The sequence below is a fragment of the Streptomyces desertarenae genome, assembly GCF_042681365.1.
Taxonomy (GTDB): Bacteria; Actinomycetota; Actinomycetes; order Streptomycetales; family Streptomycetaceae; genus Streptomyces; species Streptomyces desertarenae.
The window spans coordinates 113,402-171,072 of sequence record NZ_JBHUFU010000003.1; the positions used below are offsets into that span (position 1 = coordinate 113,402).

Here is a 57,671-nt window from a genome sequence, read left to right on the forward strand (position 1 = left end):
ACGACCACCTGTCGACGCTCCTGCTGCTCCAGGACGACTCCCTCGCCCGCGCGCTGTCGGACCGGTGGCTCCGGCCGCTGGAGGAGCTGACCCCGCGTCAGAGCGAGCGCATCGAGGCGACCCTGCTGGCCTGGCTGGAGGGCGGGGGAGCGCCGGAGGCGGCCAGGACGCTCCAGGTCCACCCGCAGACGGTGCGCTACCGGCTCCGGCAGACAGAGAAGCTGTTCGGGCCGGCGCTGAGGGACCCCCGCGCCCGCTTCGAACTGGAGATGGCCCTGCGCGGCCGCAGGCTGCGGGCCCGGAACCGGCGCGGGAGCCCCCGCGCCGGACGCGCGGGGCGCACCGCGGCGGACCCCCGCCCCCTGGCGGGGGCGCGGCAGGCGCGCGTCAACGGACGGTGACCGCCGTTTCGGCGGGCTCCCGAGGGCCGTACCCGGTGGTGGGCCGTGCGGCCGTGCGCCGCCGCGGGGCGCGGAGGACCCGGAGCGCGGGAGGGCGCACAGGGCGCACGGGGGCGGCCGCGGAAGCGGACCGGAGGCGCCGGAGGGCCGCCCTCAGTGCCGGGGGTGCCGCCCGTGGGGGACGCGCATCGGGTGCGCGCCCGGGCCGCCCGCGTGGGAGAACGGCTGCATCCGCCAGTCCAGCCCCTCGGGCAGGGTCAGCAGCGTCGCGGCGTCCTGCTCCTGGGCTTCGTCCGCCGAGCCCTCGGGCGCGGCGTCCTCCACCGAGCGCCCCGAACCCTGGCACACCGTCAGGCCGAAGGGCTTCCACGGCGTCGGGCACATCGCGTGCTCGGGCAGCCGCTCCTCGTCGGCCAGCAGCGCGATCGGCCGTGCGCAGTCCGGGCAGACCACCCGGAAGATCTCGTAGGTCTCGTAGACGTCGTCCGGCTCGGCGCCCTCCTCGTGGGCCTCGGTGCCCGGGTGGCCGGTGTGGAACGGCTTCACAGTGCGCATGCAATCCCCCTTGGACGGGCCGCCGGGCTCCGTGCTCGGGGAGCCCCGGCCACAGCAAGCATTTCCCGTCGTGTCCGGTTCGTAATCTCGCCGCCCCCCTGGACGTTGAAGCACGACTGTGGCGTTCGTCACATGAACGCGCCCCACGGTCCGTGTTCGCCCGTCCGGTGTGCCGCGGTGCGCCCGGCGCAGTAGGTTGCCTGTGTGGAGGAGCTGGATCGTCGCATCGTGGAGTTGCTCGTCAAGGACGGGCGGATGAGCTACACCGACCTGGGCAAGGCCACCGGCCTGTCCACCTCGGCGGTGCACCAGCGCGTCCGCAGACTGGAGCAGCGCGGGGTCATCCGCGGCTACACGGCCGTCGTCGACGCCGAGGCCGTCGGACTGCCGATGACCGCCTTCATTTCGGTGAAGCCGTTCGACCCCAGCGCGCCGGACGACATCGCCGACCGCCTCGCCGAGGTGCCGGAGATCGAGGCGTGCCACAGCGTCGCGGGCGACGAGAACTACATCCTCAAGGTCCGGGTCGCCACCCCCATCGAACTGGAGCACCTGCTGGCGCGCATCCGCTCGCTGGCCGGCGTCTCCACCCGCACCACCGTGGTGCTGTCCACCCCCTACGAGGCCAGGCCGCCGCGGGTGTAGGCGGCGCGCCGCGGCCACCCGGGGCCCTTCGGGCGCCCCGGACGGCCGACCGGGGCCGCGGCGGGGGAGACTTGCGGTCATGAGCGACAGCACGGCCCCCCTCGACCGCCCCCGCACCGTCCTGCTGCGCGGCGGAACGATCCACAGCCCCGCCGACCCCTTCGCCACCGCGATGGTCGTCGAAGGAGACAGCGTCGCGTGGCTCGGCTCGGAAGGCGCCGCGGACTCCTTCGCCGACGGCGTCGACGAGGTGGTCCACCTCGACGGCGCCCTCGTCACCCCCGCCTTCACCGACGCCCACGTGCACACCACCGCCACCGGCCTGGCCCTGACCGGCCTGGACCTGTCCGGCGCCCGCTCGCCGGAGGAGGTCCTCGACCGCGTCCGGGCCCACGCCGAGGCCCGCCCCGCCGACCGGATCCTGCTCGGGCACGGCTGGGACGCCTCCGCCTGGTCCGGCAGGCGCCCGCCGACCCGCGCCGAGCTCGACGGGGCCGCCGGGGGACGGCCGCTGTACCTCACCCGCGTCGACGTCCACTCCGCGCTGGTCACCACCGCCCTGCTCGACCTCGTCCCCGGCGTCGCCGGCCTGCCGGGCTACGCCCCCGACGCCCCGCTGACCGGCGACGCCCACCACGCGGTGCGGGCCGTCGCCCACGCCTCGATCACCCCCGCCCAGCGCGCCGAGGCCCAGCGCGCCGCCCTGCGTCACGCCGCCTCCCGCGGCATCGGCACTCTCCACGAGTGCGCGGGCCCGGACATCTCCAGCGAGGACGACCTGACCGGCCTGCTGGAGCTGGCCGCCGCCGAACCCGGCCCCCGGGTCTTCGGCTACTGGGCCGAGCACGTCACCTCCGCCCGCCAGGCCGGGCGGGTGCGGGAGCTGGGCGCCGTCGGCGCCGCGGGCGACCTCTTCGCCGACGGCTCCCTGGGCTCCCACACCGCCCACCTCCACGAGCCCTACGCCGACGCGGACCACCGCGGCACCGCCCACCTGGACGCCGACGCCGTCGCCGCCCACGTGGCCGCCTGCACCGAGGCGGGCGTCCAGGCCGGCTTCCACGCCATCGGCGACGCCGCCCTGACGGCCGTCGCCGACGGGGTGCGGGCCGCCGCCGAGAAGGTCGGCACCGACCGGGTGCGCGCCGCCCGGCACCGCATCGAGCACGCCGAGATGCTGACCGGGGAGACCATCGCCGCCTTCGCCCGGTACGCCCTGACCGCCTCCGTGCAGCCCGCCTTCGACGCGGCCTGGGGCGGCGAGGAGGGCATGTACGCCCAGCGCCTGGGCCGCGAGCGCGCCCGCACCCTCAACCCGTACGCCGCCCTGCTGCGTGCCGGGGTGCCCCTCGCCCTCGGCTCGGACAGCCCCGTCACCCCCCTCGACCCGTGGGGCACCCTGCGGGCCGCCGCCTTCCACCGCACCCCCGAGCACCGGATCTCGGTGCGCGCCGCCTTCACCGCCCACACCCGCGGCGGCTGGCGGGCCGTCGGGCGCGACGACGCCGGCGTCCTCGTCCCCGGCGCCCCGGCCGACTACGCGGTCTGGCGCACCGGGGACCTGGTGGTGCAGGTCCCCGACGACCGGGTCGCCGCCTGGTCCACCGACCCGCGCTCGGGCACGCCGGGGCTGCCCGACCTCTCCCCGGGCCGCGAACTGCCCGTCTGCCTGCGGACGGTGGTCGCCGGACGGACCGTCCACGAGCGTCCGAACGGGTGACGGAGGGCGGGGGATACGGCCGAACGACGTGCCCGTCAGCCGGCGGCCGCCGTGCGCGTACGCCGCTGTGACCTGCGGCTTTCCCAGGAAGCCGCAGGTCACGGAGGTGTTGACAGGCGGAGGTCGCGGGCCGGTAGGTTCGGCCGGGTCCACCACAGGACGTCCGACCGGGGATCCTCCCGCGCGCAGCCGTCGAACGAGCTGGGTCATGGGCGGTGCGTCGCACCGGCGTACGGCCGGGAGCCAGGTCCAGCGCCCGCGGCACGGGGACGGAGGGATCCCGGCTGGTCGGCAGGTGAGACCCGGGAGGGGCCCGGACGCTCAGTAGACAACGGCTCTGGGCCGATCCGCAGCCGGCGGATCCCAGGCCGGCCCGAAGGGCACCGGGCCCCGATCCCGCGACGGTCCGCCGAGGACCGGCCACCCGCCCCGCGCCCGGCCCGGCGCGACCGCCCCGCCCCGCCCCCGGGGAGCCCGGCGCGTGCGCGGGCGGCCGCCCGGTGCGGACTCCCCGCACCACGGGAACGCCCGGCGTTGTACGGTCGGGCTCGTCACCGCACGATCTGCAAGGAAGGCCGCGACCGTGCCATCGGGCCCCGAGACCACAGCCCAAGCCGAGACCGGAGGCCCGGTCGCCGGCCGGCCGGGCGAGCCGCCGGACGGCACGGCGGACCCCGCCGGCGCCACCGCACCCGCCACCGCACCCGGCGCGCCCCGGGGCGGGGCGGGCCGTGCGGACGCCCCCGCGCCCGCGCCCCCCCGCCGCCCGGTGCGCCGGGCGCGGGCGGCCCGCCGCGGGGCTTGGCGCACGGCGGCGGCCGCCGCCGCCGGTGCCGCCCTGGCCGCGGCCTTCCCGCCGTACGACGTGTGGCCGCTGGCGCCGCTCGCCGTCGCCGCGCTCGCCCTGCTGGCCCGGGGGCGCACCGTGCGGCAGGGCGCCTGGCTGGGCTTCGCGGCGGGACTGCCGTTCTTCCTCGTCCTGCTGAAGTGGCTGGACGTCATCGGCTGGGACGCGGTGTTCGGCCTGGCCCTGGTCGAGTCGCTGTTCTTCGTCCCGCTGGGCGCCGGTCTGGCCCTCTCCTCGCGGCTGCCGCTGTGGCCGCTGTGGGGCGCCTGCCTGTGGGTCGCCGAGGAGTGGGCGCGCGACCGGCTGCCCTTCGGGGGCTTCCCCTGGGGGCGGCTGGCCTTCGCCGTCACCGACTCGCCCTTCCTGCCGCTGGCCGCCCTGGGCGGCGCGCCCCTGGTCACCTTCGCCGTCGCGCTGACCGGGGGCCTGCTCGCCGCCGCCCTCGCGGCCCTGCCCGGTCTCCGCCGGGTCCGCCGCGGCGCGGGAGCGGGCGGCGCGGAGCCGGATGCGGGCGGCGCCGGAAGTGCTCCCCGGGGGGCGCGCGCCGTCCTCCCGGCCGCGGCGGCCGGGGCGCTCGCCGCCGCCACCGCCGTGTCCGGGTACGCCGTGCCGGTCCCGACGGAGGCCGCCGACACCGTCCGCATCGCCGTGGTCCAGGGCAACGTCCAGCAGCCCGGCATGGACTTCCTCGGCCGCCCCATGCTGATCCTGGAGAACCACGTCGAGGCCACCGTGGACCTGGCCGAGGACGTGGCGGCGGGCCGGACGGCCCGGCCCGACCTGGTCATCTGGCCGGAGAACGCCTCCGACCTCGACCCCTACCGGTACCCGCAGGCGTACGCGGCCATCGACCGGGCCGCGAAGGCCGTCGGCGTCCCCCTCCTCGTCGGCGCCCTCGTCGACCACCGCGAACACGAGGGGTACGTGGAGAACCAGGGCATCGTCTGGGACCCCGAGACCGGTCCCGGCGCCTCCTACACCAAGCAGCACCCGGTGCCCTTCGGCGAGTACGTGCCCTACCGCGAGCAGCTCAGCAAGGTCGTCACCCGCCTCCAGCGCGTCCCCCGCGACTTCTGGCCCGGCGAGGGCACCGGGGTCCTGGACGTCGGTCCCGCCCGGCTCGGCGACGTCATCTGCTTCGAGGTCGCCTACGACGGGATCGTGCGCGACACCGTCAACGACGGGGCCCGCGCCCTGGTGATCCAGACCAACAACGCCACCTACGGCCGCTCCGGCCAGCCCGAGCAGCAGCTGGTGATGTCCCGGCTGCGGGCCGTCGAGCACGGCCGGGCCGTCGTCACCGCGGCCACCAGCGGCATCAGCGCCGTCGTCGCCCCCGACGGCACGGTCGGGCAGCGCACCGAGGAGTTCACCCAGGACGTGCTCACCGCCGACCTCCCGCTGCGCGACGAGATCACGCTCGCCGACCGGATCGGCTCGGCTCCGGAGTGGGCTCTCGCTATCGTGGGCGTCCTGTCCTGCGCCGTGGCACACGTGCTCGGCCGACGGAGGCGGGCGCACGGGGGGAACAGGACGGACGAGAAGAGGCAGCAGCAGTGAACGACGCGCGACAGCGCCGGAAGGGTCCGCTCGGCAGGATCCTGGTGATCATCCCGACCTACAACGAGGTCGACAACATCCGGCCGGTCGTCTCCAGAGTGCGCGCGACCGTCCCCGAGGCCCACGTCCTGGTGGCCGACGACAACAGCCCCGACGGAACGGGGAAGGTCGCCGACGAGATCGCCTACGAGGACGACCACGTCCACGTGCTCCACCGGGAGGGCAAGGAGGGGCTCGGCGCCGCCTACCTGGCCGGCTTCCGCTGGGGCATCGACAACGGCTACGACGTCCTGGTCGAGATGGACGCCGACGGCTCCCACCAGCCCGAGGAGCTGCCGCGGCTGCTGACCGCCCTCAAGGGCGCGGACCTGGTGCTCGGCTCGCGCTGGGTGCCCGGCGGGCGCGTGGTCAACTGGCCCAAGTCCCGGGAGTTCATCTCGCGCGGCGGCAGCACCTACTCCCGGATGCTGCTGGGCATGCCGCTGCGGGACATCACCGGCGGCTACCGGGCCTTCCGCAGGGAGACCCTGCAGGGCCTGGGCATGGACGACGTGGCCTCCCAGGGCTACTGCTTCCAGGTCGACCTTGCCCACCGCGCCGTGCGCGCCGGCTACCACGTGGTGGAGGTGCCCATCACCTTCGTCGAACGAGAGCGCGGCGACAGCAAGATGAGCCGCGACATCCTCGTCGAGGCGCTGTGGAGGGTCACGGCCTGGGGCGTGCAGTCCCGTGTCAACCAGGTGCTCGGGCGCGGGCACACTGGATGACATGACGACCGGCGCACCGTACCCGTACCAGCCACCGCCCCAGGAGCCCGGAGGCGGGCCGCGGCCCGCCGGGGGCGGCCGCCCCCGGCCGCCGCGCCGCCGCGCCCCCCGGATGCTGCCGCTGGGCGTGGCCGCCTTCGCGGTCCTGGAGATCTGGCTGCTGACCCTGCTCGCGGAGGCCACCGACGGGCTGGTCGTGCTCGCCGTGCTCGCGGCCGGCGTCGTGCTGGGCGCCGCGGCGGTCAAGCGGGCCGGACTGCGCGCCTGGCGCGGCCTGGTGGAGACCGTCGAGGGCCTCCAGCCGGGCGCCGGCCCGGAGGCGGAGGCGCGGGCGGCCGCCCGGGCGGAGTCCGGGCGGGGCGGCCACGGCCTGGCGATGCTCGGCGGCCTGCTGCTGATGGTGCCCGGCCTGGTCTCCGACGCGGCCGGGCTGCTCTGCCTCTTCCCGCCGACGGCCGCCCTGCTGCGCCGGGGCTTCGAGCGCCGGCTCGCCCGCCGCGCGCACCTCGCCGCCCCCGGCTCGCTCGGCGACGCGCTGCGGCAGGCCCGGGAGGCCGAGGAGCAGGTCCGCATCCGCCGCCCCGGCGGCCGGGTCGTCCAGGGCGAGGTCGTGCGCGACGACGCCCCGGACGGCGGAGGGGACACCGGAGCCGGGACGTGACGCCGCCGGGGACGGCGGCCCGGCCCGCGCGGCGGGCGGCCTGCGGACGCGGGGACGCCTCCGGCCCCGGGCGGGACCCAGGGCACGGGTGAGGGCCCGGCCACCGAACGGTGGCCGGGCCCTCACCCGTGCCGCTACTGCTGTCCGTGCGCGCCTGGTGCGCACGGGACGCGGAGCCGCCCCCGGAGCGTCAGGCGGACTTCCGCTTGCTGTCCCGCGGGTGCACGGCGATGTTCATCGTGCCGGAGCGCAGGACCGCCAGCCTCTCGGCCAGCACCTCCTCCAGCTCCTCGCGGGTGCGCCGCTCCATGAGCATGTCCCAGTGCGTGCGCGCGGGCTTGCCCTTCTTCTCCTCGGGGCCCTCGCCGTCGACCAGGAGTGCCTGGGCGCCGCAGACCTTGCACTCCCACTCTGGCGGAATCTCGGCCTCAACCGAGAACGGCATCTCGAAACGATGGCCGTTCCGGCATGCGTACTCCACGGCCTGGCGCGGGGCCAGGTCGATGCCGCGGTCGGTCTCGTAGCTGGTCACCACGAGTCGCGTGCCGCGAAGAGCTCGCTCACTCATGAATCGTGCCTCCCGGGCTTGTCGCCCACAGGACAGGTGTCGCTGTCGTCGTCATCCGGTCAACGTCCGGTCGGCGGTGAAGATTCCCGATCTGGGAGATGCGTCGCCCGTCGTGCCGCCGCGTCGTCGGATATCCGGTACCCGCAGTCACCCGCTTTGTCACATCCGGAAGGGGAAGTGACGTAACGTTCGCCTATCATTGGCATGCAGTAACGGTCCATCCGACGAGTTGCAGGCGTACACTACCCGCCCTTCGCCCAACGTCCTAAATCCGCCCCGACACGGGGGCGCGCACGGCGGCCACGGCACGCTCCACGGGCACCCGCAGCAGCAGGACGAACCCCAGGGCGAAGAAGACCACCAGCGAGATGATCGCGTCCCGGTAGCTGCCGGTGAGCTGGTACGTCAGGCCGAAGACCAGCGGCCCCAGCCAGCTCGTCCCCCGGTCGCTCACCTCGTACAGCGAGAAGTACTCCGCCTCCTTGCCGGCCGGCACCAACTGGGCGAACAGCGACCGCGACAGCGCCTGGGTGCCGCCCAGCACCATCCCGATCGCCGCGGCCAGCGCGAAGAACCACACCGGCGCCCCGGCGGGCAGCGCGTACCCGGCGCCCACCGTCACCGTCCAGGCCACCAGCGACCCCAGGATGGTGCGCTTGGCGCCGTACCGGGCGGCCAGCCGGCCCATCAGCAGCGCCCCCGCCACCGCCAGCACCTGCACCAGCAGGATCGCGCCGATCAGCGTGGTCTGGTCCATGCCCAGCTCCTCCGAACCGAACACCGACGCCTGGGTGATCACCGTCTGGACGCCGTCGTTGTAGAGGAGGTAGGCCAGCAGGAACAGCAGGGTGAGCGGGTACCGCCGCATGTCCCGCAGCGTCTGCGCCAGCTGCCGCCAGCCGCCCCGCAGGGACATCCCCGCGGCCGGAGCGCCCGGTGGCGCCGAGCCGTCCGCCGGCCTCCCGCGGACGGCCGGCGGGCGGTCCCGCAGCCGCCGCAGCGGGACGACCGTGAACACGGCCCACCACAGCCCGGCGGAGGCCAGGCAGATCCGCACCGCCGTGCCCTCGGCGACCCCCAGGGACTCGTGCCCCAGGAACAGCGCCAGGTTGGCCACCAGCACCAGCGCGCCGGCCGCGTACCCGAAGGCCCAGCCGCGGGAGGAGACCGCGTCCCGCTCCTCGGGCGCGGCGATCTGCGGCAGGAAGGAGTTGTAGACCACCGCGGCCGTGGCGAAGCAGACGTTGGCCACCACCAGCAGCGCGCCGCCCAGCAGGTAACGGTCGCCGTCGAGGAAGAACATCCCCGCGGTGGCCGCCGACCCCAGGTAGGCGAAGGCGCCCAGCATCGGCTTCTTGCGGCCCGACCGGTCGGCCACCGCCCCGGCCAGCGGCATCACCAGCACCGACAGCAGCACCGAGGCGGAGACGGCGTAGGCGAAGTACGAGCCCGCCCGCACCGGGACGCCCAGCGGGTGCACGTAGCCGGCGGCGTCCGCCGCGGCCTCGGCGACCCCGGTCAGGTAGGGGCCGAGGAAGACGGTGAGCACGCTGGTGGAGAAGACGGAGTTGGCCCAGTCGTAGAAGTACCAGCCGCGCTGCTCGCGGCGCCGCGCCTCCCGTTCGGCGGCCGGGCCGGAGCCGCCGGCCGCCTCCGGCCCCCCGGTGCCCGCCGCCCCCGGGGGGCCCGACGGCTCCCCGGGGCCACCCGCCCCCGTCACGGTCCCGGTGTCCACCCGCGCCCCCTCGGCGTTCCGTGCGCGGGCGGGGCGCGGACGGGGTGGGGACGGCTCCCGCCCCGGCGGTCACCGCCGCCGCGGGCCCGTCATCAGGCCCAGGCTCCCCGCTCGGCCAGCACCGTGCGCAGTGTCTCGATGTGGTCGGTCATGATGCCATCAACACCCAGATCCAGCAGCGCCCGCATCCGCTCCGGCTCGTTGACCGTCCACACGTGCACCTGGAGCCCCCTGGCGTGGGCGTGGCGCACGAACGCGCGGTCCACCACCCGCACCCCGCCGTGCCGCACGGGGACCTGCGCGCACAGCGCCCCGCGCGCGGCCGGACCCGGCAGCCGGTACGAGCGCAGCCGCAGGCCCAGCACCCCGCGCGTGCCCAGCGAGGTGGCCAGGCGCGGACCGGCCAGCGCGCGGGCCCGGGCCACCCGGGACTCGCTGAAGGCCCCCACGCACACCCGGTCCCAGGCGTCCGCCGCGTCCAGGACCGCCAGCAGCGGCGCCAGCGCGGCGTCCGACTTGACGTCGACGTTCCAGCGGACACCGGGGAAGGCGCGCAGCAGCTCGGCGAAGAGCGGGACCGGTTCGCGGCCGGCCACCCGCACCCGCCGCACCTCCGCCCACGGCAGGGAGGCGATCGGGCCGCTGCCGTCCGTCACCCGGTCCAGCGTGGCGTCGTGGAAGGCCACCAGACGGCCGTCCGCCGTGGCGTGCACGTCGGTCTCGATGTAGCGGTAGCCCAGCTCCACCGCCCGGGCGAAGGCGGCGCGGGTGTTCTCCAGGCCCGCCGCGGCGCCGCCCCGGTGGGCGAAGGCCAGCGGGGCGGGGTGGTCGAAGAAGGGGTGGGCCGGACGCCGGGAGGAGGGAGCGGGAGCCGTCATGGGCGCAGTATGGCGCGCCGCCGCCGGCGCCCCGCGGGGCGGTCCGCCGTACCGTCCGCCGTCCCGCCGGCTCCGGCGGGGGCGGGCGGCGCGAGGACCCGCAGGAAGAACTGGGAGGCCGGGCCGATCGCCAGGGCGTAGAGCACCGTGCCCGCCCCCACCGAGCCGCCCAGCAGGAAGCCGGCGGCCAGGACGGTCAGCTCGATGCCCGTCCGCACCAGCCGCACCGACCACCCGGTGACCCGGTGCAGCCCGGTCATCAGGCCGTCGCGCGGCCCCGCGCCGAAGCGCGCGGTGATGTACAGCCCGGTCGCCGCCCCGTTCAGCACCACCGACGCCACCAGCAGCGGGATCCGCACCGCGAGCGCGTCCGGTTCCGGCAGCACCGCCAGGGCGCCGTCCATGACCAGGCCGATCACCAGGACGTTGGAGACGGTGCCCAGCCCGGGCCGCTCCCGCAGCGGTATCCACAGCAGCAGCACCGCCGCGCCGGTGATGATCAGCACGGTGCCGATCGACAGTCCGGAGTGCCCCGCCACGCCCTGGTGGAAGACGTCCCACGGGCCGAGTCCGAGTCCGGCGCGCACCATCGCCGCCAGGCTCACCCCGTAGAGCACCAGCCCTCCGTAGAGCCGCAGGAGGCGGCGGGCCAGGCGCCCCGGGGGGCCCGCGTCCCCCGCGGACGCCCGGGAGGGCGCGGGGGCGGCGGGTTCCGAGGGGGAGGCGGGGGAGGGCCCGGAGGGGTTTCTGGAAGAGGGCACCGATCCTTCCTTTCTGGTGCAGTGGACCGATGCGTGTCACTCTGTGGCACGCTGGTGACCCGTATCCATGGCCAATTTCCGGAAGGTGGACTGGTAGAGATGGCCGAGTGGACTTCCGCGGTGGGGGCTCCGCAGCTCGCCCGCCTTCTGGCACCCCAGCGTGCCGCCGAACCGGCGGGCGGCCGCGCCGGAGCCGGTGCCCGGCGGGTGCCCGCCTACCGGGCCCTGGCCGACGGCGTGCGGCTGCTGGTCCTGGAGGGCCGGATCCCCGTGGCCACCCGGCTGCCCGCCGAACGGGAACTGGCCGCCGCCCTGGCCGTCAGCCGCACCACCGTCGCCGCCGCCTACGAGGCGCTGCGCGCCGACGGATTCCTCGCCTCCCGGCGCGGCGCCGGGAGCTGGACGGCGCTGCCCGCCGGGAACCCCCTGCCCTCGGGCGGACTCGACCCGCTGCCGCCCGAGGCCGCCGGCTCCGTGATCGACCTGGGGTGCGCCGCCCTGCCGGCCCCCGAGCCCTGGCTGACCCGCGCCTTCCAGGGGGCCCTGGCCGACCTGCCGCCCTACGCCCACACCCACGGCGACTACCCGGCCGGCCTGCCCGTGCTGCGCCGGGCCATCGCCGACCGCTACACCGCCCGCGGCGTCCCGACGATGCCCGAGCAGATCATGGTCACCACCGGGGCCATGGGCGCGGTGGCCGCCATCCGCGCCCTGTTCGCGCCGCGCGGCGAGCGCGTCGCCGTCGAGCACCCCTCGTACGCCAACGTGCTGCAGCTGCTGCGGGAGGCCGGCGTCCGGCTGGTGCCCGTCGCGATGGGGGAGGGGCTGTCCGGCTGGGACCTGCCGGCCTGGCGCCGGGTGCTGCGCGACGCCGCGCCCCGGATGGCCTACGTCATCGCCGACTACCACAACCCCACCGGCGCCCTGGCCGACGACGGGCAGCGCCGCGAGATGGTCACCGCGGCCCGCGCCGCGGGCACCGTGCTGGTGGCGGACGAGACGATGTCCGGCCTCGACCTCGACCCGCTGCCCGGCGAGCCGGCGCCCCGCCCGGTGGCGGCGTTCGACCCCGGCGGCTCCACCGTCGTCACTCTCGGCTCGGCCAGCAAGGCGATCTGGGCGGGACTGCGCATCGGCTGGGTCCGCGCCGCGCCGGAGACCATCCGCAGCCTGGTCGCCGCCCGCGTCTCCGCGGACCTCGGCAGCCCCGTGCTGGAGCAGCTCGCCGTCGCCTGGCTGCTGGCCGGGGCCGACGGGGACGGCGGGGGGCGGCCGTCCGGCTGGGACCGGGCCCTGGCCGTGCGCCGGGAGCGGGCCCGGGAGAACCGCGACGCGCTGGTCGAGGCCGTCCGGCTGCACCTGCCCGAGTGGGAGTTCACCGTCCCGCGCGGCGGCCTCACGCTGTGGGTGCGCACCGGGGGCCTGTCGGGGTCGCGGATCGCGGAGGCGGGGGAGCGGCTGGGCGTACGGGTTCCGGCGGGCACCCGCTTCGGTGTGGACGGTGCCTTCGAGGGCTACGTGCGGCTGCCGTTCACCGTCTCCGGCCCGGTCGCGGGGGAGGCCGCCGCCCGGCTGGCCGCCGCCGCCCGGCAGGTGGCCGGCGGGCGGGGCGCGGAAGAGGACACGCCGCGCTCCTTCGTCGCCTGAGCCGCCCCGCTCCCGTGCGGCGGGCCGGTCCACCGCCCCGCCGCACGGGAGCCGGGCCGCGGGCCGGACCGTCAGGGGCCCGCCCGCCGGCCTGCCGCCGCCGGCTCCGGCAGCAGCTCCATGACGGCCAGCCGCTGCGACTCGGAGGCCTCCGCGTCGTACGGGTCGGGCGCGGCGGGCACCTGGAGGCGGAGGACCGGGCCGGAGCCCAGCCGGACGTAGCCGCGCCCCGGCGGCACCTCGGGCGGTGCGGTGGTGGAGGGCGCCTCGCCGAGCACCGCCCGCACCTGGCCGGGGGTGACGTCGCCGAGCACCACCCGTGCGCGGGTGTACGCCCGCACGGTCTCGGTCAGGGCCGCGGCACCCTCGAACTGGTCGGCCAGCGCCACGCTGATCCGCACCGCGCGCCCGTACCGCAGGGGCACCTGGAGCAGGTCCTGCGGATCGCGCTGCCCCTCGGAGCGCGCCAGGTGGCTGAGCACCGACGGCCGGTCCACCAGCACCCACAGCGGGCGGCAGACGTCCTCGGGCACGTCCCGGCCGGTCTGCCGGGAGCGGTTGGCGGCCAGCAGCCTGCGCTCGGTCTCCCGCACCACCCACTCCAGCGACGACAGCGCGCCGGCCGCCGTGGCCTCCACCGCCACCACCCGGCCGCGGCCGGCCAGGAAGGCGTACTCGCCGCCGCCCCCGCCGTCCACGACCAGCACCTCGCCGTTCCGCAGGGCCTGGAGGGCGACCGACCGCAGCAGCGTCGTCGTCCCCGAGCCCGCCTGACCCAGCGCCAGCAGGTGCGGCTCGGTGGAGCGCGGACCGGTGCGCCACACCACCGGGGGCAGGTCCCGCCGCTCGCCGCCCTCGGCGACCACGGGCACGGTGCGCCGGACGGCGTGGAGGTCGGTGAACCCCAGCACGGTCTCGCTCGGGGCGGTGACGAAGCGCTGCACGCGGATGCCGGAGGGCAGCGGCGCCAGCGCGGTCAGCTCCAGTTCGCCCGCCTCCTCGTCCCAGTGGAAGCGGTACTCGCGGCCCCGGCCGGCCCTGGCCCGCAGCAGCCGCTCCAGCCGGGCGCGGCACTCCGGCTCCCCGTCGCCGAAGTGCGGCGGGTAGCGCAGCCGCAGCCGGGCCAGCCGGCCCTCCTCGGTGAACGCGAAGCCGGTGAACGCCCGCCGCCAGTCGCCGTCGTGGGAGTACAGCGGCCGGGGGTGGGGGTCGCCGGCGAGGGCCAGGTGGGGGACCAGCGCCTCGTAGAGGGTCTGCAGCCGGGCGCGCTCGGCCTCGCCGGGCCCGCCGCCGTCCCCCTCCCCGTCCCGGCCGCGCCCCTGCCAGGCCGCGGTGCCCGCCAGCGCGACGGCCCCGAGCAGCGGCCCGTAGGGGGTGAGCCAGAGGGCGAGCAGGCAGGCGGCCGTCGTGAGCAGCACCGGCCCGCGGCGCTCCCGGGGGGTGTGCCGCCACCACCGCCGCGCCGCGGAGGCGAGGCGGCCGGCGCCGCGGGCGAGCAGGGCCGCGAGGGCGGCCGGCGTGCGCAGCACGGCGGTGAGGCCCGCCGCCCGCAGCGCCTCCCGGCGGCGGTCCGGGGAGGAGCCGGCCGGGGGCACGCGGCGGGAACCGGGGCGGGGCGCGTGCGGTGGGACGAGTGCGTGGGGAAAGGGGGAGGGCCGCGGGGCCACGCCGGTCTCCTGCCGTCCGGAGCCCATCGGGCTCGAAGTCCTGGGATTTCTGGGCCCCCGGGCCTTCCGGCCGCGAGGGGACGGGCGGGTCCGCCTCAGAGGGAGAGGTTCCCGATGAAGTCGGCGAGGGTGGCGCCGCCCGCCTCGATGCCCGGGGCGATGGCCGATCCCGCCAGGTAGAAGCCGAACAGCGCGCACACGATGGCGTGGGAGAGCTTGAGGTTGTCCTTGCGGAAGAACAGGAAGACGATCACTCCGAACAGCAGGACACCGGAGATCGACAGCACCATGGGTACTCCCTGTGTGGCGATGAGGTGGTCACCGTGCGTGCCTCAAGCTTCACAGAGCGCTTGCGGGGTCGAAAGCGGCACAAGGGTGATTTAACACATTTCTTCTGCTCTCTCCGGGGGAGACCGGGCGTAGCCGCCGGCGGCCGGACCGGGTGCGCCCGGGCGGTGTAGCGTGCGGGTACGCACACCACGGGGGGCGAGGACCATGGACCGCCGGCACGCACTCCTCTACGTCACCGACCTGGGCTACCGTGCCCGGGGGCGCCGTTACGGCGACGAGGACGTGCACCTGTCGGCGCGGCTGCGCGAGGAGTTCCGCGTGGCGCTCTGCCACCCCGCCGACGCCGCGGCGCTCATGGACGGCTTCGACGCGGTCGTCGTCCGCAACAGCGGGCCGGTCCTGCACCACCGCGAGGCGTGGGAGGCCTTCCGCGCCCGCGCCCTGGAGCGCGGCGCCAGGGTCTTCAACCAGTTGACGGGCCGGGGCGACATGGCGGGCAAGCGCTACCTGGTCGACCTGACCGCGGCGGGCGAGCCGGTCATCCCGACGGTCGACCGCCGCGAGCACCTGGACCGGCTGCCGGAGGCGGCCGAGTACGTCGTCAAGCCCGAGCTGGGCGCCGACTCCATCGGCATGGAGACCGTCCCCGCCCGGCGGCTGGGCGAGCTCGCCCTCGGCCCGGACGCGGGTCTGCTGGTGCAGCCGAAGGTCGACTTCCGGTACGAGGTGTCGTTCTACTTCGTCGACCGCGACTTCCGGTACGCCCTGTACGCCCCCGACCCCGACCGCCGCTGGGAGCTGGTGCCGTACGAGCCCACGGCGGCCGACCTCGCCTTCGCGCGGCGCTTCGTGGAGTGGAACACGATCGACCACGGCATCCAGCGCGTGGACGCCTGCCGCACGGCCGGGGGCGAGCTGCTGCTGGTGGAGCTGGAGGACCTCAACCCCTACCTCTCGCTGGACCGGGTGGACGCCGTGACCGGGGACGCCTTCACGGCCGCCGTGGCCGCCTCGCTGCGCGCGCTCCTGTCCTGAGGCCGGGGGCCGTTCCCGGCGGCGGTGGCCCGGCCGGCGGCCCCTTCCCCCGGCGGACGCCCGCCCGTAGGGTCGGGTCCGTGACGGACGCGGAGGGCGCGGCGGGGGAGCGGGGCGCGGCGCGCGGGGACGTGCGACCGCCGGAGGTCGACGCCGACGAGCGGGCGACCCTGCTGACCTTCCTCGACTACCTGCGCGACGCCGTCGCCGCCAAGGCGGCCGGGGTCCCCGAGGAGGCGGCCCGCACCCCCGGAGTGCCCTCCGGCACCAGCCTGCTGGGCCTGGTGCGGCATCTGGCGGCGGTGGAGCACAACTGGTTCGTCTGGGCCTACGCCGGCGAGGGGGAGCTCCTCCCCGACGACGAGCCGCCGGAGCCGGGCGCGACGGTCGGTGAGGCCCTCGCCGCGTACCGGCGCGCCGTCAGGCGGTCGAACGGGATCGTCGCGGCCTGCGGGCGTCTGGATGTGCCCGGGGCCCGGTCGCTGCGCGAGACCCCGCCTCCGACGATGCGCTGGATCCTGGTCCACATGATCGAGGAGACCGCCCGGCACGCGGGCCACGCCGACATCCTGCGCGAGCGGATCGACGGCTCCGCGGGGCGGTGACGCGCCCGGCCGCGTTGCCGGGTGCCGGGCACACGAAAGCCCCTCCCGGGCTGCGGGAAGGGCTTGAGGAAAACCTTTTCCATTCGCTATGTTCATTTATTCGAGATTTCACCGGACAAGAAATTCCGATAAATAAATCATAGCGAATGGAGGAGTTTTTGTCAAGGCAGGAGATCGACGGCGAACAGCATTATGTGAACCGTCTCCACCACCGGCTCGACGAACTCCGCGCCCGGGAGGGCGAGCGGCTGAAGGAACTCCTCTCGCAGCCCCGGGCGGGCCACCAGGCCCTCCTGGAACGGGACGTGGCCGTCGTCCGCTGCCGGGAGAGGATCGGCCGCCTGGACTCCGCGGAGAACGGTCTGTGCTTCGGCCGGATCGACATGCTCGACGGTGAGCACCGCTACGTGGGGCGGCTCGGCATCCCCGACGAGGACATGGACCGCGACCCGCTGCTCATCGACTGGCGGGCCCCGCCGCCCGCCCCTTCTACGTCGCCACCGGATTCTCCCCGCAGGGGGTGCGCCGGCGCCGGCATATCCGGACCAGGGGCCGCACGGTCACCGGCGTCCAGGACGAACTGCTCGCCCCCGCCCCGGACGCCGGCCCCGGCGGAGAGACCCTTCGGCCCGCCCCCGGCGGAGAGGCCGGCGGCTCCGTCCTGTCGGCCGTGCTGGAGGCCGACCGCACCGGCCGGATGGGCGCCATCGTGGAGACCATCCAGGCCGAGCAGGACCGCGTCATCCGCGCTCCCCACACCGGAGTGCTGGTCGTCCAGGGCGGACCCGGCACCGGCAAGACGGCCGTCGCCCTGCACCGCGCCGCCTACCTGCTGTACACCCACCGGCGGCGGCTGGAGCGGAGCGTGGTGCTGGTCGTCGGTCCGAACCCGCTCTTCCTGCGCTACGTGGGCGAGGTGCTGCCCTCCCTCGGCGAGACCAGCGTGCTGCCGGCCACCGTCGGAGAGCTGTACCCGGGCGTCACCGCGGACGGCGCGGAACCGCGCGAGGTGGCCGGGATCAAGGGGCGGGCGGAGATGGCGGAGGTGGTGGCCGCCGCCGTGCGCGACCGCCAGGAGGTCCCCGACGAGGGCCTGGAGGTGCCGTACGACGGCGGGACCGTCCGGCTCGGCCGCGAGGAGTGCCGGCGGGCGCGGGACCGCGCCCGGGCCACCGGGCTGCCGCACAACCGGGCCCGGCCGCTGTTCGTCTCGCTCGTCCTGGACGCCCTCGCCCGGCGGGTCGCCGAGCGGATCACCCGGGACGCCCTCGTCCCGGTCGAACTGCCCGAGGGGGAGTGGTGGGACGCGGGGGAGGACGGCGCCGCCGACCCGGACGACACCCCGGAGTCCCTCCTCGGCCGGGAGGGGATCGAGGACATCCGACGGGAGCTGGGCGCGGACCCCGACGTCCGCGCGGCGGTCGGCAAGCTGTGGCCCGCGCTCACCCCGCAGCGCCTGCTGGCGGACCTGTACTCCTCGCCGGAGCGGCTGGCGTCCGCCGCCCCCGGCCTCACCGCCGCCCAGCGGGCCCTGCTGCTGCGCGTCCCGGAGAGCCCCTGGACCCCGGCCGACGTACCGCTGCTGGACGAGGCCGCCGAGCTGCTGGGGGAGGACGACCGGGCGGCCCGCGCCGCGGCCGAGGCCGAGCGCCGCGAGCGCGTCGTCCTCGCCCAGGAGGCGCTGGACGTCGCCCACGGCTCGCGCTCCACCGACCTGGAGGCCGGAGAGGAGGCCGAGATCCTGACCGCCAACGACCTGCTGGACGCCGAGGCGCTGGCCGAGCGCCACGGGGAGCGCGACGCCCGCACCCCGGCCGAGCGCGCGGCGGCCGACCGCACCTGGACCTTCGGGCACGTCGTCGTGGACGAGGCCCAGGAGCTGTCCGCCATGGACTGGCGGCTGCTGATGCGGCGCTGCCCGAGCCGGTCGATGACCGTGGTCGGGGACGTCGCCCAGACCGGTGCCGTCGGGGGCGCGGACTCCTGGCACGAGGCGCTCGCACCGCACGTGGGGGACCGGTGGCGGCTGGAGCGGCTGAACGTCAACTACCGCACCCCCGCCGAGATCGCCGAGGTGGCGGCCGGCCTGGGCGCCGCCTCCGAGGTGCCCAGGCCGGTGCGCTCCACGGGCGTGCGGCCCTGGCGCCTGCGCGTGCCGGAAGGGGGGCTGGCCGGCGAGCTGGCCGCCCTGGCGGCCGAGGAGGCCGCGGCGGTGGGCGGCGGCCGCGTCGGGGTGATCGTGCCCGCCGCGCGGCTGGAGGAGCTGGGACGGGCGGTGGCGGAGGCCGTCCCGGGCACGGAGACCGGTGAGCCGGCGCGGCTGGAGAGCACGGTGACGGTCCTGGACCCCGACCGGGTGCGGGGACTGGAGTTCGACTCCGTGCTGGTCGCCGAGCCCGGGGAGATCGCGGACGCCTCGCCGCGCGGGACCAACGACCTCTACGTCGCCCTCACCCGCGCCACCCGCGGGCTGGGCGTGGTGCACACCGGGGAGCTGCCGGCCGCGCTCACTCGCCTGCACCCCCGCGGGACCCGGTAGCGCGGGTCAGGGGCGGGGGCCGGCCTCCGGCGCGGGGCGGCGCCCCGCGTCCCCGGGTCCCGCCCCGCGCACCTCCAGCCCGTCGAGCAGCCGGCGGGTCGCCTCGGCCACGGCCTCGACCGCCTGCTCGAACGCGTCGCGGTTGCGGGCGGAGGGGGAGCGGAAGCCCGACACCTTGCGGACGTACTGCAGGGCGGCGGCCCGTACGTCCTCGTCGGTCACCTCGGGGGCCATGGGCGGGCGGAGCGTCTTGATGCTGCGGCACATGCCTCCAGTGTGGCGCGGCCGGGGCGGCGGCGGGGACGGTCCGGACACACCGCCGTCCCCGCGGCGCGCGGGGCGGTACGCCGGGGCCGCCCCGCGCGCCGCGCGCCGGGCGTGCCGGGCCGCCGCCGGGGTATCCGCGAGGAGCGCCCGCAGGCGCGCGGACCCTGCCGGTACGACCTCGTGACGGAGTGGATGTGGAAGCGCTGACCGTGGCCCCGGACCGGAAGGACTCCCTGCGGCTCGACACCCTCCCCGACCCCGTGCCGGGAGAGGGCGAACTGCTGGTGGAGGGGCTGGCCGTCGGGGTGTGCGGCACCGACCGGGAGATCCTGTCCGCCGGCCACGGCGCCCCGCCGCCCGGACGGGAGCGCCTGGTCATCGGCCACGAGTCCCTGGGCCGGGTGCGGCAGGCGCCGCCCGGCAGCGGCTGGGTCCCCGGGGACCTGGTGGTCGGCGTCGTCCGCCGCCCCGACCCCGTGCCGTGCGGGGCCTGCGCCCACGGCCGGTTCGACATGTGCCGCAACGGCCGCTTCACCGAACGCGGCATCAAGGGGCTGGACGGCTACGCCTCGACCGCCTGGACGGTCGAGGCCGACTACGCCGTACGGCTCGATCCGGGCCTGGAGCACGTCGGAGTGCTCCTGGAGCCCGCCACCGTGGTGGCCAAGGCGTGGGAGCAGGTGGAGCTGGTCGGGTCCCGCTCGTGGTTCGCGCCCCACTCGGTGCTGGTCACCGGGGCCGGACCGATCGGGCTGCTGGCCGCGCTCCTGGGGCGGCAGCGCGGGCTGGAGGTGCACGTCCTGGACCGGGTCGAGAGCGGCCGCAAGCCCGGGCTGGTACGGGGGTTGGGCGCCGAGTACCACAGCGGCGACGTCGAGCGGGTGATGGAGCGGGTGCGCCCGGACGTGGTGATCGAGGCGACGGGCGCGGCGCCGGTCGTCTTCGGGGTGATGGCGGGGATGGGCCCCTACGGGGTGCTGTGCCTGACCGGGCTCTCCCCCACCGGGCGCACGCTGGACGTGGACGCCGGCTACATCAACCGCGAACTGGTGCTGGACAACTCCGTGGTGGTGGGCACGGTCAACGCCAACCTGCGGCACTACGCGGCCGCCGCCGAGGCGCTCGCCGAGGCGGACCGCGGCTGGCTCGACGCCGTGATCACCCGTCGGGTGCCGCTGGAGTCCTTCCCCGAGGCGTTCGAGTCGGGACCCGACGACGTCAAGACGGTCATCGAGCTGACCCGCCACTGAGGGGGCCCGGACCGGACGCCCTGCCGGGGCGCCCGGTCCGGGCACCGGATCACCCGTCCGGCCCCGGGCCGGGCCCCGGCCGGCCGTCGGGTCCTGCGCGGTGTCCACCGGCGGGGTGTGGGAGTGGGCCCGGGGAAGGTGCCGATCAGCCGCTGGTGGTCGGTGTCGTCGTCCTCCGGCAGCAGGCCGGGGCCGTTGCGCGGGGCCGGCAGCCGCCGGCCGTGCTCGGGGCGGCCCAGGTGGGCCGCGAAGCAGGCGCCGGAGCCGAAGCGGGCAGGCACAGCCGGTCCACCGGCCCGTCGCGGCCCGCCAGCGCGGCGGCCGACCGCCGGAGGGCCCCGCCGCTCCCGCCCCGCACGGCTCCCCACCCGGTGTTCCGGCCCGTCGCCGCAGGTCGAGGAGGCTCTTGTCCTTGTTCCCATTTGTCCCTCGTGCAGGTTTTCCTCCGTTGCGGGGTGGCTACCCGCCCGGTGGTTCGAGAGGAAACGCAGCGAGGAGGTCTCATGATCACCAGGGAGCAGATCCCAGCCGTACTGGACCACCAGGTCTACGACGCGGAGGGCAGGAAGATCGGGGAGGCCGGACACGTCTTCCTCGACGATGCCACGGGCGAGCCCGAGTGGGCCAGCGTCCGGACAGGGCTCTTCGGCACCAGTGAGACCTTCGTGCCGATCCACGACGCGGCCATGGTGGAGGACCACCTGGAGGTGCCCTACTCCAAGGACGAGGTCAAGGGAGCCCCGCGCGTCGACGTGGAGGAGGGCGGCCACCTCTCCGAGCAGGAGGAGCGCAAGCTGTACCAGTACTACGGCATCGACTGGGGCCCCCGCGGCCGGGGCACCGGCACCGCGGGCACTGCCGGCGCGGCCGGCGCCGCGGGCGGGAAGGCCCGGCGGCGCGACGACGCGATGACCCGCTCCGAGGAGGAGATGCGCGTCGGCGTCGAGCGCCGCGAGACGGGGAAGGCGCGGCTGCGCAAGTACGTCGTCACCGAGGAGGTCCAGAAGACCGTTCCCGTGCGGCACGAGGAGGTCCGCGTCGAACGCGAGCCCATCACCGAGGGGAACGTCGAGGACGCCATGAGCGGCCCGGAGATCACCGAGGGCGAGTACGAGGTGACCCTCCACGAGGAGCGCCCGGTGATCGACACCGAGGTCCACCCCGTGGAGCGGGTGCGGCTGACCACCGACGAGCACACGGAGCAGGAGACCGTCCGCGGGCAGGTCCGCAAGGAGCGCATCGAGGAGGAGGAGGCCGGCGCCTCCGAGGACGAGCGGCGCCGTCGCTGAGCGCTGGTCCTCCGTCCGCCGGGGCCCGCGCGGGACGTCGTCCGCGCGGGCCCCGGGCCGTTCCGGAGCGGCCTCCGCGACGCCGGATGCCAGGAAAAGGGCATCTGCTGACATGGCGTATGAATGTCGGACGTAAGGTCGGGTACTTCGCTCCTTGTGACCCAATAACCGCAAAGGCCGCACAAGGCAAGTTCCGTAAGACCAACTGGAGGCATCGGTGAGTGAAGCTCCGAACACAGGCCACGGCCCCGCCGGGCAGGCGGGCCAGGCCGCGAAGCAGGAGACCCGTGCCACGGCCGAGCGGGCCAAGGAGGCGGCCGGCACCGTGGCCGGCAGCGCCAGGGAACAGGCGCGCCACGTGACCGGCGACGCCCGCGAGCAGGTCGTCAGCATGGCCGGGCGCCTGAAGGAGCGCGCCTCCGAGGAGGCGGACACGCAGACCAGGAAGACGGCCGACACCATACGGCAGTGGGCCGACGACCTGGCAGGCATGGCTGACAGCACCCGGCCCGACTCCCCGGTGCGCAACCTGGTCTCCCAGGCCGCCGACGGCGGCCGCCGCGCCGCCGACCTGCTGGAGGAGCGGGGCGCGGGCGGTCTGCTCGAGGGAGTGGAGTCGTTCGCACGCCGCCGCCCCGGCGCCTTCCTGGCGGGTGCGGCACTGGCCGGTTTCGCCCTGGGGCGCGTGGCCAAGGCCGGCAAGGCCGTCCACCACGGCGCCGACGGTCACGGCGGGCAGCACTACGAGGAGCGGACACCGTCCCCGGACCTGCCGGTCGCCACCGGCGGCGGCGAGGTCCGGCACATGCCGGGCTACGGCGAGCCCCCCTACGGCGACACCGGGCCCGGCACGGGCACCGTCCCCGGGACGGGCACCTACGGCGGCGGCACCGCCCCCGGCCCCTACCCGGGCACGGACACCCCGCGGCGCCCGGAGGTGGGCTGACATGGCGCACACCACGCAGCGGCCGGCCGACGGGACGGTCCAGCGGACGGACGACGGCGACAGGTCGATCGGCGAACTGCTCTCCGCCGTCACGGCGGACGCCCAGAAGCTCCTCCGCCAGGAGATCGAACTGGCCAAGGCCGAGGTCCGCGAGGAGGCGACCAAGGCGGGCAAGGCCGCCGGCATGTACGGCGGTGCCGGGTTCGCCGGCTACATGACGGCCCTGTTCGCCTCGCTGGCCCTGGTCTTCGCACTGGCCAACGTCATGGACTGGGGATGGGCCGCGCTCATCGTCACCGCCCTGTGGGCGGTGGCCGCCCTCGTCCTGTACTCGATGGGGCGCTCGCGGATGAAGCAGGTCCACCCGAAGCCGGAGCGCACCGTCCAGACACTCAAGGAGGATGCCGCATGGGCGCGTCACCCGACGAGCTGAGGGCTCGGATCGACACCACCCGGCAGGAACTGTCCGACGACGTCAACAGGCTTGCCGACCACGCCAACCCCCGCCACGCGGTGCGCCGCCGCGGGGAGCGGATGCGCAGCAGGATGACGGTAGTGCGGGAGCGAGTCATGGGAACCACCTCGGACGGGGCACGGCACACGGCGCAGTCGGTGCGCGACACCGCGGGACACACCGCCGACCGGGCGCGCCACGGCGCGGGCCACGCGGGGGACGCGGTGAAGTCCGCCCCCCAGCACGCCGCGCGGCGCACCCAGGGCAACCCCCTGGCCGCCGGAGTCGTGGCCTTCGGCGCCGGACTGCTGGCCGCCTCCATGGTGCGCGGTTCGCACACCGAGGAGGAGGCCGTGGGCCGGCTGTCGGAGAAGGCCGGCGGCCTGGCCGGTCCCGTCAAGGAGGCGGCCGCCGAGTCGGCCGGGCGGCTGAAGGAAGAGGCGACGCACTCGGCGCAGGAGGCGGCCCAGCACGTCAAGGAGACCGCCACCGGAGCCGCCCGCACCACCGCCGAGGAGGCGCGCGGCCAGGCGGGGCAGGTGAAGGAGCAGGCGCAGCAGTCCGGCCGGGGCGTGGCCGAGGAGGCCCGCCACCGGGACTCCGGCACGGCGCACTGACGCACCGGCCGCCGCCGGGCGGTCGCCCGCACGGCGGCGGGAACCTCCCGGACGGCCGCCCCCGCACGCACGGGGGCGGCCGTCCGGGCTCCGAACGAGGTGGCACATGGCGAAGCACAGGTTCGAAGAGCAGCGGGGGGAACGGGCGGCGGAGACCGGGGAGACGCCCCGGAAGCCGGCGGACCTGCCCAAGCGGTCCTGGACGGGCGTGCTCAAGCGCACGGTCGCCGAGTTCCGGGACGACAACCTCACCGACTGGGCGGCGGCCCTCACCTACTACGGAGTCCTGTCCATCTTCCCCGCGCTGCTGGCGCTGGTGTCGGTCCTGGGCGTGATCGGCAGGTCCGCCATCCAGCCCCTGATCGACAACGTCGGGAGCCTGGCCCCCGGCGCCGCGCGGGACATCCTCGAGACCATGCTGACCCAGCTGCAGAACAACCAGGGCGGCGCGGGACTGGCGCTGATCATCGGTGTCGCCCTGGCGGTGTGGTCGGCCTCCGGCTACGTCGCGGCCTTCATGCGCGCCGCCAACGCGGTCTACGACATCGGCGAGGGACGCCCCGCCTGGAAGAAACTGCCCGTGCGGGTGGGCGTCACGCTCGCCCTGCTGGTGATCCTGGCGCTGAGCTCGATCGCGGTCGTCTTCACCGGCGGCCTGGCGGAGCGGGCGGGCGACCTCATCGGCCTGGGCAGCACCTTCCTGACCGTGTGGAGCATCGCCAAGTGGCCGGCGCTGGTCGTCCTGGTCAGCCTGATGATCGCGCTGCTGTACTGGGCCGCGCCCAACGTCCGGCACGGCGGCTTCCGCTGGGTCAGCCCCGGCAGCCTGGTCGCCGTCCTGCTGTGGATCGCCGCCTCGCTCGGCTTCGCCCTCTACGTCGCCAACTTCGCCAACTACAACAAGACGTACGGCAGTCTGGCGGGCGTGATCATCTTCCTGATCTGGCTGTGGATCTCCAACATCGTGATCCTGCTGGGGCTGGAGCTGGACGCCGAGATGCAGCGCGGACGGGCCATCCGGGCCGGCCACCCGGAGGACGAGGAGCCCTACGTCGAACCGCGCGACACCCGCAAGCTCCCTCCGGAGGAGAGGCCCGGCACGGCCGACGGGCCCCGGGACGGCTGACGTCCCGCGGCGCGCGACGGCACGGCGGCGCCCCGGCGGTCCCCTCCGCCGGGGCGCCGCCGCGCCGTCCCGGCCCGCACCTCCGCCCGTGCCCTCCGGCGCGGGCATCCTCCGGGCCGCGGCGGGTAGGGGGAAGCCACCGCCGGCCAGGCGGGCCCGGGAAGGACGGACGTGCGGCACCGGGCGGACGCCCGGGGAGGCGAGGAGGACGATGGCGAGCGGCAGGTCGGGGGAGCAGATCGCGGAGGCGGTCGAGCAGGTGGCCCACGAGGCGTCCGAACTGCTCCGCGACCGGCTGCGGGGAGCGGGCGACGGGCTCCGCGCCGCGGCGCGGCGGACGGGCGCGGGCGGCGCGCTCCTGGGCGCCGCCGGTGTGTGCGGGCTGCTGGCGGTGGGCACCGCCCACCGCGCGGCGCTGAGCGCGCTGGAGTCGGCGCTGCCCCGCCCGCAGGCGGCGGCCGTGCTCTGCCTGACGTACGCGGTCGGCGCGGGCACTCTGGCCAGGGCGGGCCGGGAGCGGCTCAGGAGCGCCGGGCGCGCCGCGGGGGCGGCGCGCCCGGCGTGAGCCGAGCCGGCGGCGCGGGGCGGGGCGGGCCGCGCGGTGCGAGGGCATCAGCCGCAGATGCGCGGGTACGCACCAGATGACCCCGATCGCCGGGATCGGACCGAGCAGAGGAGGTTCGCTGTGAAGGGTGAACACGACAAGGAGGAGTCCTCCGCGCGGCACCGGCCGCAGCTGCGCACCGGCGGGGACCAGCCGGTGGATCCCGAGGACCTGGTCAGGCTCTCCGGTCGCGAGCCCACGCCGGAGCGCGTCGAGCGGGCCAGGAAGCAACTGGAGGAGCACGGGGCCGCGGCCGTGGAGAGGTACCTCCCCTGAGTCCCGCGTCCGGGTGCGGGCATCCCGTGATGCACGGCGGCACCGCCCGCGGCACTCCGCGGGCGGTGCCGCCGTGTCCGTCCCTTTCCCTCCTCCCTACGACGCTCCCCGATGCCGGAAGAGGAGGGAAGGGCGGACGGGATGAGCGGGCAGGCGGGCCCGGAAGGGCGCCCGGCGCCGGAACCGGAGCGTCACCGATCGCGTTGTAGGTTGTAGCCGTGAGTGCCAACCGGCACCGTGACGCCCGGGCGACACATGAGCCTGTGGCCTCGCCTCAGGCGCATGTCCCCGTCTCAGGAGCATGTCTTAAGTGACGAACCTCGCGCTCGGTCCGAGCTGGCTGGACCCGGACTACCTCATCCAGACCTTCGGTCTGATCGGCATCCTCTGCATCGTCTTCGCCGAGTCAGGGCTGCTCATCGGCTTCTTCCTGCCCGGTGACTCGCTGCTGTTCACCACCGGGCTGCTGGTCGCCACCGACCAGTACCTGCACTACCCGCTGTGGCTGGTGTGCCTCCTGGTCGTGGTCTCGGCGATCCTCGGCGACCAGGTCGGCTACATGTTCGGCCGGAAGGTCGGCCCGGCCCTCTTCCGGCGGCCCGACTCCCGCTTCTTCAAGCAGGAGAACGTGGAGAAGGCCCACGAGTTCTTCGAGAAGCACGGCCCCAAGTCCCTGGTGCTGGCCCGCTTCGTGCCGATCGTGCGCACCTTCACGCCGATCATCGCCGGTGTCAGCCGGATGGACTACCGCAGCTTCCTGGTCTTCAACGTCATCGGCGGCGTGCTGTGGGGCGCGGGCGTGACGCTCCTGGGCGCGGCCCTGGGCCAGGTGCAGTTCGTCCGCGACAACATCGACTTCATCCTGGTCGGCATCGTGCTGCTGTCGGTGCTGCCGATCGTCGTCGAGTACCTGCGCGCCCGCCGCCAGTCCCGCGCGGCGGAGGCCGCCGGCCGGACGGTCCCCGGTGTGGCGCCCACCGCCGGGGCCGGGGCCGGGGCCGCCGCGGCGGTGGCGGACGGCGCGGTCCGGTCCCCGGCTCCCGCCCGGGGGCGGGGCCGCCACGCCAGGCGCTGAGGGAGGCCGCCGCCCGCCGGAGTGCGGCGGGTATCCGGCCGACGGAACCCGCGGGTGCCCGCCGCGTCCATCCGGACGCGGCGGGCACCTGGTGCGTCCGGGTGGCCGCGCCGGGGTCGCGCCGGGGCCTTCGGGCCCGCTCCGCCGCTGGTCCGGGGCCCGCCTGAGGTGCGGGCGGCCCTCCGGCTGGACGCCTGGGCGGTGTGAACGTCCCGCCCGCCCGGAGTGGGGTGTGAAGGCGCATCCGATATGCTCCTTTTTACCCCGGGTGACTGTCAGGTCGTGTGTGTACGCAGACGGAACCTCACCCGGATGGGCGTGTGGGCCGTCCGGGGGCGGGTACGCGCCGTGCTGCATGTGACAGGTCACAAGAGGAGGGCATGATGCGTAGCCTGAGCCCGGAGGTTCAGCTGACGAGCGGTGACGTCTTGCCGGACCAGGAGCAGGAGACGGTCGTTCCCGATCTTCCCGACCTGCCCAGGATCGAGGACGCGGGCAAGGTGGCGCCCCGCGACGCCCGGCAGCTGTCGAAGCTCTTCTTCGAGCGGCTGAGAGCACTGGAGGAGGGGACGCACGAGTACCAGTACGCGCGCAACACCCTCATCGAGCTCAACCTGACCCTGGTGAACTACGTCGCCTCCCGCTTCCGCCACCGCGCCGAGCCGATGGACGACATCGTGCAGGTCGGGACCATCGGCCTGATCAAGGCCATCGACCGGTTCGACCTCGACCGGGAGGTGGAGTTCACCTCGTTCACCGTCCCGTACATCGTGGGGGAGATCAAGCGCTTCTTCCGCGACACCAGCTGGGCCGTGCGCGTCCCGCGCCGCCTCCAGGAACTGCGCATCGAACTGGCCCGCGCCAACGAGGAGCTGGGCCGCAGGCTGGGGCGCTCCGCCACCACCGAGGAGCTGGCGGAGTTCCTCGACGTCACCGTGGAGGAGGTCGTCGAGGGCCAGGTGGCCAGCAACGGCTACGTGGCCGGCTCCCTCGACCTGCCGGTGGGCGACGAGGGCAAGGACACCTCGCTGGCCGACCAGCTCGGCGACGTCGACCCGGCCCTGGAGAAGGTGGAGAACCTCCACGCCCTCAAGCCCCTGATGGACCGGCTCGACGAGCGCGACCGCCGCATCCTGCAGATGCGCTTCGGCGGGGACATGACCCAGTCGGAGATCGGCGCCGAACTGGGCATCTCGCAGATGCACGTCTCACGGCTGCTGAGCAGGGCGCTGGCGCGGCTGAGGGAGGGCATGCTCACGCAGAAGTAGCCGGACGGGCCGTTCGGAGCCGGGGGAACCGGCGGACGGCCGCCCCGGCAAGGCCCCGCGGGGCCCGGCACACCGAGCCGGGCCCCGCGCCGGTGTGCCCGCACGGCGGTCCTCACCCGCCGGGCGGCCCTTCGGCCACTCGGCCGGACGGCGTTAACCGCGCCGGCTCCGGGAAGACGTGCGACACGGCAGGCAGCTGCCGATGCGCTGGACGACGGAAAGGCACCGATCATGGGACACGGCGGCGACGTCATCGACGAACTGAGCACGGACCACCGGGAGGTCGAGGAGCTCTTCGGCAGGATCGAGGCGCTGCCCCCGGGCGACCGGCGGCGCAAGGAGTTCGCGGACCAGGCCGTCATCGAGCTGGTGCGGCACGCCGTCGCGGAGGAGCAGTACCTGTACCCGGCGGTGCGGGAGTTCCTGCCCGACGGCGACGAGGTCGCCGACAAGGAGCTCGAGGACCACTCCGCGGCCGAGCGGACCATGAAGAAGATGGAGGGCCGCGACGCGGACGACCCCGAGTTCGACCGGCTCGTCGCCGAGCTGATGCTGGAGATCCGCTCCCACATCAACGACGAGGAGCGCAACCTCTTCCCGCGGCTGCGCCAGGCCGCGACCGAGGAGCAGCTGAACGATCTGGGGGAGAAGGTGCGCAAGGCCAAGAAGACGGCCCCGACGCGCCCCCACCCGTCCGCGCCCGACACCCCCCCGGCGAACAAGATCATGGACCGGGGAGCGGGCATGGTGGACCGCGTCCGCGACGCCCTCACCGGCCGCGGCAAGGGCCACTGACGCCCGCCCCGCCGGGCGCGTGGGGCCGGGGGATCACCGAAGCGGCCGCCGGCGCCTTCCCGGGCGCCGGCGGCCGCTGAGGCTCGGTGCCGTCCGGCCGGGTCACGGGCGGACGGCACCGGTCCGGGTCACGGGGCCGGGGCGGACGCGGCCGGGGCGCGGTGGAAGGACAGCCCGCCCTCGCCCACGTCCACCCGCAGCCGGGTGTGCGGCGCCAGCTGTCCGCCCAGCAGCATCCGGGAGAGCGGGTTGTCCACCTCCCGCTGGATGGTGCGGCGCAGCGGCCGGGCGCCGTACTCGGGCTGGTACCCGTGCCGGGCCAGCCAGTCGACGGCCTGCGGGGTGAACTCGATCTCCACGTCCTGGGCGTGCACCCGCCGCCGCGTCTCGTCCAGCAGCATGTCGGTGATCCGGCGCAGTTGCTCGTCGGAGAGCCGGCGGAAGACCACGATCTCGTCGATGCGGTTGAGGAACTCCGGCCGGAAGTGCTCCCGCAGCGGCCGCAGCACCCGCTCGCGGCGCGCGTCCTCGTCCGCCTCGGCGCCCGCTGCGGCGGAGGCGAAGCCCAGGGCGCCGCCGCGCCCGGTGATGGCCTCCGAGCCGAGGTTGCTGGTCATCACGATGACGGTGTTGGTGAAGTCCACCGTGCGGCCCTGGGAGTCGGTCAGCCGCCCGTCGTCCAGGACCTGCAGCAGGATGTTGAACAGGTCCGGGTGCGCCTTCTCCACCTCATCCAGCAGCAGCAGCGAGTACGGGTGGCGGCGCACCGCCTCCGTCAGCTGCCCGGCCTCCTCGTGGCCGACGTAGCCGGGGGGAGCGCCGACCAGCCGGCTGACGGTGTGCCGCTCCTGGTACTCGCTCATGTCCAGGCGGACCATGCGGTCGTCGGTGCCGAACAGCGCCTCGGCCAGCGCGCGGGCCAGCTCCGTCTTGCCGACGCCGGTGGGGCCGAGGAAGAGGAAGCTGCCGATCGGCCGGTCGGGACTGGACAGCCCGGCCCGCGAGCGCAGCACGGCGTCGGCGACGACGGAGACCGCATCGTCCTGGCCGACGACCCGCCGGTGCAGGTGCTCCGCCAGGCCCAGCAGACGGCTCTTCTCCTCCTGGGTCAGGCTGCTGACGGGGATGCCCGTCTGCCGGGAGACGATGTCGGCGATGTCCTCGACGCCGACCTCGGCGATGCGGTCGCCGACCGGTTGCCGCCCGTCGCCCTCGCCGATCCGCCGCTCCACCTCGGCCAGCCGGTCGCGCAACTCCCTGGCCCGCTCGTAGTCCTCGTCGGCCACGGCCTGGTCCTTGTCCCGGCGCAGCTGCTCGGCCTCGCGCTCCAGCGCCCGCACGTCGGTGCCGCGGGTGGCCGAGCGCAGCATCACCCGCGCGCCCGCCTGGTCCATGAGGTCGATCGCCTTGTCGGGCAGGAAGCGGTCGGTGAGGTAGCGGTCGGACAGCTCGACGGCGGCCAGCAGCGCCTCGTCGCTGTAGCGGACCTGGTGGTGGGCCTCGTAGCGGTCCTGCAGGCCGCGCAGGATCTCCACGGCGTCGGCCGTGGACGGCTCCGGCACCAGGACGGGCTGGAAGCGGCGGGCCAGGGCGGCGTCCTTCTCGATGTGCCGGCGGTGCTCCTCCAGCGTGGTGGCGCCGATGACGTGCAGCTCGCCGCGGGCCAGGGCCGGCTTGAGCATGTTGCTGGCGTCCATCGAGCCGCTCTCGCCACCGCCGCCGGCACCCACCACGGTGTGCAGCTCGTCGATGAAGACGATCAGCTCGTCGCTGTGCCGGCGGATCTCGTCGACCAGACCGCTGAGCCGCTCCTCGAAGTCGCCCCGGTAGCGGGTGCCGGCGACCAGGGTGCCGATGTCGAGCTGGACGACGCGGCGGCCCAGCAGGTTGTCGGGCACGTCGCCGTCGGCGATGCGCTGCGCCAGGCCCTCCACGATGGCGGTCTTGCCCACGCCCGCCTCGCCGATCAGCACCGGGTTGTTCTTGCCCCGCCGGGCCAGGATCTCGATGGTCTGCTCGATCTGCTCGTCGCGGCCGATGACCGGGTCGACGCTGCCCTCGCGGGCGAGCTCGGTCAGGTCGCGTCCGAACCTGTCCAGGTTGGGGGTGGCGCTGCCCCCGCCACCGCCGCCGCCGTGTCCGCTCGGGGCGGGCGGGCGCTCGCCCGGTCCCGGGGCACCGGACTGGTAGCCCTCCGGCAGGCCGGAGGAGCGCGCGTCGAAGTGGGCGGCGTTGAGGATCTGGCCCGCCGCGGAGTCCCGGTTGGCGGCCAGCGCCACCAGGACGTGCTCCGGCCCGATGTAGGAGGCGCCCGAGGAGCGGGCGACGTTGTGGGCGTCCATCAGCGCCCGCTTCACCGCGGGGCTGACGGCGATCGACTTGCGCGGCGGGCCGTCCCCGGCGTGCCGGTCGATCTCCTCGACGATGGTGTCGGGGTCGCCCCCGGCGCGGGAGACCATGGACCGGGTCGGGTCGGTGGTGAGGGCCGCGCGCAGCAGATGCTCGGTGTTGAGGTCGGTGCTGCCGTGCTGGGCCGCGTACGACGCCGCGTCGGTGACGAGCTGCCGGGCGGGCTCGCTCATCAGCCGGACGAAGTCGAAGTACCGGGGCCCGGGACGCTGTCCGCCGGACGGGGCCGCGCCCAGGAAGCGCGCGAGGAACTCTCCGAGGGGATCCCGGCCGTAGTCGTCGGGACCCAGGTACCCGCTGGTCATAGATGTCCTCCCGCCGGTCCGGCCGTCCCGGCCGGGCCGCGCTGCTCGTCTGGGGTCCGTCACTCTCGACACCCCGGGGTTCCCCCTCGTCGCGCGGCGACACGTGGCGGGGCGGCCGACTTCCCGCCCGCGCGCCGCGATCGGGGGCGGGGCGCAGGTGTGAACCGCGCCGGAGGGTGAACCCGGGAGCGTGCCGGTCCGTGAGGGAGTTCCGCTGCGGTTCCGGACCGCCCGGCCGGTCCGGAACGGGAAGGGCGTGCCGATGTCACTGCTGCCGGGTCTGAACACTCTGGTGACGCCCGTGTCCGGGCTGCTCCCGCAGGGGGTGGCGGCCGGGCTGCGGGAGGCCGCGGACGTCGCGGGCGGGGTGGCCGGGAGTCTGGTGGGGCTGCCCCGCCGGGACGTGTGGTCCCGGCCGGGCCGCTGCCACATCGTCGTCCACGGGGTCCACACCCCGGAGGGCGAACGGATCGCCCGGCGCGTGGAGCGCACGCTGGAGGCGCACCCGGGGGTGCTGTGGGCGCGGGTGAACGCCCCGGCGGGACGGGTGGTGGTGGCGCTGGCGTCGCCACCGCCGCCCGAGCGGGAGCTGGTCGCGCTGGTCGAGCGCGCCGAGAGCGGCGCCGGGCCCGTCCCGTGCGAGGAGGACGAGCACGGGGAGTGGTGCCATGAGCCCCACCACCCGTGCGAGGGCCCGCGCACCGGCCAGTCGGTCTCGGCCCTGGCGGCGGACGCGGCGGGGCTGGCGCTGTCCACCCTCAACCGGATCGCCCCCTGGACCCCGCTGCCGCCCGAGGTGGCCGCCCTCACCGGGGCCGTCGCCCGGCACCCGCGGCTGCGCGCGCTGGTCTCCCGGGGGCTGCACGACCCCGAGCAGGCCGAGTCGCTGCTGCCGGTGGCCAGCGCGCTGGCCCAGGGCGTGGCGACCCGGGGCGGGGGACTGGCCCTGGACGTCGTCCAGCGCCTGGCCCAGTGGCGGGAGGCGGACGCCCACCGCCGGGCGTGGGAGGCGGCCGAACCGCACCTGGCGCGCGGCCCGGAGTACGCCGGGGCCGGCCCGGTCGCGGTGGAGCGCCCCGTCCCCGCCCCCGGGGACGCGGCCGACCGCTACGCCGAGCGCTCGATGGCCCTGGGGGTGCTGGCCGGCGCGGCCGCGGCACCCTTCGCCGGACCGCGGCGCGGCCTGGCGGTGGCGCTCTCGGCGGTGCCCAAGGCCCCCGACGCGGGCCGGGAGGGCTTCGCCACCACCCTCGGCCGGGCCCTGGCCCTGCGCGGGGCCACCGTCATGGACCGGGGCGCGCTGCGCCGGCTGGGCCAGACCGACACCGTCCTGCTGGACGAGGACGCGCTCAGCGGCAGCCGGCTGGAACCGGTCGAGCTGGTGCCGCTGCGGGGCGCCGACCCGCGGGAGACCGCCGAGCGGCTCTTCGCCCTCCTCTCCCCGGAGGGGGCCGGGGGCTCCCGGGACTTCGGGGGTGCGGGCGGGGTGCGCCGCGACGGGGACGGCTGGGTGCTGGGACCGCTGGAGGAGCTGGAGCTGACCGGACCCAGGGGGGTCCGGGCCGCACACCGGCTGCGGGGGCAGGGCGCCGAGCGCGTGCTGGGCCTGGCCCGCGGCGGGCGGCTGGCGGCCCTGGCGGGCCTGGCCCGGCAGAAGGCGCCCGGCGCGGACGCGGTGGCGGCCGCGGCCCGGCGTGCGGGGGTGCGGGTGGTGCTGGCGACCGGCCGCCCCGAGCCGCTGTTCGGTTTCGCCGACGCCGTCGTCCCCGGCGGGGACCGCCTCGCCGCCTCCCTGCGGGGCCTGCAGGCGGACGGCGCGGTGGTGCTGCTGGTCTCGGGCGACCGGCGTGCGCTGGCCGCCGCCGACTGCGGCATCGGTGTGTACCGGGAGGACGAGCCGGCGGCCTGGGGTGCGCACGTCCTGGTGGGCACCGACCTGGAGTCGGCCGGACTGGTCGTGGACGCGGTGGGCGTGGCCGCCCGGGTCGACCACGAGAGCCGCTTCCTGGCCGCGGGCGGCAGCGGCGTCGGCGCCGTCGCGGCCCTCCAGGCCCACGGCGGCCGGGCGACCGCGCGGGGGGCCGCCGCGGGCACCGCCGCCGGGGCCGCCGCGTTCTGCCTGGGCACCTGGCGGGCCCGTCAGCTGCTGTCCCGTCCCGTCACCCCGCCGGTGGAGACCACGCCCTGGCACCTGATGCCCGCCGACCGCGTCCTGGAGCGGCTGGGCACCTCCGAGGAGGGGCTGAGCCGCGAGGAGGCCGGACGGCGGACCGGAGGGGAGGCCGCCGCCGGGCAGCCGGCGCGCATCGGCCTGCCCGCGGCGTTCGTCGAGGAGCTGGCCAACCCCCTCACCCCGGTGCTCGCCGCGGGTGCGGCCCTGTCGGCGTCCGTGGGCTCGCGGACCGACGCCGCGCTGGTGGCCGGGATCACCGGCGTCTCCGCGCTGGTGGGCGCGGTGCAGCGGGTGCGGACCGACCGGGCGCTGGAGGAGCTGTTCGCCCGTTCCGCGGTCGGCGCGCGGGTGCGCCGGGGCGGTGCCGAGCGGCTGGTGGCCGCCGGCGACCTGGCCGCCGGGGACGTCGTGGTGCTGCGCTCGCAGGAGGTGGTTCCCGCCGACTGCCGGCTGCTGCGGGCCGAGGGGCTGGAGGTGGACGAGTCCTCCCTGACGGGGGAGTCCCTGCCGGTGGCCAAGGACCCGGCGCCGGTGGTCGCCGCCCAGCTCGCCGACCGCCGCTCCATGCTCTACGAGGGCACCACCGTCTCGGCGGGCACCGCGGTGGCCGTGGTGGTGGCCACCGGACCGGCGACCGAGGTCGGGCGCAGCCTGGCCACCGCCCGCCAGAAGGCGCCCACGACCGGGGTGGAGTCCCGGCTGACCGCCCTGACCCGGACCAGCCTCCCGCTGGCGCTCGGTTCGGCGGCGGCGGTCGCCGGGGCGGGGATGCTGCACGGCCGTCCCCTGACCGACACCCTCGCCTCCGCCGTGAACCTGGCCGTCGCCTCCGTCCCCGAGGGGCTGCCGCTGCTGGTCAACGCCGCCCAGCTGGCCGCCGCCCGGCGGCTGGCCGACCACGGCGCGCTGGTCCGCAACCCGCGGACGATCGAGGCGCTCGGCCGCGCCGACGTGCTGTGCTTCGACAAGACCGGCACCCTCACCGAGGGCGACCTCCAGCTCGCCACCGTCAGCGACGGCGAGCACGAGCTGCCCGCCGACCGGCTCGACACCCCCTGCAAGCAGGTGCTGGGCGCCGCGCTGCGCGCCACCCCGCCGGCCCGCCCGTCCGAGCCCATGGAGCACCAGACCGACCGCGCGGTGGCGGCCGGGGCGCGGCGCGCGAAGGTGGCCGTACGGCAGGGCGCACCGCAGTGGCGGCGCACCGACGCGCTGCCGTTCGAGCCGTCCCGCGCCTACCACGCGACCGCCGGACGCACCGCGCGCGGCATGCTGCTCAGCGTCAAGGGCGCACCCGAGAACGTGCTGGAGCGCTGTGCCCGGCGGCGCACGGGCAAGGGCGAGCCCCGGCTCGACGCCGCGGCCCGGCGCCGCCTGACCGGCACCGCCGAGGAGCTGGCCGGTGCCGGGCGGCGCGTCCTGGCCGTGGCCGAGCGGCCGCTGGACCGGGGCGAGGACCTCACCGACGAGGCCGTGGGCGGCCTGACCTTCCTCGGCTTCGTCACCCTCGCCGACCCGGTGCGCTCCGGCGCCGCGCCGGCCACCGCGCGGCTGCGCGCGGCCGGGGTGCAGACGGTCATGCTCACCGGCGACCACCCCGCCACCGCCGACGCCATCGCCGCCACCGTCAGCGAGGACCCCGACCAGAAGGTGTGCACCGGCGCCGAGATCGACGCGCTGGACGACGAGGCGCTCGACGAGCTCCTGCCCACCCTGGACGTCATCGCCCGGTGCAGCCCCCACCACAAGGTCCGCATCGTCCAGGCCTACCAGCGCATCGGCCGGGTGGTGGCGATGACCGGCGACGGCGCCAACGACGCCCCCGCCATCCGGCTGGCCGACGTCGGCATCGCCCTGGGCCGCCGCGGTACGCCCGCCGCCACCGCCGCGGCCGACCTGGTGGTCGGCGACGACCGGCTGGAGACGATCATCGCCGCGCTGCTGGAGGGCCGCGCGATGTGGGGCTCGGTCCGCGGCGCGCTGGCCATCCTCGTCGGCGGCAACCTCGGCGAGGTCGCCTTCAGCGTGCTGGCCGCCGCGCTGACCGGCAGCTCCCCCCTCAACGCCCGGCAGATCATGCTCGTCAACCTCCTCACCGACCTCGCGCCGGCGCTGGCCGTCGCGGTGCGCGAACCGGCGGCGGAGGAGGCCGGCGAACGGCTGCTGAGCGAGGGACCCGACCGCTCCCTGGGAGCCGGCCTGAGCCAGGAGGTGCTGCTGCGCGGCGCCACCACCACGCTCGGCGCGGGACTGGCCTGGGGCGCGGCCCGGCTCACCGGACGGCGGCGGCGGGCCGGCACGGTCGCGCTGGCGTCGGTGGTCGGCACCCAGCTCGCCCAGACGCTCCTGACCGGCGGACCGGACCGCAACGTCCTGCTGGCCGGGGTGGGGTCGGCCGTGGTGCTGGTCGCCGTCATCCAGACGCCCGGGGTGAGCGGCTTCTTCGGCTGCACCCCGCTGGGGCCCGTGGGCTGGGGCATCACCCTCGGTTCGATCACCACGGCCACGCTGCTGGGGGCCGCCGCGACGCCGCTGGTGCGGCGGCTGACGCCGGAGGCGCCGGGCGCGTCCACCGCCGCGGGCGACGGCGGGCGGGGCTGACCGCGGGGCCGGCCGGCGCGCACCGGCGGGCGGCCCGCACGGCGGCGGCCCGCGGACACGTCCTTGCGTGTCCGCGGGCCGCTGCGCCGCAGGGCCGGGGAAGGGGGAGCCCCGCGTCCCCGGAGGTGCGGGAGGGTCAGACCCGGCCGCGCCAGGCGCCCGTCTCCGCGCCGCGCTCCTCGATGAACTCCTTGAACCGCTTCAGGTCGCCCTTGACGCGGTGGCGGACCACGCCGAGCTTGTCGCCGACGGTGTCGGCGAGGCCCTCGGGGTCGTGGTCCATCTGGAGCATCACCTTGGTCCGGTCGTCGTCGATGCGGTGGAAGGTGACCACACCGGCCTGCCTGACCTCGCCCTCGACCGTCGTCCAGGCCACGCGCTCGTCCGGGATCTGCTCGGTGATGCGGGCGTCGAACGCCCGCTCGGCGCCGCCGACCTTCGTCACCCAGTGGGTCAGCGTGTCCGTCTTCTGCTCGACCCGCTCGACGCCCTCCATGAACTCGGGGAAGGACTCGAACTGGGTCCACTGGTCGTACGCGGTGCGCACCGGGACGTGGACCTCGATCGACTCCTCGACCTTGGACATGCGGTACCTCTTCTCTCGCCGTCGCGCCTGCTTCGTACTGTTTCGTTCCGTCAACTCCCGCCTACCCGGGCGGATGAGGGCCATGCGGGTGCTTCCGCCGGCCCGCCCCGGCGCAGGAGCCGGGGCCCGGCTACGGCAGGGGGGTCCCACCGGTGGCGTTGACGATCTCGCCGGTGATGTAACTGGCCTCCTGGGAGGCCAGGAAGACGTAGGCGGGGGCCATCTCGGCGGGCTGGGCCGGCCGGCCCAGCGGGGACTGCTTGCCGAACTCGGAGGTGTCGGGCATCGTCGAGGGGATCAGCGGCGTCCACACCGGGCCCGGGGCCACGGCGTTGACCCGGATGCCCCGCTCCGCCAGGTTCTGGGCGAGCCCGTGGGTGAAGGCGGTGATGGCGCCCTTGGTGGTGGCGTAGTCCAGCAGGTGGGGACTGGGCTGGTAGCCCTGCACCGACGTGGTGTTGATGATGCTTCCGCCCGCGGGGATGTGCGGCAGGGCCATCTTGCACAGCCAGAACATGCCGTAGAGGTTGGTGCGCATCGTCCGGTCGAACTGCTCGGTGCTGATGCCCTCGATGCCCTCGGACTGCGCCATCTGGAAGGCCGCGTTGTTCACCAGGACGTCGACGCGGCCGAACTCCGCCACCGCCCGGTCGACCAGGCGGCGGCACTCGGACTCCTCGCGGATGTCGCACAGCACGGGGACGGCCCTGCGCCCCGCCTCCTCCACCAGCCGCGCCGTCTCGCGTGCGTCCTTCTCCTCCTCCGCGAGGTAGGTGAACAGCACGTCGGCCCCCTCGCGGGCGAAGGCGAGGGCCACGGCGCGTCCGATGCCGGAGTCGCCCCCGGTGATGACGGTCCTGCGGTCGGTCAGGCGGCCGCTGCCCCGGTAGGACGACTCGCCGTGGTCGGGCTCCGGGTCCATGCGCTCGGTCAGGCCCGGGTGCGGCTGGTCCTGCTGGGGGAAGTCCGGGCGCGGGTGGGCCTGGGTCGGGTCCTGCTGTCCGTGGTCGCTCATGCGGTCCTTTCTCCTCCGTCTCCTCGTGGGTGTCGGGTCGTCCGGCCGGCGGTACCCCCCGGGGCGGCCCGGAGACGGGCGTCCGCCCGGAGCCTCCGGCTCCGGGCGGACGTCGCCCGGGTGGGGACGGGGCGTCGCTCCGACGGCCGCCGCCCGTCTCAGGTGCGGTGGGTGACGTCCTCCGTGCCCAGGCCGAGGGCCCGGGCGATGTCCTGGACGTTCTGGAACTCCTGGCCGGCCGGAAGCCGCCCGGCCAGGCCCATCAGCCGGTCGGGGGCGTTGTTCTCGCGCAGTTTGTCCAGGACGGCGTCGCGGTCGGCCGGGTAGAGCTCCTTGCCCAGGTGCCGGGCCAGCTCGCTGCGCAGCTCCACGTCCTCCTGGTCCATGCCCGGAGGGGTGCCGCCGGTCAGGACGGTGTTCGGCGCGCGGTCCACGTCGGGCTGGTCCTCGGCCGAGGGCTGGAGCTCGTGGTCCTCCTCCATGCGGAGCGACCGGCCCGCGCGGAGCTCGCCCTCCATCTCCTGCTTGAGCTCGTCGTCCCGGGCGGCGCCGGTCTTGTTCTTGCCGTGCGTGGCCATGTCGTCCTCCCGAAGGTCGGGGCCGTGGTCGGCGGGGTGCGCCCACGTCCGTGCACGTCAGGCCGTGTTCCCGGCGGCAGGGCTATTACACCGCTTGCGGATGGTTCGTGATCATCGGTCCGCGTGCCGGGGAATCACCCCATGTCGCCCTTCCGCTCCGGGGTGACGTCGGTGATGTCCCTGCGGCCCACGTTCTCCGCCTGGTCGATGGCGGCGACGTCCGGATGGTGGAGGTCGAAGGCCGGGGCCTCGGAGCGGATGCGGGGGAGGGTGACGAAGTTGTGCCGCGGCGGCGGGCAGGAGGTCGCCCACTCCAGCGAGCGGCCGTAGCCCCACGGGTCGTCGACCTCGATCTTCGGCGCGTACTTCGCCGACCACCAGACGTTGTACCAGAACGGCAGGATCGACATGCCGAGCAGGAACGAGCCGATGGTGGAGACGGTGTGGAGCGCGGTGAAGCCGTCGGCCGCCAGGTAGTCGGAGTACCGGCGCGGCATGCCCTCGGCGCCCAGCCAGTGCTGGACCAGGAAGGTGGTGTGGAAGCCGACGAACAGCGTCCAGAAGGTGATCTTGCCGAGGCGCTCGTCGAGCATCCTGCCGGTGAACTTCGGCCACCAGAAGTGGAAGCCGGCGAACATCGCGAAGACCACGGTGCCGAAGACCACGTAGTGGAAGTGGGCGACGACGAAGTAGGTGTCGGTGACGTGCCAGTCCATCGGCGGCGAGGCCAGGATGACGCCGGTCAGGCCGCCGAAGAGGAAGGTGACCAGGAAGCCGATCGCCCAGAGCATCGGCGTCTCGAAGGAGAGCGAGCCCTTCCACATCGTGCCGATCCAGTTGAAGAACTTCACCCCGGTGGGGATCGCGATCAGGAAGGACAGGAAGGAGAAGAAGGGCAGCAGCACCGCACCGGTGGCGAACATGTGGTGGGCCCAGACGGTGAGCGAGAGGCCGGTGATCGCGATCGTCGCGCCGATCAGGCCGATGTAGCCGAAGATCGGCTTGCGGCTGAAGACCGGGATGATCTCGGTGATGATGCCGAAGAACGGCAGCGCGATGATGTACACCTCGGGGTGGCCGAAGAACCAGAACAGGTGCTGCCACAGCAGCGCGCCGCCGTTGGACGCGTCGAAGATGTGCGAGTTGAGGATGCGGTCCGACTCCAGGGCCAGCAGCGCGGCGGCCAGGGGAGGGAAGGCCAGCAGGACCAGCACGCTGGTCAGCAGGACGTTCCAGGTGAAGATCGGCATGCGGAACATCGTCATGCCCGGGGCGCGCATGCAGATGATCGTGGTGATGAAGTTGACCGCGCCCAGGATGGTGCCGAAGCCCGAGAGCGCCAGGCCCATGATCACCAGATCGGCGCCGATCTGCGGTGTCCGCGTGTCGTCGGAGAGCGGCGTGTACATCGTCCAGCCGAAGTCGGGTCCTCCGTCGGCGGTGAGGAAGCCGCCCACCGCGATCAGCGAGCCGAAGAGGTACAGCCAGTACGAGAGCGCGTTCAGCCGGGGGAACGCCACGTCGGGCGCCCCGATCTGCAGCGGCATGATCGCGTTGGCGAAGCCGGCGAACAGCGGGGTCGCGTAGATCAGCAGCATGATCAGGCCGTGCATCGTGAAGGCCTGGTTGTACTGGTAGTTGCTGACGAGTTGGAGGCCGGGGCGCGCCAGCTCGGCCCGGATCACCAGCGCCAGCAGTCCGGCGAGCGTGAAGAAGGCGAACGAGGTGACGAAGTAGAGGGTGCCGATCTTCTTGTGGTCGGTGGTGGTCATCCAGGCGACCGCCACGGCCCCCACGGTCCTTCTGCGCTTGTCCTTCGGTTTGAGCTCGTCCGTCTGCACTGCCATGGCTCGTGTCCTCTCGCCCCGCCGGTGCGGCCGGCCCGCCCGCGCGCCTTCCGCCCTCCGCGCGCCTTCCGCCCTCCGGCGCCCGCCCCGCCGCAAGCGGTATGGGCGATATGTTCCGGTTGCGGTTGTTTACCGGCTCCTGCCTGGGTGTGTGATGGTAGTGAGGTGTTTGCTGTCTTCTGTCTTACGCGGGAGAGGCGCGCGTGGCAACGGCACCGCCCGTGTGTCCGCGGCTCCGCTCGCGCCGCACCGCTCCGCTCCCCGGTCCGGACTGCCCGTCAGGGGCACCCGGATCGGGGAACGGAGCGGTCGGAAGCCACCGGTCGGAGAGGGTGACCGCGCCGCGGCGGCCCAAACCTCCCGGACCCGCGGGCGCGCCGGGCCGGCCTCACGCCCGCCGCGCGCCGCCGCGCACCCGGCTGCCCTCCGGCGCGGTGGCCGGCGCGAACCGTGCCAGCCACAGCGCGAACGCCGCCCCGGAGCAGAACAGGGCGGCCAGGACGAGGGAGCCCAGCACGGCGGGGGAGGGGACCAGGGACGCCGCCAGGTCGTAGACGACGTGCCCGGCGACCAGGGGGGTGAGCCTGCCGGTGCGCAGGTACAGCAGGAGGGCACAGGACCCCAGCAGGACCAGGGCCACACCGGGCGCCCCCAGGTACAGGTGCGCGGCCACCCGCAGCAGCAGGCTGAGCGCGCACAGGACCCACAGCGGCCGCCGGGCGGCCCGGCCCAGCACCACCACGGCACCGACCAGCACCATCTCCTCCGCGACCCCCGTGAACAGCACGTTGGCCACCATGTCCGCAGGGCCCCGCCAGCCCAGCGCCGCACTCTGCGCCCGGTCCAGGACGGGCAGCCAGGGCACGGTCTCCGGCAGCCCCGCCTGGAGGCGGGCCATCCAGGTGACGGTGGTGGAGGCGAGGACGACCACGGCTCCGAACACGGCCACCGCCACCAGCCGCCCGGCGGCGGTGCGCGCTCCGCGCGGGCCGACGCCCAGGCCCCGCCACCCCGCGCCGTGCGCGACGGCCAGCTCCCCGCAGAGCCACGCCAGCGAGGCGGTGGTGGCCAGACTCCCCGCCACGCCCCACACCGTCCCCCCCGGCCCGTCCGGCCCGTCCGGCCCGACCAGGGCGGCGGCGCGGCCCGCGACGGCGGCGGCCGCCAAGGCGAGGGCCGCGCGCCGGCGGGCCGCATCCCACCGGGACGGACGGGCCCGCACGAGAGCGACCAGCCGCACGCCGGCGGCCAGCGAGCACAGCAGCCGCAGCCACGGCAGGACGGCGGCGGACCAGCCGTGCACCGGCGCACCGGAGAGCCGGGCGAAGTCGAGCAGCGAGCCGGCGAGCGGCACGGCACAGGTGACCAGCAGCAGGAAGCACAGGTCGCGTTCGGCCGCCCGGGGGCCCGGCAGCCCGCCGCGGCGCGCGGTGGCCGCGCCGGGCGCGGCGCGGCCGGGGCGGTGCGGACGGTCGGTGGCGGTCTCCGGTGGGCTGTGGACCACGGGGGCTCCCGTACGTCGGTGGCGGGCCGGACGGTACCGGCGGAGCGGCCGTGCCGTGCGGACGGCTCTCCTTGCGCATAGCCGGTTGCGGGCGGCCGACACCCGCGGCGGCGGTACCGGCACATGCCATCTCCGCGGTGACGGGCCGCCGGTGACCGCCGCGGGCCGCGAAAGGGCAGCTGAGAAGGGGGTATGAAGCGGTGTCAGGACGCTGCGGCGGCGCACGCCCGGAAGCCCCGCGCCCGGCGCCCGCGCGGCCCGGCACGGCTCAGAAGATGTTCAGCGGGATCTCCGGCGGCGCCCCCACCACCTGCTCGGTCCAGATGGTCTTGCCCGACGGGGTGTAGCGGCTGCCCCAGCGGCGGGCGAGCTGGGCGATGAGGAACAGGCCGCGCCCGCCCTCGTCGGTGAGCCGGGCGCGGCGCAGGTGGGGCTGGGTCTGGCTGGGGTCGGAGACCTCGCAGATCAGCGTCTTGTCCCGGATGAGCCGCAGCCCGATGGGCGGTCCGGCGTAGCGGATGGCGTTGGTGACCAGCTCGCTGACGATCAGTTCGGTGGTGAAGGCCATCTCCTCCAGGCCCCACCGGGCCAGTTGGGCGGTGACCAGCTCGCGGGCCTGCCCGACGACGGTGGGGTCCGCGGTGAACCGCCACGCCACGGTGGCGCCCTCCGGCAGGGCCTTGACCCGGGCCACCAGCAGCGCCACGTCGTCGGCCGGCGCCTCGGACAGCACGTGGTCGACGGTCGCGCGCCCGATGTCGGCGGGGGAGCCGCCGGCCGCCACGGCGGCGTCCATGCCGTCCCGCAACAGCCTGAGTTGGTCCTGCACGTCCCCGCCGCCCCCGGAGTGGGCCAGCAGCTCGTTGGTGTAGAAGCCCAGCACGCTCCCCGGACCGAGGTGCAGCTCGACGGGCTCGAAGGGCATGCCGCCCTCGCCCAGGGCCGGTCCGGGCCTGAGGTCCACGCAGCGGGTGTGCCCTTCGGGGCTGGTCAGCACCGGCGGCGGGTGGCCGGCGCTGGCCATCACGCACCGCCCGGTGATCGGGTCGTAGACGCAGTACAGGCAGGTGGCCCCGACCACGCCGGAACCGCCGTCGGAGGACTGCTCGGTGTAGGCCAGCCGGATGACCAGGTCGTCCAGGTGGGTGAGCAGCTCCTCCGGGGGGAGGTCCAGGTCGGCGAGGGTCTGCACGGCGGTGCGCAGCCTGCCCATGGTGGCCGTCGCGCTCAGCCCGTGCCCGGCCACGTCGCCGATGACGAAGGCGACCCGGGTGGAGGAAAGCTGGATGACGTCGTACCAGCTCCCGCCCACCCCCGCGGCGGTGCCCGCCGGCACGTAGGTGCCGGCGGTCTCCGCCGCGCTGAGCTCCGCGCCCGCCGGGGGCAGCAGGCTGCGCTGGAGGGTCTCCACGGTGCGCAGCTCCGAGGTGTAGCGCCGGGCGTTCTCCACGCTCAGCGCGGCACGGGAGGCGATCTCCTCCGCCAGGGGCACGTCGTTGGGGGTGAAGGGGACGCGGCCGTCCTCCCGCCACAGGCCCAGCACGCCCAGGACACGGCCCCGGGCGTGCAGCGGGACGATCAGCGCGGAGGCGGCCGCCCCGGGGAACAGCAGGCGGGACCGCTCCGGGTCGGGGTCCAGCCGGTCCTGCAGGCTCTCCAGATCGGGCACCAGCACCGCCTGCCCGTCGCGCAGCGCCTCGCTCTCCATCTCCCGGACGCGCAGCGCCTCGCCGCGCTGGTGGGTCCCCTCCGGCCAGGGCCCGCCGGCCGAGGCGACCGCGATCCGGCGCAGCACCGTCCCGGAGCCGAAGGAGCCGGGCTCCTGGCCGTGGAGGACCGTCTCGACCAGGTCCACGCAGGCCAGGTCCGCGAGGTCGGGGACGAGGATCCCGGTCAGCTCCTCGGCGTTGCGGGTGGCGTCCAGGGTCTGGCCCAGGCGCCCGGCGGCCGCGTGGAGGAGGGCCAGCCGGCGCCGGGCGGTGTACTGCTCGGTGATCTCGGTGAAGACCGTCGCGGCACCGACGACGCGTCCTTGCGGGTCCTCCAGCCGGAACGCCGAGGAGGACAGGATCCGCTCCTGCCCCGGGGCGCTCAGCCGGCGCGCCGAGTGCTCCCAGTCGATCAGCGGCTCGCCGGTCTCCAGCACCCGCCCCAGCCGCTCCTCGATCGCCGCGGCGTCCTCCGGGACGAGGATCTCGGAGAAACGGGCGCCCCGGGGGCTCCGGGCGGCGAGTCCCTCGGCGGACAGGCCGAAGAGGCCGGGATCGAGGTTGGTGCGGGTGACCAGCAGGTCGGTGTCGACGACGAGCAGGCCGATGCGGCTCTGGGTGACCAGCGCGCGGATCAGCGCCTGGTCCTCCGACCAGCGCCGCCCCGCCGCGGCGGGGACGGCGCAGACCAGGAGGCGCGCCTCGCCGCCCGGCGGCAGGGGGAGCACCTCGGCGGACACCTCCACCGGCAGGCCGTCCCGGTGCCGTACGGTCGTGCGCACCTCCACGGGCTCCCGGGGGAGGTCGTCCCCGTCCGCTCTGTCCCACGGCCCGGGGCCGGTGACCAGGTCGGCCATCCGGCGCCCTTGGACCTCCCGGGCGGGGAAGCCGACCAGGTCCAGCACCGAGGCCGTGCACTGCAGCACGACCCCGCGCCCGTCCAGCACGAATGCGGCCGCCCCGCTGCGCGGGAAGCCGGGATCGGCGGCGTGGTGGTGCGTGGTCGGGTTCACTCGGCTGCCTCGCTCCGGGAGTGCGACGCTACTGGGGGCCATTCAACCCCGACCGGGGCGCGCACGCATGGCGTCGGCGGTCGCGTGCCGGTCCGGTCGGCGCGTGCCGTGCCGCACCGGGTACCCCCGGAGCCTGCCGCGAACCGCCGCGGCCCGGCCCCGGCCGCGGCGCCGCCGGGACCGCTCAGACCACCGTCCACAGGCCGAGCGCGATCAGGAAGGCCGTCAGGCCCAGGGTGGTCTCCATCACCGTCCACGTCCGCAGGGTGGTCCTGACGTCCATCCCGAAGAAGCGGCTCACCAGCCAGAAGCCGGAGTCGTTCACGTGCGAGAGCACGGTGGCGCCGGCCGCGACGGCCACCACCAGCAGGGCCAGTTCGAAGGCGCCCAGGCCGGCTTCGCCGGCCGCCCCCGCGATCAGCCCGGAGGCGGTGGTCAGGGCGACGGTGGCCGAGCCCTGGGCGACGCGCAGCAGGGCGGCGATCAAGAAGGCCTGGACGATGAGGGAGATGCCCAGGCCGGACAGGGAGTCGCTGAGGGCGGCCCCGATCCCGGAGAGCTCCAGCACGCCGCCGAACATGCCGCCCGCACCGGTGATCAGGATGATGGAGCAGATCGGGCCGAGGGCGCCGTCGATGATCTTGCCGACCCGCTCCATCGAGGCCCGCGGCCGTCCCAGCACCAGGATCGCGGCGAGGACGGTGATCAGCAGGGCCACCGGGGTGAAGCCCAGCAGGGCCAGGAACTCCGCCCAGTCCTCGCCCTCGTCGACGACCCCGGCGGTGACGAGCGTGTTCAGGACGGTGTCGAAGGAGATCAGGACCAGGGGGACCAGCAGCAGGCCCAGGACGGTGCCGAAGGAGGGCGGCCGCTCGCCCAGCTCCCGCGCACCCGTGCCGTCCGCACGGTCCCCCTCGCCGCGGCCGTGGCCGTCGCGGACCTCACCGAAGACGGCGTCGGGCAGCGACACCATGACGCGGGCCCCCAGGAACCGGGAGACCAGCAGGACACCGACGTACCACGCCGCCACCGCGATGGGGAGGCCCACCAGCAGGGTGGTGCCGATCTCCCCGCCGAGCACCTCGGCGGCGGCGACCGGGCCGGGGTGGGGCGGGACGATGGCGTGCATGGCGGCGAAGGCGCCCGCCGCGGGCAGCGCGTACAGCAGCAGCGAGCCGCCGAAGCGTCGGGCCACGGTCAGGATGATGGGCAGGAACACCACCAGGCCGGCGTCGAAGAAGATGGGGAAGCCGAAGATGAGCGCGGCCACACCGAGCGCCAGGGGCGCCCGGTGCTCCCCGAACCGGTTGATCAGGGTGTCGGCCAGCACCTGGGCCCCGCCGGTGATCTCCAGCAGCCGGCCGAGCATCACGCCGAAGGCGACCAGGAGGGCCACCGACCCGAGGGTGTCGGCGAAGCCGAACATCAGCACGTCGGGGATGTCGGCCAGCGGGAAGCCGACCGCGAGCGCGGTCACCACGCTCACCAGGACCAGTGACACGAAGGCGTGCAGCTTCACCTTCATGATGAGGAACAGCAGCAGGGCCACGGCGCCCGCCGCCATCAGCAGCAGTGTCGCCGTTCCGTAGGCCGGGTCGATCGCTTCCACGAAACCCACTCCAGGTTCACGTTCACATCGGCGGCAGTCCCGTCCGGGAGAACCGACGGCGGTCAGGGGCAACGGCCACCCTGCCCGGGGCCGCCACCTCCCACAAGTGGGGCGGCGGGGAGGATCCGGGGAAGGGCGGTACGCAGGTGGACACCTCTCCCCCCGGGCCCCCGCCAATCCCGGCTCCGGCGCCTTTCGCCCGCGCCCGCCCGCGGGGCCGTCCCGCCCGCCCGCGGGGCCGTCCCGCCCGCCCGCGGGGCCGTCCCGCCCGGCCGCGCGGGACGGCCCGGGCGGCGAACGACCGGCTTCGGGACCCGCATATGGAAGCGCTCCCACAGTCAGGCGGGCGATCCGGGCGGCTTCCGGAGGGATGGCATCCGGGGTGCGCCAGTTCAGAGGCGTTCTCCCGCTGCCTACTGTGCAGTTTCCCTTGACGGGGCAGGCGGTGTGACTACTCTCATTGGGAGCGCTCCCATCCCGTGTTCCAGATCACAGACTCCGGATCGGCGGTCGGCGGCCGACGGTCGGCGTCCACTGTGGCCCCGCGCCGCCGGTCCGGTGCCCCGCCCTCGGCCCCTTCCCGTATGGCATGGACATCTCAATCCAGGCCGTGCGGGCGGTGGACCGGACCGCGCGGCCGGGAGCCGTACCGCACCGCCGACGCGGGCGGGCCCCCGTCCCCCACCGAGGAGTACGCATGCTCCGCACGACCCTCCCCCGGGCAGGCCGCGCGCTCGCGCCGGCCGCCACCCTGGCCGCGGCCGCCACGGCGCTCCTGGTGCCGGGCGGTACCGCGCAGGCGGCCGACTCCCCCTACTACGTCAACCCCGCCACCCAGGCGGCCCGCTGGGTGGCGGCCAATCCGGGGGACCCGCGCACGCCCGTGATCCGGGACCGGATCGCGAGCGTCCCGCAGGGGCAGTGGTTCACCGCGACCAACACCGGTACGGTCCGCGCCGAGGTGGACTCGCTGGTCACGGCCGCCGCCGAAGCGGGCAAGACCCCCGTCCTGGTGGTCTACAACATGCCCGACCGCGACTGCGGCGGCGCCAGCGGCGGCGGCGCCCCGAACCACTCGGCCTACCGGCAGTGGATCGACGAGCTGGCCGCCGGGCTGGAGGGCCGCCCGGCCGCCGTCGTCGTGGAGCCGGACGTCCTGGCGCTGATGTCCGACTGCCAGAGCGCCGACCAGCAGGCCCTGACCCGCGAGTCGGTGGCCTACGCGGGCAGGGCGCTGAAGGCCGCCTCCTCCCGGGCGAAGGTCTACTTCGACGCGGCACACTCCAACTGGCACTCCCCGGCCGAGATGGCCGCCCGGCTGCGGGCCGCCAAGATCGCCGAGTACGCCGACGGGATCTCCACCAACGTCTCCAACTACCGCCGCACCGCCGACGAGGTCGTCTACGCCAAGGCGGTCCTGGCCGCGGTCGGTGCGCCGGAGCTGAACGCGGTGATCGACACCAGCCGCAACGGCAACGGGCCCGCCGGCGGGCAGTGGTGCGACCCGTCGGGGCGGGCGGTCGGGACCCCGAGCACCGACCGGACCGGTGACGCCCGGATCGACGCCTTCTTGTGGATCAAGCTTCCCGGCGAGGCGGACGGCTGCGCGGGACCGGCAGGCCGGTTCGTGCCGCAGCTCGCCTACGACATGGCCGTCGCGGCGCCGACGAGGAGCCGGTGAGCGGCGGTCCAACCCCCCCAGAGAGGACGACCCATGGAATTACTCGACAGGTACCGGGACCACGTGCTCGGGCTCTACCGGATGGTGGTGGGCCTGCTGTTCGCCTGCCACGGCGCGGCGACCCTGTTCGACGTGCTCGGCGGGCCCCACGGCGGGCACGTCCCCGCGGTGGGCCAGTGGCCCGCCTGGTGGGCCGCGGCCATCCAGCTCGTCGGCGGGGGCCTGGTGATGCTGGGAGCCGGCACCCGGGTCGCCGCGGTGGTCTGCTCCGGCTCGATGGCGTACGCCTACTTCGTCAAGCACCAGCCCGAGGCGCTCTTCCCGATCCAGAACGGCGGGGAGGCGGCGGCGATGTTCTGCTGGGCCTTCCTCCTCGTCGCCGCGCTGGGCCCGGGCGCCTGGGCGCTGGGCTCCCTGACCGGCCGCCGGGAGCGGGCGGACGGCGGTGAGCGGATGAGGGTCACCGCCGTGTGAGGCGCGGACGTCCGGCCCGGGCCGAGCCCGGGCCGGACCCGCGCGCGGGCTCAGGCGCCGGCGCGCCGCACGGGGACGGGTTCGGAGTCCGCCAGGTTCTCCGGCAGCCGCGGCCCCTGGCGCAGCGGCACCAGTTCGGACTGCAGCACCATGGCGGCCGCGCCGATCGCGGGAGCGGTGGCGGCGGAGCGGGAGAGGCGGACGTCGACGGAGTGCGTCGCACGGGAGAAGAAGGCCCGGTCCAGTTCCTCCTGCACCACCGGCAGGTACACCGACCCCGCGATCGCCAGCCCCGGACCGGTGAGCACCAGCAGTTCGAGGTCCATGACGTTGGCGAGGGTGCGGGCGGCCACCGCCAGATAGCGCGCCGAGCGCTCCAGGAGGGCGCGCGCCCCGGGCTCGCCGCGCCGGGCGGCCCGGGTGACGGCGGCGAAGTCCGCGGTCACCGAGGACCGCCGGCGCCCGGAGGGCCCGTCCAGCCCGGCGGCACGGGCCAGCACCTCGTCGGCGCGGGCCGCGGCGACCACCGCGGCGGGACCGGCCAGCGCCTCCACGCAGCCGCGCGCCCCGCACCAGCACTCGGGGCCGTCCACGGCCAGGCAGCTGTGGCCGATCTCGCCGGCGTTCCCGCTGGCGCCCCGGTAGGTCATCCCGTCGACCAGCAGGCCCGCGCCGATGCCGGTGCCCATGTACAGGGCGGCGAAGGTGGAGGCACCGCCGACGCCGCCGGACCAGTGCTCGCCCAGGGCCGCCGCCGTGGCGTCGTTGTCGGACACCACCGGCAGGCCGGTGGCCTCCTCCAGGGCCCGGTCGAGCGGGAAGTCCTCCCAGCGCCGCATCATCGGCGGGGTCAGCCGCATCCCGCTGGCGGGGGAGAGGGGGCCGGGGGAGACCAGGCCGAGTCCGAGCACCCGCTCGCGCCCGACGCCGACGCCGTCGATGAGCGCGTCGACCTCGGCCGCCATGCGCCCGACGACGGCGGAGGGGTCCTCGGCGCCCGCGCCCGCCCGGGTCATCCGGGCGACGACCGAGCCCCCGAGGTTGGTCAGGACGTAGGTGAGGCCGGCGTGGTCGAGGTGGACTCCGACCGCGTACCGGGACGACTGGTTGAGCTGGAGCAGCACGCGGCGCTTGCCGCCGGTGGACTCCGCCCGCCCGGTCTCCACCACCAGCCCGTCGTCGATGAGGCGGCGCACGACGGTCGAGATCGTCGCCCCTGTGAAGCCGGTCGCGTTGATGAGGCCGACCCGGCTGATGGTGCCCGCCGCGCGGATCACGTCGAGGACGGCCGCCCTGCTGCTCGCGTGGGCCGTCGCCCGTGCTGGTCCGCTCACTGCTCCTCCGCCCGCCCTCGTGGGGCGTTCACGCCGTCGCCCGCGGTCTGCGCGCGCCTGTCCGGACCGTTAGTTTATTTCCCTGCCGAACCCCGGCAAGCACGGTCGACGGGGGCTCCGGCCGCTTCCTCGCCCCCTCGGCCTTCCTCCTCCGGTCCCTGCGGCTCCCCGCCGTGCCTCCCGCCCGGCCCGGCATCCGGCCGGAAACGGCCCTCGCCGGACCGCTCCCGCCGTATCCTCCCCCCACGTCCCGCCGGCCCCGTACGGGAGACCGGCCGGGAGGAGGGGGCCCGCCCGCACCGGGACCCCGTGTCCGCGTCCGGAGCGAGGGGGCGGCGCACAAGTATTGACTTTCTTTCTTCGGCGACTTAACAATCGCCCCACATGAGCGGCCCCGCCCGCCGGCGAGAGGGTCGGACGGCGCACCGACGCGCCCCTCAGGACGAGAGGATCCTTCCACTATGTTCCAGCAAGCAAGACGCCGCCGTACGCGCGTCGCGGCAGCCGGGATGGCCGCGCTCGCCCTGCTGGCCACGGCCTGTTCGCAGTCGGGCGGAAGCGGCGGAGGCAGGGACGAGACCCTCGTGGTCTTCACCGGCCAGGCGGGCGACTACCAGGCCAACTTCAACCCGTTCTCGCCGACCCTCAACGAGGGGCCGGGCACCATCTTCGAGTCGCTGTTCTACTTCAACCAGGTCCGCGACGAGCCCGCCAAGCCGCTGCTGGGCACCGAGTACTCCTGGAACGCCGACGGCACCGAGCTGTCGATCACCCTCCGGGACGGCGTCAAGTGGTCGGACGGCGAGGCGTTCACCGCCGACGACGTCGTCTTCACGCTGGACATGATCTCCCGGCACAAGGAGATGAACAGCACCGGCTACCAGGGCAAGGCCGAGGCCGTCGACGACACCCACGTCAAGATCACCTTCGACGAGCCCTCCTACATGGAGGGGCCGCAGATCCTCGGCAAGGTCTTCATCGTCCCGGAGCACATCTGGAAGGACATCGAGGAGCCCGCCAAGGACACCGTCACCAAGCCCGTCGGCACCGGGCCGTACACGCTGGCCGACTTCAAGGGGCAGGCCTTCACCCTCAAGGCCAACCCCGGCTACTGGGACGGCGAGCCCGCCCTCAAGCAGGTCCGCTACATCGCGCTGTCGGGCAACCAGGCCGGTGCCGACGCCCTGAAGGCCAAGAAGATCGACTGGCAGACCGGCCCCGTCCCGGACATGAGGAACGTCGAGAAGAACTACCCGGGATACAAGGCCGTCACGGTCCCGCTGAACCAGACGGTCCTGATCACCTGCTCCAACGCCGACCTGGGCTGCAAGGGCCCGCAGACGGACCCGGCGGTGCGCAAGGCGATCTACTACGCCCTGGACCGCACCCAGGTCAACTCCCTGGCCTTCCAGGACACCGGCAGCCAGATCTCGCCCGGATTCGTGCCGGTGGAGAGCGGCAAGGAGATCATCTCCGGCAAGCTCAAGGAGAGCCTGGCCCCGATGGAGCCCAACGCCTCCAGGGCCGCGCGGATCCTGGAGGACGCCGGCTGGCGCAAGGGCTCGGACGGCGTCTACGCCAAGGGCGGCCAGAAGCTCGCGCTGACGGTCCGGGTCGTCTCCGGCTGGACCGACTACATCACCGCCGTCGACACCATGGCCGAGCAGCTGAAGAAGGCCGGCATCAAGCTGACCGCCCAGCAGTCCTCCTGGAACGAGTGGTCCGAGGCCCGCGGCCAGGGCGACTACCAGCTGGTGATCGACGCGCTGTACCCGGGGCCCACCCCCGACCCCTACTACACCTACAGCTACTTCTTCAGCACCGAGACCACCGCCAAGGTCGGCGAGGCGGCCAACCCGAACTTCGCCCGCTACAGCAACCCCGAGGTGGACAAGGCGCTCCGGGAGCTCAAGAAGACCTCCCCCGAGGCGGCCGACCGGCGCCAGGCGCACTACGACACCATCCAGACCGCCCTGGAGGAGGACATGCCGTACATCCCCGTCCTCACCGCCGGCACCACCAGCGAGTACCACGACGAGAAGTTCAGCGGCTGGCCGACGGAGTACAACCTCTACGCCGTTCCGGCCGTCTGGAGCCGGCCCGACCAGGCGCAGATCTACAAGGCCCTGAAGCCGGCAGGCAAGTGACCGCGCCCGCGGCGGCCGCGGCGGCCACTGCCGCGGCCGCCGCGGCGCGGCAGTGAACGGTTGTGAGGAGAGCACACAGTGATAGGCGGGAATCGGTGAGGTACTACGCCCGGAAGTTCGGGTTCTACCTCGTCGCCCTCTGGGCGGCGCTGACCTTGAACTTCTTCATCCCGAGGATGATGCCGGGCAATCCGGTGGACACCCTCATGGCGAAGCTGCAACAGCGCGGCGGAGTGGCCGACCCCTCGGTCCGCAGGTCCTACGAGTTGCTCCTGGGGACCAACACCGGTGATCCCCTGATCAGCCAGTACCTCTCGTACCTGGCCAACATGGCCAGGGGGGACCTGGGCATCTCGGTCAGCGTCTTCCCCGCCGAGGTCTCGACCGTCATCGGCGACGCGCTGCCCTGGACGATCGTGCTGGTGGGGATCGCCACCCTGCTGTCGTTCCTGCTCGGCGTCGGGCTCGGCGCCCTCGTCGGCTGGAAGCGCGGCTCCTGGCTGGACTCGCTGATCCCCGCCACCACCGTCCTGGCGGCGGTGCCCTACTTCTGGCTGGCGCTGATCCTGGTCGCGATCCTCGCCTCGGGCCTGGCCTGGTTCCCGATCAGCGGCGGCTACGACGTGATCCTGACCCCGGGCTGGAACGGCGAGTTCATCTCCTCCGCCGTCTACCACGGCACCCTCCCCGCCCTGACGATCGTGGTCTCCTCGGTCGGCGGCTGGCTGCTGGGGATGCGGAACATGATGGTCTCGACGGTCTCGGAGGACTACGTCCTCACCGCCCGGGCCAAGGGCCTGCGCGAGCGGCGCATCATGACCCGCTACGCCGCGCGCAACGCGGTCCTGCCGTCGGTCGCCGGATTCGCCATCTCCCTCGGCTTCGTGGTCTCCGGGTCGGTCGTCACCGAGCAGGTCTTCTCCTACCCGGGCATCGGGTCCAGGCTCCTGCAGGCCGTGGAGAACAACGACTACGCCCTGATGCAGGGGATCTTCCTGGTCATCACGGTGGCCGTGCTGGGCGCCAACCTGGTGGTCGACCTGCTGTACGGCCTCATCGACCCCCGCACCCGCGCCGGCCACTGAGAGCGAGGAACCGACACCGTGACGAACATCAACCCGCCCGCCGAGGCCGTCGACAGCGCGCCCCCGGACACCCCCGCCGGGACCACCGGTACCGGACCCGTCCCCCGGCGCGCCGGGAGCAGCGGCTGGCGCTCCCTGATGCCGCGCTGGTCGCCCAAGCTCGGCATCGGCCTCGGCCTCGTCGTCTCCCTCGCCCTCTTCGGCGTCCTGGGGCCGCTGCTGGTGGGCGATCCCGCCACCGTCCGCGACATCGGCATGACCCCGCCCAGCGGCGAGTTCTGGCTGGGCACCACCCAGACCGGCCAGGACGTGCTCGCCCAGCTGGCCCACTCCACCCGCGGCTCGCTCCAGATCGGCCTGCTGGTGGGCATCCTGGCCACCGTGCTGTCCGCGGTGTTCGGCGTCATCGGCGGCTACGTCGGCGGGGCGGTGGACGAGGGCTTCTCCCTGCTGTCCAACGTCATGCTGGTCATCCCCGGCCTGCCTCTGGTCATCGTCATCGCCGGCTTCGTCCCCGTCGAGCAGCGCGGCTGGTGGACCATCGCGGTGGTGCTGGCGATCACCGGCTGGGCGGCCTCCGCCCGGGTGCTGCGCGCCCAGACCCTCTCCCTGCGCAACCGCGACTACGTGGCCGCGGCGAAGGTGGCGGGCGAGAAGCCCTGGCGAATCGTTTCGGTTGAGATCCTGCCCAACCTCCTGCCGCTGATGGCCTCGCAGTTCGTGTTCGCCGTCATCCTGGCGATCCTCAGCGAGGCGGGCCTGTCGTTCCTGGGCCTGGGCGCCTCCAACTCCTCCACGCTGGGCAAGATGCTCTTCTACGCCCAGAACGGCTTCGCCCTCCAGTACGAGGCGTGGTGGTGGTTCGGCCCGCCCGGCCTGGTCATCGCACTCTTCGGCTGCGGTCTCTCCCTGATCAACTTCAGCATCGACGAGATCATCAACCCCAAGCTGCGCACCGCCCCGGCGGCCACCCGGCGCACCCGCCGCTCCGGTGGCGACCGCGGCCGCGCACCGCGTCCGGCGGCGGCCCCCGGGCGCGACGCCTCCGGCCGCGACGCCGTCCTGACGGTAGAGAACCTCAACGTGGTCTACCAGGGCGAGAAGCCCACCCACGCCGTCAAGGACGTCTCGCTCACCCTCGGCCGCGGCGAGATCCTCGGCCTCGCCGGCGAGTCCGGCTGCGGCAAGACCACCCTGGCGTACGCGATCAACCGGCTGCACCGGCCCCCGGCCGAGGTGACCTCCGGGTCGGTCGTCTTCCACGACCGCGACGGGAAGGACATCGACCTGCTGGCCCTGGAGAAGGAGGAACTGCGCGCCTTCCGCTGGTCGAAGCTGTCGATGGTCTTCCAGGGCGCGATGAACGCCCTCAACCCGGTGATCTCGGTCGGGGCGCAGCTGGAGGACGTGCTCACCACCCACCGCCCCGGGATGTCCGCCCGGGAGCGCCGCGCGCGGTGCGAGGAGGTCCTCCGCCTGGTCGGCGTCGACCCCCGGCGGCTGGACTCCTTCCCCCACGAGCTCTCCGGCGGCATGCGGCAGCGCGTCATGATCGCCATGGCGCTGCTGCTCGACCCCCAGGTGATGATCATGGACGAGCCCACCACGGCGCTCGACGTGGTCGTCCAGCGCGGCATCCTCAAGGAGATCCTGCGCTTCCGCGACGAGCTGGGCTTCGCGGTCGTCTTCATCACCCACGACCTGCCCCTGCTGCTGGAGCTGAGCGACCGGATCGCCGTCATGCGCGACGGCGAGGTGGTCGAGTACGCCACCGCCGAGGAGATCCACCGGCGGCCGCGGCACCCCTACACCCGCACTCTGCTCGACTCCTTCCCCAGCCTCACCGGGGAACGGGGCGCGTTCGTCCGCACCGGGGAGTCCAGCGCCCGCGAGCGCACCGACGACACCGTGAAGGAGGCGGGTACGCGATGACGACCCTCGACGTACGCGACCTGGTCAAGGACTTCTCCATCCGCTCCGGACTGCGGCACTCCAGGTTCCGCGCCGTTGACAACGTTTCCTTCACCCTGACGCCCGGCCGGACCGTCGCGCTGGTCGGCGAGTCGGGCTCGGGGAAGTCCACGGTCGCGAAGATGATCGCCCGTCTGGAGAAGCCCACCGCGGGGCGGATCACCGCCACCGGCCCCGACGGTCGGCAGGTCGCCGACCGCGCCTACCGCGACCACGTGCAGATGGTCTTCCAGGACCCCTTCGCCTCGCTCAACCCGTTCCACACCGTCGAGCACCACCTGGCCCGCCCGCTGCTGCTGCACGGCCGGGCCAGGGGCCGGCAGGAGGTCAGGCGCGCGGTCGAGCAGCTGTTGGAGCGCGTCAACCTCACCCCCGCCGCCGACATCGCCCGGCGCCGCCCCCACGAGCTCTCCGGCGGCCAGCGCCAGCGCGTGGCGATCGCGCGGGCCCTGGCGCCGGGCGCCCAGGTCGTCATCGCCGACGAGCCGGTCTCCATGCTGGACGTCTCCATCCGGCTGGGCGTGCTCAACCTCCTCGCCCGCCTCCAGCGCGAGGACGACCTCGCCGTCCTGTACATCACCCACGACCTCGCCACCGCACGGCACTTCTCCGACGACATCCTGGTGATGTACCGGGGGCGCGTGGTCGAGCGGGGCCCGGCGGACGAGGTCATCCTCAACCCCCAGCACCCCTACACCAGGCTCCTGGCCGCCGCGGCGCCCAACCCCGACGCCGGGGACCGCGGTCGGCTCGCCCGGGAGCCGCGCGTCGAGCCGGCGGGCGCCTCCGGCCTCGCCGGCGGCGATCCGGGGTGCACCTTCCGGGACCGCTGCCCCTCGGCGACGGACGCCTGCTCCCGGCTGCCGGAGGACTTCGAGGTGGGCTACGACCACTACGCCAAGTGCTGGCTGCACGCCGGCGGCGGTCCCGGGAAGCAGCCGGACGCCGAGGGCGCGGCCGCCTGACCGCGGGCCGTCCGACCACGGGGCCCGGGCCCGGTCCGTCCGGGAGGGGCCCCGGCGGGCGGTCCCGTGGGCCGGCGGCGCGCCACCGGACCACGGGACCGCCCGCGGGCCGGAGTCCCGAGGGCCGGGACCCGGGAACCGCAGGCCGGTCACCCCGGCACGAGGAGGCATCCCATGTCCCGATCCCTGCTGTCCTGGTCGGGTGGCGGAGCGCGGCTGACCCTGGCGTTGGGCGGGGACGAGCCGGTCGCCCTGCTCTCCCTGCGCCCGGCGCACGCACCGGCCGCACCACCCGGCGATGCGCCCGGCGTGCCGCTGGTGGAGGTGCTGGCGCTCGGCCACGGCCGCTTCCCCGGCAGCCACCGGTACGCCGACACCGTCGTCGGCCGCCGGCTGCGCCACACGGGCCACACCGAGTCCCGCGCCGAGACGCCCGCCGGGCGGGTCGGCGAACTGCGGGTGGAGCAGGCGGATCCCGTCACCGGGCTGACCGCCACCAGCGTCTTCCGGGCCGTCGAGGGGGTGCCGGCCGTGCGCACCTGGACCGAACTGGCCCTGGCGGGCGAGGGGGAGGTGCGGATCCAGGCCGTCACCTCGGCCGTCACCGGTGCCTTCCTCGCCGACTCCGGGCTCCCCCTGGAGGAGTTCGACCTGCTGTACGGCGACTGCGACTGGGTGGCCGAGTCCCGCTGGCACCGCGTCCCGCTGCGCGAGGCCGGGCTGCCGCAGACGGACCCGGCGGCCCACCACCACGCCTCCCGCAGCCGCTTCGCCCTGACCTCCCGCAGCTCGTGGTCGACCGGCGAGCACCTGCCCACCGGGGCGGTCGTCGCCCGGGACGGCTCCTGGGCGCTGGCCTGGCAGATCGAGCACAACGGGGCCTGGCACTGGGAGGCGGGCGAGACCATGGCCGGCGCCTACGTGGCGCTGCTGGGCCCGACCGACGCCGAGCACCAGTGGAGCACGGCCGTGACGGCCGGACGCGGCTTCACCACCGTGCCGGTCTCCCTGGCCGTGGCGGCGGGCGGCGGCGCGGACGGCGGCGGCCCGGACGGCGCCCTCGCCGCCCTGACCCGGCAGCGCCGCGCCCTGCTGCGCGGCCGGGCGCCGGGAGGCACACCGCCGCTGCCGGTGGTCTTCAACGACTACATGAACACCCTCATGGGGGACCCCACCACCGAACGGCTGCTGCCCCTGGTCGACGCGGCGGCCGGGGCCGGGGCGGAGTACTTCTGCATCGACGCCGGCTGGTACGACGAGGACGGCCACTGGTGGGACAGCGTGGGGGAGTGGCGGCCGTCGGCCACCCGCTTCCCCGGCGGGCTGGCCGAGGTCACCGACCGGATCCGGGCGCACGGCATGGTGCCGGGCCTCTGGCTGGAGCCGGAGGTCGTCGGAGTGCGCTCACCGCTCGCCCGGCGCCTGCCCGAGGAGGCGTTCTTCCGCCGCCGCGGCGAGCGCGTGGTCGAGCACGGCCGCTTCCACCTGGACCTGCGGCACCCGGCGGCCACGGCCCACCTGGACTCCGTCGTCGACCGCCTGGTCGGCGACTTCGGCACCGGCTACCTCAAGCTCGACCACAACATCATGCCCGGTGCCGGGACCGACACCGGCGGCGCGGCCCCGGGGGAGGGCCTGCTGGAGCACAACCGCGCCCATCTGGCGTGGCTCGACGCGCTGCTGGAGCGCCATCCGGGACTGCTGGTGGAGAACTGCGCCTCGGGCGCCATGCGCATGGACTACGCGCTGCTCTCACGGCTGCACCTGCAGTCCACCTCCGACCAGCAGAACCCGTTGCTCTACCCGCCGATCGCGG

Annotated in this window: 45 protein-coding genes and 1 pseudogene (2 of these 46 running past the window's edge); 29 read left to right on the forward strand and 17 right to left on the reverse strand. The window is 75.0% G+C overall.

Annotation, left to right across the window (positions count from 1 at the left end; all coding sequences use genetic code 11):
* Nucleotides 1-401, forward strand: partial view of a PucR family transcriptional regulator gene (locus tag ACFSJS_RS06665; protein WP_380897798.1) — the end only. 697 nt of this gene lie to the left of the window's left edge; only the last 401 of its 1,098 coding nucleotides appear in the window; the start codon falls outside the window, past its left edge; the stop codon is at nt 399-401.
* 153 nt (nt 402-554) lie between these two features.
* On the opposite strand, the gene ACFSJS_RS06670 is transcribed toward ACFSJS_RS06665, so the two are convergent.
* On the reverse strand, nt 555-956 hold the full coding sequence (locus ACFSJS_RS06670) for a hypothetical protein (RefSeq protein ID WP_380897801.1): 402 nt from the start codon (nt 954-956) through the stop codon (nt 555-557).
* A gap of 204 nt (nt 957-1,160) precedes the next feature.
* Between ACFSJS_RS06670 and ACFSJS_RS06675 the strand changes: the two genes are divergently transcribed.
* The 5 genes from ACFSJS_RS06675 to fxsA all read left to right on the forward strand — a co-directional run bounded on the left by ACFSJS_RS06675 (nt 1,161) and on the right by fxsA (nt 7,156).
* Nucleotides 1,161-1,601 carry an Lrp/AsnC family transcriptional regulator gene (locus ACFSJS_RS06675; protein ID WP_380897802.1) on the forward strand — a complete coding sequence of 147 codons (441 nt, stop codon included), beginning with the start codon at nt 1,161-1,163 and terminating at the stop codon, nt 1,599-1,601.
* Nucleotides 1,602-1,680: 79 nt separating this feature from the next.
* On the forward strand, nt 1,681-3,321 hold the full coding sequence (locus ACFSJS_RS06680) for an amidohydrolase (protein ID WP_380897804.1): 1,641 nt from the start codon (nt 1,681-1,683) through the stop codon (nt 3,319-3,321).
* Between the two features lie 583 nt (nt 3,322-3,904).
* Nucleotides 3,905-5,728, forward strand: coding sequence for an apolipoprotein N-acyltransferase (gene lnt / locus ACFSJS_RS06685; protein ID WP_380897806.1), 1,824 nt, complete (start codon nt 3,905-3,907; stop codon nt 5,726-5,728).
* Entirely contained in the window at nt 5,725-6,495 is a 771-nt protein-coding gene (locus ACFSJS_RS06690) for a polyprenol monophosphomannose synthase (RefSeq protein ID WP_380897808.1), read from the forward strand. The genes lnt and ACFSJS_RS06690 overlap by 4 nt, the downstream gene beginning before the upstream one ends.
* Before the next feature lies 1 nt (nt 6,496).
* Nucleotides 6,497-7,156, forward strand: coding sequence for an FxsA family membrane protein (fxsA, locus tag ACFSJS_RS06695; protein ID WP_380897810.1), 660 nt, complete (start codon nt 6,497-6,499; stop codon nt 7,154-7,156).
* Between the two features lie 190 nt (nt 7,157-7,346).
* Here fxsA and ACFSJS_RS06700 read toward each other — a convergent pair whose 3' ends face one another.
* The 4 genes from ACFSJS_RS06700 to yczE all read right to left on the reverse strand — a co-directional run bounded on the left by ACFSJS_RS06700 (nt 7,347) and on the right by yczE (nt 11,098).
* Complete coding sequence (locus tag ACFSJS_RS06700) at nt 7,347-7,724, reverse strand: RNA polymerase-binding protein RbpA (protein ID WP_380897812.1); 378 nt, start codon at nt 7,722-7,724, stop codon at nt 7,347-7,349.
* Nucleotides 7,725-7,989: 265 nt separating this feature from the next.
* A complete protein-coding gene (locus tag ACFSJS_RS06705) occupies nt 7,990-9,444 on the reverse strand; it encodes an MFS transporter (protein WP_380898316.1) in 1,455 nt (484 codons plus the stop codon).
* A 107-nt stretch (nt 9,445-9,551) separates the two neighbouring features.
* Nucleotides 9,552-10,337, reverse strand: a complete 786-nt coding sequence (locus ACFSJS_RS06710; protein ID WP_380897813.1) for a glycerophosphodiester phosphodiesterase family protein — start codon at nt 10,335-10,337, stop codon at nt 9,552-9,554.
* Nucleotides 10,334-11,098, reverse strand: coding sequence for a membrane protein YczE (yczE, locus tag ACFSJS_RS06715; RefSeq protein ID WP_380897815.1), 765 nt, complete (start codon nt 11,096-11,098; stop codon nt 10,334-10,336). Before yczE ends, ACFSJS_RS06710 begins: the two co-directional genes overlap by 4 nt.
* A 99-nt stretch (nt 11,099-11,197) precedes the next feature.
* Here yczE and ACFSJS_RS06720 point away from each other — a divergent pair, with 99 nt between their 5' ends.
* Nucleotides 11,198-12,745: an SCO1417 family PLP biosynthesis transcription factor gene (locus ACFSJS_RS06720; RefSeq protein WP_380897818.1), complete on the forward strand. Its 1,548-nt coding sequence runs from the start codon at nt 11,198-11,200 to the stop codon at nt 12,743-12,745.
* A 71-nt stretch (nt 12,746-12,816) separates the two neighbouring features.
* On the opposite strand, the gene ACFSJS_RS06725 is transcribed toward ACFSJS_RS06720, so the two are convergent.
* Nucleotides 12,817-14,340 carry a hypothetical protein gene (locus ACFSJS_RS06725; protein ID WP_380897820.1) on the reverse strand — a complete coding sequence of 508 codons (1,524 nt, stop codon included), beginning with the start codon at nt 14,338-14,340 and terminating at the stop codon, nt 12,817-12,819.
* Nucleotides 14,341-14,507: 167 nt separating this feature from the next.
* Nucleotides 14,508-14,702, reverse strand: coding sequence for a hypothetical protein (locus ACFSJS_RS06730; protein WP_380897822.1), 195 nt, complete (start codon nt 14,700-14,702; stop codon nt 14,508-14,510).
* 205 nt (nt 14,703-14,907) lie between these two features.
* On the opposite strand from ACFSJS_RS06730, the gene ACFSJS_RS06735 reads away from it, so the two are divergent.
* The 3 genes and pseudogenes from ACFSJS_RS06735 to ACFSJS_RS06745 all read left to right on the forward strand — a co-directional run bounded on the left by ACFSJS_RS06735 (nt 14,908) and on the right by ACFSJS_RS06745 (nt 18,882).
* On the forward strand, nt 14,908-15,738 hold the full coding sequence (locus ACFSJS_RS06735; protein WP_380897824.1) for an ATP-grasp domain-containing protein: 831 nt from the start codon (nt 14,908-14,910) through the stop codon (nt 15,736-15,738).
* An 80-nt stretch (nt 15,739-15,818) separates the two neighbouring features.
* Nucleotides 15,819-16,343 (forward strand): DinB family protein, encoded by a 525-nt coding sequence (locus ACFSJS_RS06740; protein ID WP_380897825.1) that lies wholly within the window; start codon nt 15,819-15,821, stop codon nt 16,341-16,343.
* Between the two features lie 146 nt (nt 16,344-16,489).
* A pseudogene (locus ACFSJS_RS06745) lies at nt 16,490-18,882 on the forward strand (helicase).
* Nucleotides 18,883-18,888: 6 nt separating this feature from the next.
* Here the strand turns inward: ACFSJS_RS06745 and ACFSJS_RS06750 are convergent.
* On the reverse strand, nt 18,889-19,149 hold the full coding sequence (locus ACFSJS_RS06750) for a DUF2277 domain-containing protein (protein WP_380897827.1): 261 nt from the start codon (nt 19,147-19,149) through the stop codon (nt 18,889-18,891).
* Nucleotides 19,150-19,343: 194 nt separating this feature from the next.
* Here ACFSJS_RS06750 and ACFSJS_RS06755 point away from each other — a divergent pair, with 194 nt between their 5' ends.
* The 11 genes from ACFSJS_RS06755 (at nt 19,344) to ACFSJS_RS06805 (ending at nt 28,849) form a co-directional block, all read left to right on the forward strand.
* Nucleotides 19,344-20,399, forward strand: a complete 1,056-nt coding sequence (locus tag ACFSJS_RS06755; RefSeq protein ID WP_380897829.1) for a glucose 1-dehydrogenase — start codon at nt 19,344-19,346, stop codon at nt 20,397-20,399.
* Between the two features lie 503 nt (nt 20,400-20,902).
* A complete protein-coding gene (locus ACFSJS_RS06760) occupies nt 20,903-21,688 on the forward strand; it encodes a DUF2382 domain-containing protein (protein WP_380897831.1) in 786 nt (261 codons plus the stop codon).
* 217 nt (nt 21,689-21,905) lie between these two features.
* Complete coding sequence (locus ACFSJS_RS06765; RefSeq protein ID WP_380897833.1) at nt 21,906-22,634, forward strand: ATP synthase subunit B family protein; 729 nt, start codon at nt 21,906-21,908, stop codon at nt 22,632-22,634.
* A gap of 1 nt (nt 22,635) precedes the next feature.
* Nucleotides 22,636-23,067 (forward strand): phage holin family protein, encoded by a 432-nt coding sequence (locus tag ACFSJS_RS06770; RefSeq protein ID WP_380897835.1) that lies wholly within the window; start codon nt 22,636-22,638, stop codon nt 23,065-23,067.
* A complete protein-coding gene (locus ACFSJS_RS06775) occupies nt 23,043-23,705 on the forward strand; it encodes a DUF3618 domain-containing protein (RefSeq protein ID WP_380897836.1) in 663 nt (220 codons plus the stop codon). Before ACFSJS_RS06770 ends, ACFSJS_RS06775 begins: the two co-directional genes overlap by 25 nt.
* Before the next feature lie 106 nt (nt 23,706-23,811).
* Nucleotides 23,812-24,831 carry a YihY/virulence factor BrkB family protein gene (locus tag ACFSJS_RS06780; RefSeq protein WP_380897838.1) on the forward strand — a complete coding sequence of 340 codons (1,020 nt, stop codon included), beginning with the start codon at nt 23,812-23,814 and terminating at the stop codon, nt 24,829-24,831.
* Nucleotides 24,832-25,042: 211 nt separating this feature from the next.
* Nucleotides 25,043-25,396 carry a phage holin family protein gene (locus ACFSJS_RS06785; RefSeq protein ID WP_380897840.1) on the forward strand — a complete coding sequence of 118 codons (354 nt, stop codon included), beginning with the start codon at nt 25,043-25,045 and terminating at the stop codon, nt 25,394-25,396.
* Between the two features lie 120 nt (nt 25,397-25,516).
* Nucleotides 25,517-25,711 (forward strand): hypothetical protein, encoded by a 195-nt coding sequence (locus ACFSJS_RS06790; protein ID WP_380897842.1) that lies wholly within the window; start codon nt 25,517-25,519, stop codon nt 25,709-25,711.
* Nucleotides 25,712-26,021: 310 nt separating this feature from the next.
* Complete coding sequence (locus tag ACFSJS_RS06795) at nt 26,022-26,786, forward strand: DedA family protein (RefSeq protein ID WP_380897845.1); 765 nt, start codon at nt 26,022-26,024, stop codon at nt 26,784-26,786.
* 380 nt (nt 26,787-27,166) lie between these two features.
* Complete coding sequence (locus ACFSJS_RS06800) at nt 27,167-28,054, forward strand: RNA polymerase sigma factor SigF (RefSeq protein ID WP_380897847.1); 888 nt, start codon at nt 27,167-27,169, stop codon at nt 28,052-28,054.
* A 231-nt stretch (nt 28,055-28,285) separates the two neighbouring features.
* Nucleotides 28,286-28,849, forward strand: coding sequence for a hemerythrin domain-containing protein (locus tag ACFSJS_RS06805; RefSeq protein ID WP_380897849.1), 564 nt, complete (start codon nt 28,286-28,288; stop codon nt 28,847-28,849).
* Nucleotides 28,850-28,977: 128 nt separating this feature from the next.
* Here ACFSJS_RS06805 and ACFSJS_RS06810 read toward each other — a convergent pair whose 3' ends face one another.
* Complete coding sequence (locus ACFSJS_RS06810) at nt 28,978-31,563, reverse strand: ATP-dependent Clp protease ATP-binding subunit (RefSeq protein WP_380897850.1); 2,586 nt, start codon at nt 31,561-31,563, stop codon at nt 28,978-28,980.
* A 262-nt stretch (nt 31,564-31,825) separates the two neighbouring features.
* Between ACFSJS_RS06810 and ACFSJS_RS06815 the strand changes: the two genes are divergently transcribed.
* Nucleotides 31,826-36,337 carry an HAD-IC family P-type ATPase gene (locus ACFSJS_RS06815; protein ID WP_380897852.1) on the forward strand — a complete coding sequence of 1,504 codons (4,512 nt, stop codon included), beginning with the start codon at nt 31,826-31,828 and terminating at the stop codon, nt 36,335-36,337.
* Nucleotides 36,338-36,473: 136 nt separating this feature from the next.
* Here the strand turns inward: ACFSJS_RS06815 and ACFSJS_RS06820 are convergent, their stop codons facing one another.
* The 7 genes from ACFSJS_RS06820 to ACFSJS_RS06850 form a co-directional block, all read right to left on the reverse strand.
* Entirely contained in the window at nt 36,474-36,923 is a 450-nt protein-coding gene (locus ACFSJS_RS06820) for an SRPBCC family protein (protein ID WP_380897855.1), read from the reverse strand.
* A gap of 130 nt (nt 36,924-37,053) precedes the next feature.
* Nucleotides 37,054-37,938 carry an SDR family oxidoreductase gene (locus ACFSJS_RS06825; RefSeq protein ID WP_380897858.1) on the reverse strand — a complete coding sequence of 295 codons (885 nt, stop codon included), beginning with the start codon at nt 37,936-37,938 and terminating at the stop codon, nt 37,054-37,056.
* Between the two features lie 158 nt (nt 37,939-38,096).
* Nucleotides 38,097-38,516 carry a DUF2795 domain-containing protein gene (locus tag ACFSJS_RS06830; RefSeq protein ID WP_380897860.1) on the reverse strand — a complete coding sequence of 140 codons (420 nt, stop codon included), beginning with the start codon at nt 38,514-38,516 and terminating at the stop codon, nt 38,097-38,099.
* Nucleotides 38,517-38,650: 134 nt separating this feature from the next.
* A complete protein-coding gene (gene ctaD, locus ACFSJS_RS06835; RefSeq protein ID WP_380897863.1) occupies nt 38,651-40,363 on the reverse strand; it encodes an aa3-type cytochrome oxidase subunit I in 1,713 nt (570 codons plus the stop codon).
* Between the two features lie 388 nt (nt 40,364-40,751).
* Nucleotides 40,752-41,867 (reverse strand): CPBP family glutamic-type intramembrane protease, encoded by a 1,116-nt coding sequence (locus tag ACFSJS_RS06840; protein ID WP_380897866.1) that lies wholly within the window; start codon nt 41,865-41,867, stop codon nt 40,752-40,754.
* A 268-nt stretch (nt 41,868-42,135) separates the two neighbouring features.
* Nucleotides 42,136-44,589: a SpoIIE family protein phosphatase gene (locus tag ACFSJS_RS06845; protein WP_380897868.1), complete on the reverse strand. Its 2,454-nt coding sequence runs from the start codon at nt 44,587-44,589 to the stop codon at nt 42,136-42,138.
* Nucleotides 44,590-44,773: 184 nt separating this feature from the next.
* The gene (locus tag ACFSJS_RS06850) at nt 44,774-46,198 is read right to left on the reverse strand and encodes a GntP family permease (protein ID WP_380897870.1); all 1,425 of its coding nucleotides are present in this window, start codon (nt 46,196-46,198) and stop codon (nt 44,774-44,776) included.
* A 697-nt stretch (nt 46,199-46,895) separates the two neighbouring features.
* On the opposite strand from ACFSJS_RS06850, the gene ACFSJS_RS06855 reads away from it, so the two are divergent.
* Both ACFSJS_RS06855 and ACFSJS_RS06860 read left to right on the forward strand, forming a co-directional pair.
* Nucleotides 46,896-47,879 (forward strand): glycoside hydrolase family 6 protein, encoded by a 984-nt coding sequence (locus tag ACFSJS_RS06855; protein WP_380897873.1) that lies wholly within the window; start codon nt 46,896-46,898, stop codon nt 47,877-47,879.
* A gap of 33 nt (nt 47,880-47,912) precedes the next feature.
* Entirely contained in the window at nt 47,913-48,353 is a 441-nt protein-coding gene (locus ACFSJS_RS06860; RefSeq protein ID WP_380897875.1) for a DoxX family protein, read from the forward strand.
* 50 nt (nt 48,354-48,403) lie between these two features.
* Here the strand turns inward: ACFSJS_RS06860 and ACFSJS_RS06865 are convergent, their stop codons facing one another.
* Complete coding sequence (locus ACFSJS_RS06865) at nt 48,404-49,687, reverse strand: ROK family transcriptional regulator (RefSeq protein WP_380897877.1); 1,284 nt, start codon at nt 49,685-49,687, stop codon at nt 48,404-48,406.
* A 461-nt stretch (nt 49,688-50,148) separates the two neighbouring features.
* On the opposite strand from ACFSJS_RS06865, the gene ACFSJS_RS06870 reads away from it, so the two are divergent.
* The 5 genes from ACFSJS_RS06870 to ACFSJS_RS06890 form a co-directional block, all read left to right on the forward strand.
* The gene (locus ACFSJS_RS06870) at nt 50,149-51,834 is read left to right on the forward strand and encodes an ABC transporter substrate-binding protein (RefSeq protein WP_380897878.1); all 1,686 of its coding nucleotides are present in this window, start codon (nt 50,149-50,151) and stop codon (nt 51,832-51,834) included.
* A gap of 95 nt (nt 51,835-51,929) precedes the next feature.
* Nucleotides 51,930-52,919 carry an ABC transporter permease gene (locus tag ACFSJS_RS06875; RefSeq protein ID WP_380897880.1) on the forward strand — a complete coding sequence of 330 codons (990 nt, stop codon included), beginning with the start codon at nt 51,930-51,932 and terminating at the stop codon, nt 52,917-52,919.
* 18 nt (nt 52,920-52,937) lie between these two features.
* On the forward strand, nt 52,938-54,851 hold the full coding sequence (locus ACFSJS_RS06880) for a dipeptide/oligopeptide/nickel ABC transporter permease/ATP-binding protein (RefSeq protein ID WP_380897883.1): 1,914 nt from the start codon (nt 52,938-52,940) through the stop codon (nt 54,849-54,851).
* On the forward strand, nt 54,848-55,855 hold the full coding sequence (locus ACFSJS_RS06885) for an ABC transporter ATP-binding protein (protein ID WP_380897885.1): 1,008 nt from the start codon (nt 54,848-54,850) through the stop codon (nt 55,853-55,855). Before ACFSJS_RS06880 ends, ACFSJS_RS06885 begins: the two co-directional genes overlap by 4 nt.
* Before the next feature lie 174 nt (nt 55,856-56,029).
* Nucleotides 56,030-57,671, forward strand: the 5' portion of a protein-coding gene (locus tag ACFSJS_RS06890; RefSeq protein ID WP_380897888.1) for a glycoside hydrolase family 36 protein. It continues 539 nt past the right edge of the window; the window shows 1,642 of its 2,181 coding nt (coding positions 1-1,642); its start codon is at nt 56,030-56,032; its stop codon lies beyond the right edge, outside the window.

Coding starts and splice junctions, on each gene's coding strand:
- ACFSJS_RS06670 (WP_380897801.1), bottom strand. CDS start 956: ATGCGCACTGTGAAGCCGTTCCACACCGGCCACCCGGGCACCGAGGCC.
- ACFSJS_RS06680 (WP_380897804.1), top strand. CDS start 1,681: ATGAGCGACAGCACGGCCCCCCTCGACCGCCCCCGCACCGTCCTGCTG.
- fxsA (WP_380897810.1), top strand. CDS start 6,497: ATGACGACCGGCGCACCGTACCCGTACCAGCCACCGCCCCAGGAGCCC.
- ACFSJS_RS06700 (WP_380897812.1), bottom strand. CDS start 7,724: ATGAGTGAGCGAGCTCTTCGCGGCACGCGACTCGTGGTGACCAGCTAC.
- ACFSJS_RS06710 (WP_380897813.1), bottom strand. CDS start 10,337: ATGACGGCTCCCGCTCCCTCCTCCCGGCGTCCGGCCCACCCCTTCTTC.
- ACFSJS_RS06720 (WP_380897818.1), top strand. CDS start 11,198: ATGGCCGAGTGGACTTCCGCGGTGGGGGCTCCGCAGCTCGCCCGCCTT.
- ACFSJS_RS06730 (WP_380897822.1), bottom strand. CDS start 14,702: ATGGTGCTGTCGATCTCCGGTGTCCTGCTGTTCGGAGTGATCGTCTTC.
- ACFSJS_RS06735 (WP_380897824.1), top strand. CDS start 14,908: ATGGACCGCCGGCACGCACTCCTCTACGTCACCGACCTGGGCTACCGT.
- ACFSJS_RS06750 (WP_380897827.1), bottom strand. CDS start 19,149: ATGTGCCGCAGCATCAAGACGCTCCGCCCGCCCATGGCCCCCGAGGTG.
- ACFSJS_RS06760 (WP_380897831.1), top strand. CDS start 20,903: ATGATCACCAGGGAGCAGATCCCAGCCGTACTGGACCACCAGGTCTAC.
- ACFSJS_RS06770 (WP_380897835.1), top strand. CDS start 22,636: ATGGCGCACACCACGCAGCGGCCGGCCGACGGGACGGTCCAGCGGACG.
- ACFSJS_RS06775 (WP_380897836.1), top strand. CDS start 23,043: ATGGGCGCGTCACCCGACGAGCTGAGGGCTCGGATCGACACCACCCGG.
- ACFSJS_RS06780 (WP_380897838.1), top strand. CDS start 23,812: ATGGCGAAGCACAGGTTCGAAGAGCAGCGGGGGGAACGGGCGGCGGAG.
- ACFSJS_RS06785 (WP_380897840.1), top strand. CDS start 25,043: ATGGCGAGCGGCAGGTCGGGGGAGCAGATCGCGGAGGCGGTCGAGCAG.
- ACFSJS_RS06800 (WP_380897847.1), top strand. CDS start 27,167: ATGATGCGTAGCCTGAGCCCGGAGGTTCAGCTGACGAGCGGTGACGTC.
- ACFSJS_RS06805 (WP_380897849.1), top strand. CDS start 28,286: ATGGGACACGGCGGCGACGTCATCGACGAACTGAGCACGGACCACCGG.
- ACFSJS_RS06810 (WP_380897850.1), bottom strand. CDS start 31,563: ATGACCAGCGGGTACCTGGGTCCCGACGACTACGGCCGGGATCCCCTC.
- ACFSJS_RS06815 (WP_380897852.1), top strand. CDS start 31,826: ATGTCACTGCTGCCGGGTCTGAACACTCTGGTGACGCCCGTGTCCGGG.
- ACFSJS_RS06820 (WP_380897855.1), bottom strand. CDS start 36,923: ATGTCCAAGGTCGAGGAGTCGATCGAGGTCCACGTCCCGGTGCGCACC.
- ACFSJS_RS06825 (WP_380897858.1), bottom strand. CDS start 37,938: ATGAGCGACCACGGACAGCAGGACCCGACCCAGGCCCACCCGCGCCCG.
- ACFSJS_RS06830 (WP_380897860.1), bottom strand. CDS start 38,516: ATGGCCACGCACGGCAAGAACAAGACCGGCGCCGCCCGGGACGACGAG.
- ctaD (WP_380897863.1), bottom strand. CDS start 40,363: ATGGCAGTGCAGACGGACGAGCTCAAACCGAAGGACAAGCGCAGAAGG.
- ACFSJS_RS06855 (WP_380897873.1), top strand. CDS start 46,896: ATGCTCCGCACGACCCTCCCCCGGGCAGGCCGCGCGCTCGCGCCGGCC.
- ACFSJS_RS06860 (WP_380897875.1), top strand. CDS start 47,913: ATGGAATTACTCGACAGGTACCGGGACCACGTGCTCGGGCTCTACCGG.
- ACFSJS_RS06870 (WP_380897878.1), top strand. CDS start 50,149: ATGTTCCAGCAAGCAAGACGCCGCCGTACGCGCGTCGCGGCAGCCGGG.
- ACFSJS_RS06885 (WP_380897885.1), top strand. CDS start 54,848: ATGACGACCCTCGACGTACGCGACCTGGTCAAGGACTTCTCCATCCGC.